Origin of the sequence: Nonomuraea phyllanthi, from assembly GCF_006334985.2 — a bacterium.
GTDB classification, from domain to species: domain Bacteria; phylum Actinomycetota; class Actinomycetes; order Streptosporangiales; family Streptosporangiaceae; genus Nonomuraea; species Nonomuraea phyllanthi.
The window spans coordinates 1080893-1136535 of the sequence record NZ_VDLX02000001.1 but is presented as its reverse complement, the minus strand read 5'-3'; the positions used below and the strand labels follow the sequence as shown (position 1 = coordinate 1136535).

General features: G+C 70.7%; 60 protein-coding genes (2 of these 60 running past the window's edge). 42 read left to right on the top strand and 18 right to left on the bottom strand.

The genetic code is table 11. From position 1 onward, the window contains the following. From rplF to truA, 17 genes are all read left to right on the top strand, one after another. A protein-coding gene (rplF, locus tag FH608_RS05335; RefSeq protein ID WP_139628791.1) for a 50S ribosomal protein L6 crosses the window boundary here: on the top strand, nucleotides 1–489 show its 3' portion. 54 nt of this gene lie to the left of the window's left edge; only the last 489 of its 543 coding nucleotides appear in the window; its start codon lies off the left edge, out of view; it ends in the stop codon at nucleotides 487–489. A 2-nt stretch (nucleotides 490–491) separates the two neighbouring features. Continuing rightward, nucleotides 492–875 carry a 50S ribosomal protein L18 gene (rplR, locus tag FH608_RS05330; RefSeq protein ID WP_139628788.1) on the top strand — a complete coding sequence of 128 codons (384 nt, stop codon included), beginning with the start codon at nucleotides 492–494 and terminating at the stop codon, nucleotides 873–875. Nucleotides 876–927: 52 nt separating this feature from the next. After that, nucleotides 928–1557, top strand: a complete 630-nt coding sequence (gene rpsE / locus FH608_RS05325) for a 30S ribosomal protein S5 (RefSeq protein WP_091090115.1) — start codon at nucleotides 928–930, stop codon at nucleotides 1555–1557. A gap of 2 nt (nucleotides 1558–1559) precedes the next feature. Beyond that, complete coding sequence (gene rpmD / locus FH608_RS05320; RefSeq protein ID WP_080043226.1) at nucleotides 1560–1742, top strand: 50S ribosomal protein L30; 183 nt, start codon at nucleotides 1560–1562, stop codon at nucleotides 1740–1742. Between the two features lies 1 nt (nucleotide 1743). Continuing rightward, nucleotides 1744–2208: a 50S ribosomal protein L15 gene (rplO, locus tag FH608_RS05315; RefSeq protein WP_139628786.1), complete on the top strand. Its 465-nt coding sequence runs from the start codon at nucleotides 1744–1746 to the stop codon at nucleotides 2206–2208. A gap of 167 nt (nucleotides 2209–2375) precedes the next feature. Then, nucleotides 2376–3680, top strand: a complete 1305-nt coding sequence (gene secY / locus FH608_RS05310) for a preprotein translocase subunit SecY (protein ID WP_139628784.1) — start codon at nucleotides 2376–2378, stop codon at nucleotides 3678–3680. Further along, nucleotides 3680–4330, top strand: coding sequence for an adenylate kinase (locus FH608_RS05305; RefSeq protein ID WP_139628781.1), 651 nt, complete (start codon nucleotides 3680–3682; stop codon nucleotides 4328–4330). Before secY ends, FH608_RS05305 begins: the two co-directional genes overlap by 1 nt. Nucleotides 4331–4441: 111 nt before the next feature. Then, nucleotides 4442–5251 (top strand): type I methionyl aminopeptidase, encoded by an 810-nt coding sequence (gene map, locus FH608_RS05300; RefSeq protein WP_139628779.1) that lies wholly within the window; start codon nucleotides 4442–4444, stop codon nucleotides 5249–5251. 16 nt (nucleotides 5252–5267) lie between these two features. Continuing rightward, on the top strand, nucleotides 5268–5699 hold the full coding sequence (locus tag FH608_RS05295; protein ID WP_139628777.1) for a DUF1707 SHOCT-like domain-containing protein: 432 nt from the start codon (nucleotides 5268–5270) through the stop codon (nucleotides 5697–5699). Between the two features lie 224 nt (nucleotides 5700–5923). After that, entirely contained in the window at nucleotides 5924–6145 is a 222-nt protein-coding gene (gene infA / locus FH608_RS05290) for a translation initiation factor IF-1 (RefSeq protein ID WP_012887858.1), read from the top strand. A gap of 25 nt (nucleotides 6146–6170) precedes the next feature. Continuing rightward, on the top strand, nucleotides 6171–6284 hold the full coding sequence (gene rpmJ / locus FH608_RS05285) for a 50S ribosomal protein L36 (protein WP_003956441.1): 114 nt from the start codon (nucleotides 6171–6173) through the stop codon (nucleotides 6282–6284). A gap of 225 nt (nucleotides 6285–6509) precedes the next feature. Then, nucleotides 6510–6890: a 30S ribosomal protein S13 gene (gene rpsM, locus FH608_RS05280; RefSeq protein WP_043623489.1), complete on the top strand. Its 381-nt coding sequence runs from the start codon at nucleotides 6510–6512 to the stop codon at nucleotides 6888–6890. Between the two features lie 45 nt (nucleotides 6891–6935). Further along, entirely contained in the window at nucleotides 6936–7340 is a 405-nt protein-coding gene (rpsK, locus tag FH608_RS05275) for a 30S ribosomal protein S11 (protein ID WP_091090131.1), read from the top strand. 23 nt (nucleotides 7341–7363) lie between these two features. After that, nucleotides 7364–7990: a 30S ribosomal protein S4 gene (gene rpsD, locus FH608_RS05270; protein WP_139628776.1), complete on the top strand. Its 627-nt coding sequence runs from the start codon at nucleotides 7364–7366 to the stop codon at nucleotides 7988–7990. A gap of 97 nt (nucleotides 7991–8087) precedes the next feature. Continuing rightward, a complete protein-coding gene (locus tag FH608_RS05265) occupies nucleotides 8088–9104 on the top strand; it encodes a DNA-directed RNA polymerase subunit alpha (protein WP_103960866.1) in 1017 nt (338 codons plus the stop codon). A 138-nt stretch (nucleotides 9105–9242) separates the two neighbouring features. Next, nucleotides 9243–9782 (top strand): 50S ribosomal protein L17, encoded by a 540-nt coding sequence (gene rplQ, locus FH608_RS05260; RefSeq protein WP_139628773.1) that lies wholly within the window; start codon nucleotides 9243–9245, stop codon nucleotides 9780–9782. Between the two features lie 60 nt (nucleotides 9783–9842). Further along, nucleotides 9843–10748, top strand: coding sequence for a tRNA pseudouridine(38-40) synthase TruA (truA, locus tag FH608_RS05255; RefSeq protein WP_193318233.1), 906 nt, complete (start codon nucleotides 9843–9845; stop codon nucleotides 10746–10748). Here truA and FH608_RS05250 read toward each other — a convergent pair. The 3 genes from FH608_RS05250 to FH608_RS05240 all read right to left on the bottom strand — a co-directional run bounded on the left by FH608_RS05250 (nucleotide 10713) and on the right by FH608_RS05240 (nucleotide 16033). Further along, nucleotides 10713–14066 carry a hypothetical protein gene (locus FH608_RS05250; RefSeq protein WP_139628771.1) on the bottom strand — a complete coding sequence of 1118 codons (3354 nt, stop codon included), beginning with the start codon at nucleotides 14064–14066 and terminating at the stop codon, nucleotides 10713–10715. The two genes, truA and FH608_RS05250, sit on opposite strands and share 36 nt — an antisense overlap. Before the next feature lie 104 nt (nucleotides 14067–14170). Beyond that, nucleotides 14171–15319: a hypothetical protein gene (locus FH608_RS51255; protein WP_193318232.1), complete on the bottom strand. Its 1149-nt coding sequence runs from the start codon at nucleotides 15317–15319 to the stop codon at nucleotides 14171–14173. Nucleotides 15320–15343: 24 nt separating this feature from the next. Then, a complete protein-coding gene (locus FH608_RS05240) occupies nucleotides 15344–16033 on the bottom strand; it encodes a CAP domain-containing protein (RefSeq protein WP_193318231.1) in 690 nt (229 codons plus the stop codon). A 370-nt stretch (nucleotides 16034–16403) separates the two neighbouring features. Between FH608_RS05240 and rplM the strand changes: the two genes are divergently transcribed. From rplM to glmM, 3 genes are read left to right on the top strand one after another with little or no spacing between them, the layout of a single operon-like run. After that, complete coding sequence (gene rplM, locus FH608_RS05235) at nucleotides 16404–16847, top strand: 50S ribosomal protein L13 (RefSeq protein WP_139628767.1); 444 nt, start codon at nucleotides 16404–16406, stop codon at nucleotides 16845–16847. Between the two features lie 26 nt (nucleotides 16848–16873). Next, nucleotides 16874–17395 (top strand): 30S ribosomal protein S9, encoded by a 522-nt coding sequence (rpsI, locus tag FH608_RS05230; RefSeq protein WP_139628765.1) that lies wholly within the window; start codon nucleotides 16874–16876, stop codon nucleotides 17393–17395. Between the two features lies 1 nt (nucleotide 17396). Then, nucleotides 17397–18755: a phosphoglucosamine mutase gene (glmM, locus tag FH608_RS05225; RefSeq protein WP_139628763.1), complete on the top strand. Its 1359-nt coding sequence runs from the start codon at nucleotides 17397–17399 to the stop codon at nucleotides 18753–18755. Between the two features lie 57 nt (nucleotides 18756–18812). On the opposite strand, the gene FH608_RS05220 is transcribed toward glmM, so the two are convergent. The 6 genes from FH608_RS05220 to coaA all read right to left on the bottom strand — a co-directional run bounded on the left by FH608_RS05220 (nucleotide 18813) and on the right by coaA (nucleotide 24199). Then, nucleotides 18813–19529, bottom strand: a complete 717-nt coding sequence (locus FH608_RS05220; protein ID WP_139628761.1) for an ABC transporter permease subunit — start codon at nucleotides 19527–19529, stop codon at nucleotides 18813–18815. A 94-nt stretch (nucleotides 19530–19623) separates the two neighbouring features. Further along, nucleotides 19624–20538, bottom strand: a complete 915-nt coding sequence (locus tag FH608_RS05215) for an ABC transporter ATP-binding protein (protein ID WP_226898979.1) — start codon at nucleotides 20536–20538, stop codon at nucleotides 19624–19626. Continuing rightward, nucleotides 20535–21392, bottom strand: a complete 858-nt coding sequence (locus tag FH608_RS05210) for an ABC transporter permease (protein ID WP_139628759.1) — start codon at nucleotides 21390–21392, stop codon at nucleotides 20535–20537. The genes FH608_RS05215 and FH608_RS05210 overlap by 4 nt, the downstream gene beginning before the upstream one ends. Next, on the bottom strand, nucleotides 21385–22293 hold the full coding sequence (locus FH608_RS05205; protein WP_139628757.1) for an ABC transporter ATP-binding protein: 909 nt from the start codon (nucleotides 22291–22293) through the stop codon (nucleotides 21385–21387). The genes FH608_RS05210 and FH608_RS05205 overlap by 8 nt, the downstream gene beginning before the upstream one ends. Before the next feature lie 39 nt (nucleotides 22294–22332). After that, nucleotides 22333–23268, bottom strand: coding sequence for a DUF389 domain-containing protein (locus FH608_RS05200; protein ID WP_226898977.1), 936 nt, complete (start codon nucleotides 23266–23268; stop codon nucleotides 22333–22335). A 28-nt stretch (nucleotides 23269–23296) separates the two neighbouring features. Then, nucleotides 23297–24199, bottom strand: coding sequence for a type I pantothenate kinase (coaA, locus tag FH608_RS05195; RefSeq protein ID WP_139629069.1), 903 nt, complete (start codon nucleotides 24197–24199; stop codon nucleotides 23297–23299). A gap of 135 nt (nucleotides 24200–24334) precedes the next feature. Between coaA and FH608_RS05190 the strand changes: the two genes are divergently transcribed. The 12 genes from FH608_RS05190 to tsaD all read left to right on the top strand — a co-directional run bounded on the left by FH608_RS05190 (nucleotide 24335) and on the right by tsaD (nucleotide 35006). Continuing rightward, nucleotides 24335–25738: an alkaline phosphatase PhoX gene (locus tag FH608_RS05190; protein ID WP_139628753.1), complete on the top strand. Its 1404-nt coding sequence runs from the start codon at nucleotides 24335–24337 to the stop codon at nucleotides 25736–25738. A gap of 13 nt (nucleotides 25739–25751) precedes the next feature. Further along, nucleotides 25752–26102 (top strand): holo-ACP synthase, encoded by a 351-nt coding sequence (locus FH608_RS05185; protein WP_139628750.1) that lies wholly within the window; start codon nucleotides 25752–25754, stop codon nucleotides 26100–26102. Between the two features lie 9 nt (nucleotides 26103–26111). After that, nucleotides 26112–27563 (top strand): NAD(P)H-hydrate dehydratase, encoded by a 1452-nt coding sequence (locus tag FH608_RS05180; RefSeq protein ID WP_139628748.1) that lies wholly within the window; start codon nucleotides 26112–26114, stop codon nucleotides 27561–27563. Nucleotides 27564–27652: 89 nt separating this feature from the next. Beyond that, nucleotides 27653–28801, top strand: a complete 1149-nt coding sequence (alr, locus tag FH608_RS05175; RefSeq protein WP_139629067.1) for an alanine racemase — start codon at nucleotides 27653–27655, stop codon at nucleotides 28799–28801. A gap of 19 nt (nucleotides 28802–28820) precedes the next feature. Next, nucleotides 28821–29876: an alpha/beta fold hydrolase gene (locus FH608_RS05170; RefSeq protein ID WP_139628746.1), complete on the top strand. Its 1056-nt coding sequence runs from the start codon at nucleotides 28821–28823 to the stop codon at nucleotides 29874–29876. Next, nucleotides 29873–30334 (top strand): tRNA (adenosine(37)-N6)-threonylcarbamoyltransferase complex ATPase subunit type 1 TsaE, encoded by a 462-nt coding sequence (gene tsaE, locus FH608_RS05165; RefSeq protein WP_139628744.1) that lies wholly within the window; start codon nucleotides 29873–29875, stop codon nucleotides 30332–30334. The genes FH608_RS05170 and tsaE overlap by 4 nt, the downstream gene beginning before the upstream one ends. Nucleotides 30335–30502: 168 nt before the next feature. Then, on the top strand, nucleotides 30503–31177 hold the full coding sequence (locus FH608_RS05160; protein ID WP_139628742.1) for a hypothetical protein: 675 nt from the start codon (nucleotides 30503–30505) through the stop codon (nucleotides 31175–31177). Between the two features lie 3 nt (nucleotides 31178–31180). Next, nucleotides 31181–31723 (top strand): class F sortase, encoded by a 543-nt coding sequence (locus FH608_RS05155; RefSeq protein ID WP_139628740.1) that lies wholly within the window; start codon nucleotides 31181–31183, stop codon nucleotides 31721–31723. A 108-nt stretch (nucleotides 31724–31831) separates the two neighbouring features. Continuing rightward, complete coding sequence (locus FH608_RS05145; RefSeq protein WP_226898976.1) at nucleotides 31832–32764, top strand: aminoglycoside phosphotransferase family protein; 933 nt, start codon at nucleotides 31832–31834, stop codon at nucleotides 32762–32764. 130 nt (nucleotides 32765–32894) lie between these two features. Beyond that, entirely contained in the window at nucleotides 32895–33539 is a 645-nt protein-coding gene (gene tsaB / locus FH608_RS05140; protein ID WP_139628735.1) for a tRNA (adenosine(37)-N6)-threonylcarbamoyltransferase complex dimerization subunit type 1 TsaB, read from the top strand. 11 nt (nucleotides 33540–33550) lie between these two features. Continuing rightward, the gene (rimI, locus tag FH608_RS05135) at nucleotides 33551–33982 is read left to right on the top strand and encodes a ribosomal protein S18-alanine N-acetyltransferase (RefSeq protein WP_139629065.1); all 432 of its coding nucleotides are present in this window, start codon (nucleotides 33551–33553) and stop codon (nucleotides 33980–33982) included. Further along, nucleotides 33975–35006, top strand: coding sequence for a tRNA (adenosine(37)-N6)-threonylcarbamoyltransferase complex transferase subunit TsaD (tsaD, locus tag FH608_RS05130; RefSeq protein ID WP_139628734.1), 1032 nt, complete (start codon nucleotides 33975–33977; stop codon nucleotides 35004–35006). Before rimI ends, tsaD begins: the two co-directional genes overlap by 8 nt. Nucleotides 35007–35283: 277 nt before the next feature. Here tsaD and FH608_RS05125 read toward each other — a convergent pair whose 3' ends face one another. Both FH608_RS05125 and FH608_RS05120 read right to left on the bottom strand, forming a co-directional pair. After that, on the bottom strand, nucleotides 35284–37206 hold the full coding sequence (locus FH608_RS05125; protein WP_139628733.1) for an apolipoprotein A1/A4/E domain-containing protein: 1923 nt from the start codon (nucleotides 37204–37206) through the stop codon (nucleotides 35284–35286). 133 nt (nucleotides 37207–37339) lie between these two features. Beyond that, entirely contained in the window at nucleotides 37340–38689 is a 1350-nt protein-coding gene (locus FH608_RS05120; RefSeq protein WP_226898975.1) for a class I SAM-dependent methyltransferase, read from the bottom strand. Nucleotides 38690–38973: 284 nt separating this feature from the next. On the opposite strand from FH608_RS05120, the gene groES reads away from it, so the two are divergent. The 4 genes from groES to FH608_RS51250 all read left to right on the top strand — a co-directional run bounded on the left by groES (nucleotide 38974) and on the right by FH608_RS51250 (nucleotide 42418). Further along, a complete protein-coding gene (groES, locus tag FH608_RS05115) occupies nucleotides 38974–39285 on the top strand; it encodes a co-chaperone GroES (RefSeq protein WP_139628731.1) in 312 nt (103 codons plus the stop codon). Between the two features lie 72 nt (nucleotides 39286–39357). Beyond that, on the top strand, nucleotides 39358–40977 hold the full coding sequence (groL, locus tag FH608_RS05110; RefSeq protein ID WP_139628730.1) for a chaperonin GroEL: 1620 nt from the start codon (nucleotides 39358–39360) through the stop codon (nucleotides 40975–40977). Nucleotides 40978–41633: 656 nt separating this feature from the next. Then, a complete protein-coding gene (locus tag FH608_RS05105) occupies nucleotides 41634–42269 on the top strand; it encodes a sigma-70 family RNA polymerase sigma factor (RefSeq protein ID WP_132334441.1) in 636 nt (211 codons plus the stop codon). Then, a complete protein-coding gene (locus FH608_RS51250; RefSeq protein WP_153261089.1) occupies nucleotides 42266–42418 on the top strand; it encodes a hypothetical protein in 153 nt (50 codons plus the stop codon). Before FH608_RS05105 ends, FH608_RS51250 begins: the two co-directional genes overlap by 4 nt. Here the strand turns inward: FH608_RS51250 and FH608_RS05100 are convergent. Continuing rightward, entirely contained in the window at nucleotides 42379–42756 is a 378-nt protein-coding gene (locus FH608_RS05100; protein WP_090930411.1) for a DUF5319 domain-containing protein, read from the bottom strand. The genes FH608_RS51250 and FH608_RS05100 overlap by 40 nt on opposite strands. A 39-nt stretch (nucleotides 42757–42795) precedes the next feature. Then, nucleotides 42796–43806 carry a helix-turn-helix transcriptional regulator gene (locus tag FH608_RS05095; protein WP_139628729.1) on the bottom strand — a complete coding sequence of 337 codons (1011 nt, stop codon included), beginning with the start codon at nucleotides 43804–43806 and terminating at the stop codon, nucleotides 42796–42798. A gap of 559 nt (nucleotides 43807–44365) precedes the next feature. Between FH608_RS05095 and guaB the strand changes: the two genes are divergently transcribed. The 4 genes from guaB to FH608_RS05075 all read left to right on the top strand — a co-directional run bounded on the left by guaB (nucleotide 44366) and on the right by FH608_RS05075 (nucleotide 48249). Continuing rightward, nucleotides 44366–45847: an IMP dehydrogenase gene (guaB, locus tag FH608_RS05090; protein ID WP_139628728.1), complete on the top strand. Its 1482-nt coding sequence runs from the start codon at nucleotides 44366–44368 to the stop codon at nucleotides 45845–45847. Between the two features lie 4 nt (nucleotides 45848–45851). Then, nucleotides 45852–46973, top strand: a complete 1122-nt coding sequence (locus FH608_RS05085; RefSeq protein ID WP_193318230.1) for a GuaB3 family IMP dehydrogenase-related protein — start codon at nucleotides 45852–45854, stop codon at nucleotides 46971–46973. A 68-nt stretch (nucleotides 46974–47041) separates the two neighbouring features. Next, a complete protein-coding gene (locus tag FH608_RS05080) occupies nucleotides 47042–47818 on the top strand; it encodes a phosphotransferase family protein (protein WP_139628727.1) in 777 nt (258 codons plus the stop codon). Next, nucleotides 47815–48249, top strand: a complete 435-nt coding sequence (locus FH608_RS05075) for a GNAT family N-acetyltransferase (RefSeq protein WP_139628725.1) — start codon at nucleotides 47815–47817, stop codon at nucleotides 48247–48249. Before FH608_RS05080 ends, FH608_RS05075 begins: the two co-directional genes overlap by 4 nt. Nucleotides 48250–48273: 24 nt before the next feature. Here FH608_RS05075 and FH608_RS05070 read toward each other — a convergent pair whose 3' ends face one another. Genes FH608_RS05070 through FH608_RS05055 form a run of 4 tightly spaced genes read right to left on the bottom strand, consistent with a single transcriptional unit; the run spans nucleotide 48274 to nucleotide 52013 of the window. After that, nucleotides 48274–49098, bottom strand: coding sequence for a class II fructose-bisphosphate aldolase (locus FH608_RS05070; protein ID WP_139628723.1), 825 nt, complete (start codon nucleotides 49096–49098; stop codon nucleotides 48274–48276). 10 nt (nucleotides 49099–49108) lie between these two features. Continuing rightward, nucleotides 49109–50011, bottom strand: a complete 903-nt coding sequence (locus FH608_RS05065; protein ID WP_139628721.1) for a 1-phosphofructokinase family hexose kinase — start codon at nucleotides 50009–50011, stop codon at nucleotides 49109–49111. After that, nucleotides 50011–51144 carry an N-acetylglucosamine-6-phosphate deacetylase gene (gene nagA / locus FH608_RS05060; protein ID WP_139628719.1) on the bottom strand — a complete coding sequence of 378 codons (1134 nt, stop codon included), beginning with the start codon at nucleotides 51142–51144 and terminating at the stop codon, nucleotides 50011–50013. The genes FH608_RS05065 and nagA overlap by 1 nt, the downstream gene beginning before the upstream one ends. Further along, nucleotides 51141–52013 (bottom strand): SIS domain-containing protein, encoded by an 873-nt coding sequence (locus FH608_RS05055; protein WP_139628717.1) that lies wholly within the window; start codon nucleotides 52011–52013, stop codon nucleotides 51141–51143. The genes nagA and FH608_RS05055 overlap by 4 nt, the downstream gene beginning before the upstream one ends. A gap of 122 nt (nucleotides 52014–52135) precedes the next feature. Between FH608_RS05055 and FH608_RS05050 the strand changes: the two genes are divergently transcribed. Both FH608_RS05050 and FH608_RS05045 read left to right on the top strand, forming a co-directional pair. Then, nucleotides 52136–52906: a DeoR/GlpR family DNA-binding transcription regulator gene (locus FH608_RS05050; protein WP_139628714.1), complete on the top strand. Its 771-nt coding sequence runs from the start codon at nucleotides 52136–52138 to the stop codon at nucleotides 52904–52906. An 81-nt stretch (nucleotides 52907–52987) separates the two neighbouring features. Next, nucleotides 52988–54721 carry a glycerol-3-phosphate dehydrogenase/oxidase gene (locus FH608_RS05045; protein ID WP_139628712.1) on the top strand — a complete coding sequence of 578 codons (1734 nt, stop codon included), beginning with the start codon at nucleotides 52988–52990 and terminating at the stop codon, nucleotides 54719–54721. A 10-nt stretch (nucleotides 54722–54731) separates the two neighbouring features. Here the strand turns inward: FH608_RS05045 and FH608_RS05040 are convergent, their stop codons facing one another. Then, on the bottom strand, nucleotides 54732–55643 hold the 3' portion of the coding sequence (locus tag FH608_RS05040; protein ID WP_193318229.1) for a beta-propeller domain-containing protein. 1107 nt of this gene lie beyond the right edge of the window; 912 of the gene's 2019 nt are visible here — the last part of the coding sequence; the start codon falls outside the window, past its right edge; its stop codon occupies nucleotides 54732–54734.

The window sequence follows — 55643 nt, the reverse complement described above, 5'->3', positions numbered from 1 at the left end:
ATCACCGGCCAGGAAGTCCAGGTCAAGGGCCCGAAAGGCACGCTGACTCACACGGTCGCCGAGCCCATCAAGGTGGCTCGCGACGACGACGGCGCCGTCGCCGTCTCCCGGCCCAACGACGAGAACAAGGTGCGTGCGCTGCACGGCCTGTCCCGGACGCTGATCGCCAACATGGTGCAGGGCGTCACCCAGGGCTACTCGAAGTCCCTGGAGATCGTCGGCGTCGGTTACCGCGTCCAGGCCAAGGGCCCGACGCAGCTGGAGTTCTCCCTGGGCTTCAGTCACCCGGTCATCGTGAACGCCCCCGACGGCGTCACCTTCCGCGTCGAGAAGCCGACCCTGTTCCACGTGGACGGCATCGACAAGCAGAAGGTCGGCGAGGTCGCGGCCAACATCCGCAAGCTGCGCAAGCCCGACCCGTACAAGGGCAAGGGCGTGCGCTACCAGGGCGAACAGATCCGCCGCAAGGTCGGAAAGGCTGGTAAGTAGGCATGGCTCCGAAGACTGCGTTCAGCAAGCACACGGCTGCCCGCACCGTCTCGCGGGCCCGCCGTCACCGCCGCGTCCGCAAGTTCGTCGTCGGTACGGCCGAGCGTCCGCGCCTGGTCGTCAACCGCTCGACGCGCCACATGTTCGTCCAGATCGTGGACGACTCGATCGGTCACACGCTGGTGAGCGCGTCCACCATGGACGCCTCGCTGCGCGCCCTGGAGGCGGACAAGACCGAGAAGGCGAAGAAGGTCGGCGAGCTCCTCGCTCAGCGGGCCAAGGAGGCCGGGATCTCCAGGGTCGTCTTCGACCGTGGTGGCAACCGGTACGCAGGTCGGATCGCGGCGCTGGCCGACAGCGCTCGCGAGGGCGGGCTGGAATTCTGATGAAGGCCCGAGCACCCCAACTGATGTCCGCAAATGAGATGAGGAACCACTGATGGCTGCAGCTCCGCGTCGCGGTGGCGGCACCGGTGGCGAGCGGCGGGACCGTCGTGACGATCGCCGCGGTGGCGCCGCCGACAAGGGCGTCTCGTACATCGAGCGCGTAGTGAAGATCAACCGAGTGGCCAAGGTCGTGAAGGGTGGTCGTCGCTTCAGCTTCACCGCCCTCGTCGTCGTCGGTGACGGCAACGGCCTGGTCGGCGTCGGTTACGGCAAGGCCAAGGAAGTGCCCGCGGCCATCGCCAAGGGCGTCGAAGAGGCGAAGAAGCACTTCTTCAAGGTGCCTCGCATCCAGGGCACCATCCCGCACACCGTGCAGGGCGAGGAGGCGGCGGGCGTCGTCTTCCTGCGTCCGGCCTCGGCCGGTACCGGCGTCATCGCCGGTGGCCCGGTGCGCGCGGTGCTGGAGTGCGCCGGCATCCACGACGTGCTGTCCAAGTCGCTCGGCTCGGACAACCCGATCAACATCGTGCACGCCACCGTGGCGGCTCTGAAGGGCCTGTCGCGGCCCGAGGAGATCGCCGCCCGCCGTGGCCTGCCGATCGAGGACGTGGCCCCGGCCCGCATGCTCAAGGCGCAGCGTGAGGGTCTCGCCGAGGCCGCGGCCGCCAAGGCGGTGAGCTAGTCATGGCACGCCTGAAGATCACTCAGGTTCGCTCGAAGATCGGTGGCAAGCAGAACCAGCGTGACTCGCTGCGTTCGCTTGGCCTGAAGCGAATCGGCGACGTCGTCGTCAAGGAGGACCGCCCCGAGATTCGCGGGATGGTCTCCGTGGTGACGCACCTCGTCGAGGTGGAAGAGGTCGACTGACATGACTGACAGCAACAACGCTGCTCCGCTCAAGATCCACGACCTGCGTCCCGCCCCCGGCGCCAACAGGCCCAAGATCCGCAAGGGTCGCGGCGAGGCGTCGAAGGGCAAGACCGCCGGTCGCGGCACCAAGGGCAGCCACGCCCGCACGTCGGTCCCCCTCGGTTTCGAGGGTGGCCAGGTGCCGCTGCAGCGGCGTCTGCCGAAGCTCAAGGGCTTCTCCAACGCGCTGTTCAAGACGACCTACCAGGTCGTGAACCTGGACAGGATCGGCGAGCTGTTCCCCGAGGGTGGCGAGGTCACCGTCGAGGCTCTGGTCGCCAAGGGTGCTGTCCGCAAGAACCAGCTCGTCAAGGTGCTGGGCACCGGTGACATCTCGGTCGCGGTGAACGTGACGGCCCACGCCTTCTCGTCCGCCGCCAAGGAGAAGATCGCCGCTGCCGGTGGTTCCGTTACCGAGCTGTAAGAGCTATTACGCGGCGTGGGGGCTTTGACAAATGCCCCCACGCCCGTAGTGCGTTAGAGTTCGCGGGACGGCAGGCTTCTGGCCGACTCGTCAGACCCAAGACTTCAGATGGCAGATCCCCGCACCATCGCATACTCACAACGCCGTAAAGGCGCGCAGGAGGGACCGTGCTGACCGCGTTTACCCGGGCGTTCCGGACACCGGACCTGCGCAAGAAGTTGCTCTTCACGCTGGGCATCATCGCGCTGTTCCGTCTCGGCTCGGTTCTTCCGACTCCGGGAGTTCACGTCCAGAACCTCGCGGCCTGTTTCGACCAGGCTCGTAACGGAGCCACCGGCAACATCTACGGGATGGTGCAGCTTTTCAGCGGTGGTGCGCTCCTGAAGCTGTCGGTGTTCGCGCTGGGCATCATGCCGTACATCACCGCGAGCATCATTCTGCAACTGCTGGTCGTGGTCATCCCGCGCCTTGAGGCGCTGAAAAAGGAAGGCCAATCCGGCCAAGCCAAGATCACGCAGTATACGCGTTATCTGACCATCGGGCTCGCCGTCCTCCAGTCGACCGCGTTCATCGCGCTGGCCCGCACCGGGCAGCTCTTCCCGAACTGCCAGCAGGACGTGCTGCTCGACCCCGACAACATCTTCATGATCGTCACGATGGTGGTCATCATGACCGCCGGTACGTCGGTCATCATGTGGCTGGGCGAGCTCATCACCGACCGCGGCGTCGGCAACGGCATGTCCATCCTGATCTTCACTCAGGTCGTCGCGGTCTTCCCGTCCGAGCTGACCAACATCTTCCAGGCGAACAAGTTCACCTTCGCGGTCGTCATGATCGTCGGCGTCTTCATGATCGCCGCGGTGGTCTTCGTCGAGCAGGCGCAGCGGCGCATCCCGGTCCAGTACGCCAAGCGCATGGTCGGCCGCAGGATGTACGGCGGCACCTCGACGTACATCCCGCTCAAGGTCAACCAGGCCGGCATCATCCCGGTCATCTTCGCATCCTCGCTGCTCTACCTGCCGCAGCTGCTCACGTCGCTCTTCCAGACCTCCGACAACGCGGTCATCCGCTGGGTCTCGCAGAACCTCGCCACGGGCGACACCCCGATCTACATGGCGACGTTCTTCCTGCTGATCATCTTCTTCACGTACTTCTACGTGTCCATCACGTTCAACCCCACTGAAGTCGCCGACAACATGAAGAAGTACGGTGGATTCATTCCGGGCATCCGCCCCGGCCGGCCGACGGCTGAATACCTGAACTTCGTGCTCACCCGTCTGACCGCGCCGGGCTCGCTCTATCTGGGTCTCATCTCCATGGTCCCGATCGTCGCTCTGGCGGTGTCCGGTGCGAGCCAGAACTTCCCGTTCGGAGGGACGAGTATTCTGATCATGGTAGGCGTCGGCCTGGACACCGTTAAGCAGATCGAGAGCCAGCTCCAGCAGCGTAACTACGAAGGTTTCCTGCGGTAGTGCGCCTCGTTCTGGTCGGGCCCCCCGGAGCGGGTAAGGGGACGCAGGCCCAGTACATCGCATCGAACCTGTCCATCCCGAAGATCTCGACAGGTGACATCTTCCGTGCCAATGTCTCGGGGGGCACGGATCTCGGCAAGCTGGCCAAGACGTACATGGACCGTGGTGATCTGGTGCCCGACGAGGTCACCATCGCCATGGTCCGTGATCGTCTGGCCGCGGACGACGCGCAGGACGGATTCCTGCTCGACGGGTTCCCGCGCAACGTCGCGCAGGCGGAGATTTTGCGCGACATGCTCAAGGAGTGGGGCCTGGCGCTCGACCTCGTGCTGGAGCTCGTCGTGGACGACGACGAGGTCGTGCGGCGGCTGGCCGGCCGGCGCACCTGCAGTCAGTGCGGCCGCATCTGGCACGTCGAGTTCGACGACAAGAAGGACGACAAGTGCGACGCGTGCGGGGGCGCGCTGTTCCAGCGTGACGACGACAAGGAGGAGACCGTCAGGCACCGCCTGGAGGTCTACCAGGAGCAGACGGCGCCGCTGATCTCCTACTACGCCGACGAGGACATTCTCGTCGGCGTGGACGCCACGGGCCCGGTCGAGGAGATCACCCGGCGAGCCATGGAGGCGATCCGCCCGTTCATGGCCTGATACGAAGTACGACCGATTTGCGGAGGTGGCACGGGTTTCCGTGCCACCTCGCGGTTATTGTGGGGGAATTGGGCCCCCAGCGTGGCCCGTTCAGACCCCAGGGGGCAGATGATGTTCAAACGCAACAGGCACGGAATCCAGATCAAGTCGCCGGAGCAGCTGGAGAAGATGCGGGCGGCGGGGCTCGTGGTCGGGCGCACGCTCGACCTGCTCAGGCGCTCGGTCCAGCCCGGGATGACGCCGCTCGACCTCGACGGCATCGCCGAGAAGGCGATCAGGGACGAGGGTGCGATCCCGTCGTTCAAGGGCTACCAGGGCTTCCCCGCGACGATCTGCGCGTCGGTCAACGACGAGGTGGTGCACGGCATCCCGACCAACGCCCGCAAGTTGCGTGAAGGCGACATCATCTCCATCGACTGCGGCGCGATCCTGGACGGTTGGCACGGCGACTCGGCCGTCACGGTCCCCATCGGCGAGGTGGACCCCAAGCTGACCGAGCTGATGCGGATCACGGAGGAGTCCATGTGGCGCGGCATCGCCGCGCTGAAGGTCGGCGCGCACCTGTCGGACATCGGCCACCGGATCGAGCGGTACGTCAGGTCGCAGGGCCGCTTCGGCATCCCGCCCGAGTACGGCGGCCACGGCATCGGCACCGAGATGCACATGGACCCCTGGATCGCCAACCACGGCAAGCCGGGTCGCGGCCCGGTGCTGGAGGAGGGCATGTGCCTGGCCATCGAGCCCATGGTCAACCTGGGCACCGAGCGCACCCGCGTCCTGGCCGACGAATGGACCGTGGTGACGATGGACGGCAAGTACTCTGCGCACTTCGAACACAGCGTCGCGGTGACACATAATGGTCCTTGGGTGCTAACCGCCCTGGATGGGGGCAAAGAGCGCCTAGCCCAACTGCAGAGCTAACCCGGGAGTGGGTGGGATGGCGAACAGCCCCGAGATGCGAGCCTCCGACGCCGATCGTGACCGCGTCGCCGCCATCCTCCGGGAGCACACCGCGCAGGGCCGCATCACGATGGACGAGTTCAACGAGCGGCTCGAACAGCTCTACAAGAGCAGGACGTACGGAGAGCTCGCCCGGCTGACGTCCGACCTTCCCGACGTGGATCTGCGCAACCGGCCCGCCAAGGTGTCCGACATGCCGGCCAAGCGCACGGGGTTGCATCCCGGCATGCGTGCGGCGTGGGGGGCCTGGGCCATGGCCAGCGGCATCAACTGGGTGATCTGGCTGATCGTGAGCGTCACGTCCGGCGACCTGATCTACCCCTGGCCGCTGTGGGTCATGGGGCCGTGGGGCGTCATCCTGCTGATGAGCACCGTCTTCGGCGGCCAGCAGCCCAAGAAGCGCCGATAGGCGCGTGTGCCGCTCGCTGTGCGGTAAACTCTTATATGGTTGTGTCAGGACGCCTGGCACGCGTTTCGCGTTTTGAGCCCAGGTGTCGTACACTCCTTAGTCGGCTCACTATGACTATCACGCGTCGGTGACCCTTGCCGGTCGCCGCTCTCTCCGAAGCGTGAGGTCGCGGCTGCTTAGTGAACCGGAGCCTCAGACGATCGATCAGTGAAACGCGAGGAATTTTGGCCAAGAAAGACGGCGCCATCGAGATCGAGGGCACTGTGGTCGAGTCGCTCCCGAACGCCATGTTCCGGGTGCAGCTCGACAACGGCCATAAGGTCCTGGCCCACATCAGCGGTCGGATGCGGATGCACTACATCCGGATCCTGCCGGACGACCGGGTAGTTGTTGAACTGAGCCCCTACGACCTGAGTCGTGGGCGGATCGTCTACCGATACAAGTAAGACGTCTGAGGAATCACGAAGGACAATGAAGGTAAAGCCGAGCGTCAAGAAGATCTGCGACAAGTGCAAGGTGATCCGCCGGCACGGTCGCGTCATGGTGATCTGCGACAACCTGCGCCACAAGCAGCGCCAGGGCTAGTCGCCGCAAGGCTTCTCCGAGTCCGCCCCGACATCAGGGAGCGGGCTCGACGCATGAGGAGCCTGAGTCAGTAATCGCGCCACACACCTGGGCAGGCGGGCTCTCATGCGAGGGTCCGAACCACTCGGGAGACCCCCGGTCGGAGGCCGGGGCCCTCACCCCGGGGCATTGGGGAGGGGCGGTGCGGCGCCAGACCTCCGCCACAAAGAAGGAGAATGCCCGACCATGGCTCGCCTGGTTGGCGTCGACCTCCCCCGCGACAAGCGGCTGGAGATCGCTCTCACCTACATCTACGGAATCGGCCGCACCCGCGCCCAGGAGATCCTCCAGGCCACCGGTGTCAGCGGCGACCTGCGCGTGCACCAGCTCTCCGACACCGAGCTCGTCCCGATGCGTGACTACATCGAGGCGAACTTCAAGATCGAGGGTGACCTGCGCCGCGAGGTCCAGGCCGACATCCGTCGCAAGATCGAGATCGGTTGCTACCAGGGCATCCGGCACCGTAAGGGCCTGCCCGTCCACGGCCAGCGCACGCAGACCAACGCGCGCACCCGCAAGGGCAAGAAGAAGACCGTGGCCGGCAAGAAGAAGCCCGGTAAGAAGTAGTCCACAGCAGCTGCGGACCGAAGACCTCAGGAGTAATGGCAAGCAATGCCTCCTAAGAGCCGTCAGGGCGCGCCGAAGAAGGTGCGCCGCAAGGAGAAGAAGAACGTCGCTCACGGGCACGCCCACATCAAGAGCACGTTCAACAACACGATCGTTTCGATCACCGACCCCACGGGGAACGTGATCTCCTGGGCCAGTGCCGGCCACGTGGGTTTCAAGGGCTCCCGCAAGTCCACCCCGTTCGCCGCCCAGATGGCCGCGGAAAACGCCGCCCGTCGTGCCATGGAGCACGGCATGCGCAAGGTCGACGTCTTCGTCAAGGGTCCCGGCTCCGGCCGTGAGACCGCGATCCGCTCGCTGCAGGCCACCGGCCTCGAGGTGGGCTCGATCCAGGACGTCACCCCGGTTCCGCACAACGGCTGCCGCCCTCCGAAGCGCCGCCGCGTCTGAGATAGCCCAGGAGAATCTGAGAAATGGCTCGTTACACGGGCGCGGACTGCAAGCTCTGCCGTCGCGAGAAGACCAAGCTCTTCCTCAAGGGCAGCAAGTGCGAGTCCGCCAAGTGCCCCATCGAGATCCGTCCTTACCCGCCGGGTGAGCACGGCCGCGGACGTCCCAAGGAGTCCGAGTACCAGCTTCAGCTTCGCGAGAAGCAGAAGACCCGCCGCATCTACGGCGTCCTCGAGAAGCAGTTCCACAACTACTACGAGGAGGCCGCGAGCAAGACCGGCAAGTCGGGTGAGGTGCTGCTCCAGATCCTGGAGAGCCGGCTCGACAACGTGGTTTACCGCGCCGGTTTCGCGCAGTCGCGTGACGCCGCCCGCCAGCAGGTCCGCCACGGACACTTCCTGGTGAACGGCAAGAAGGTCGACATCCCGTCCTACCGCGTTCGCGAGCACGACATCATCGAGGTCCGCGAGAACAAGCGTGGGCTCATGCCGTACGAGGTCGCCCGGGCGACCGCGGGTGAGCGCACCGTTCCCGCGTGGCTCGGCGTCGTGCCGGACAAGCTCCGCGTCCTGGTTCACCAGCTGCCGGTCCGCCAGCAGATCGACACCCAGGTCCAGGAGCAGCTCATCGTCGAGTACTACTCGAAGTGAGCCCCAGTTGAGGTGCGGATTTCCGCACCTCAACTACGCTGTTTATCGGAGTGGCGTCATATAGCGGGCGCCACACGAAAAAAGGGGAGACCCACACATGCTGATCGCTCAGCGCCCGACTCTTCTCGAAGAGTCGATCGACGACACCCGGTCCCGGTTCGTCATCGAGCCGCTGGAGCCGGGCTTCGGCTACACCATCGGCAACTCGCTCCGCCGCACGCTGCTGTCGTCCATCCCGGGCGCGGCCGTGACGAGCATCCGGATCGAGGGCGTGCTGCACGAGTTCTCGACCGTCCCCGGGGTCAAGGAAGACGTCACCGACATCATCCTCAACCTCAAGGAACTGGTCGTCTCCTCCGAGCACGACGAGCCGGTCGTGATGTACCTGCGCAAGCAGGGCCCGGGCGAGGTCACCGCCGCCGACATCGCGCCGCCGGCCGGGGTCGAGGTGCACAACCCCGAGCTGCGCATCGCCACGCTCAACGGCAAGGCCAAGCTGGAGATGGAGCTGACCGTCGAGCGCGGTCGCGGCTACGTCTCCGCCGCCCAGAACAAGCAGCCGGGCCAGGAGATCGGGCGCATCCCGATCGACTCGATCTACTCCCCGGTGCTCAAGGTCACCTACAAGGTCGAGGCGACCCGAGTCGAGCAGCGCACCGACTTCGACCGCCTCATCCTCGACGTCGAGACCAAGCCGGCCATGAAGCCCCGCGACGCGGTGGCCTCCGCCGGTAAGACCCTCGTCGAGCTCTTCGGCCTGGCCCGCGAGCTCAACGTCGAGGCCGAGGGCATCGACATCGGCCCGTCGCCCACCGACGCCGCCCTGGCGGCCGACCTGGCGCTGCCGATCGAGGAGCTCAACCTCACCGTCCGCTCCTACAACTGCCTCAAGCGCGAGGGCATCCACACCGTGGGTGAGCTCGTCGCGCGCAGCGAGCAGGACCTGCTGGACATCCGCAACTTCGGCGCCAAGTCGATCGAAGAGGTCAAGCAGAAGCTGCACGAGATGTCGCTGGCGCTCAAGGACTCCCCGCCCGGATTCGACCCGAGCGCGGTGGCCGGGGGCGGCTACGACGACGACGACAGCGCGTACGTCGAGACCGAGCAGTACTGACGCTTTCCGCGGCCCCGCGTCCTCTCCGAGGGCGCGGGATCGCGCGGGTGCACGTAACGGCGTCGCGGAGCAGCCGCGGCGCCGGCCCGACTCCGGTACCTGGCACGGCCGGGGCGGGTTGACCACAAGGAGAATGAAATGCCCAAGCCCACCAAGGGTGCACGTCTTGGCGGCAGCCCGGCGCACGAGCGGCTGATCCTGGCCAACCTGGCCACCGATCTGTTCCGCCACGGCAAGCTCCGCACCACGGTCGCCAAGGCCAAGCGCCTGCGCCCGCTGGCCGAGCGCCTGATCACCAAGGCGAAGAAGGGCGACATCCACAACCGTCGCCAGGTCCTGACCGTCGTCAAGGACAAGGGCGTCGTCCACCAGCTCTTCACCGAGATAGCGCCGACGTTCTCCGAGCGTCCCGGTGGCTACACCCGCATCACCAAGGTCGGTCCGCGTAAGGGCGACAACGCCCCGATGGCGGTCATCGAGCTGGTGACCGAGCCGCTGAACGGCGTCACCACCCGCCGCACCGAGGCCCCGGCCGCCGCTCCGGCGCCGGCGCCCGCCGCGGAGGAGACCGAGGCCGCCGAGGCTCCCGAGGCCGCCGCCGAGGAGGCCCCCGCCGCCGAGGCTTCGGCCACGGAGGCTCCGGCCGCCGAGGGCGAGGCGAAGAAGGACGAGGCCTGATCTCTCAGGCCGGACGAGACGGGCCCGACCCCCTGCGGGGTGCGGGCCCGTTTTCACGTCATGGAGAACCGCGTCAAGGAGGACATCGTGGTACGGCTCCGCCTCGACCTCGCGTACGACGGGACGGACTTCTCCGGATGGGCCAGGCAGCCGGGACGCCGCACGGTCCAGGGCGAGATCGAGCAGGCGCTCGGCCGGATCCTGCGCCTCGAAAGCCCCGCCATGCTGACCGTGGCCGGCCGCACCGACGCCGGGGTGCACGCGCGGGGTCAGGTGGCCCACGTGGACGTGCCGGAGGGCTCGCTGGCCGAGCTCGACGGGAACAGGGGGCCGCTGGACGTCGATGAGCGGCTCTCTGCGCTCGTGAGGCGGCTGGGCGGGGTCCTGCCCCCGGACGTACGCGTTCATCGGGTCTGCGTGGCTTCTGAGGGCTTCGACGCGCGGTTCTCGGCGATGTTCCGGCGGTACGCGTACCGGGTGAGCGACGCGGCGGGCGGCGCCGACCCGCTGCGGCGGCGCGAGGTGGTCTGGCACAACCGGCCCCTGGACGTCGGCGCGCTGAACGCGGCGGCCGCGCGGCTGCTCGGCGAGCACGACTTCGCGGCGTTCTGCAAGAGGCGCGAAGGGGCCACCACGATCAGGGAACTGCAGCGGCTGGAGTGGGTACGCGAGCCGGACGGGCTGCTGGTGGCGACCGTCGTGGCCGACGCGTTCTGCCACTCGATGGTCCGGGCGCTGGTCGGTTCGCTGCTGGCGGCCGGCGACGGCAGGCGGCCCGTGGAGTGGCCGGGCGAGGTGCTGGCGGGGGGCGTACGCGACTCGGGAGTGCACGTCGCGCCCGCGCACGGGCTCTGCCTGGAGGAGGTCGGCTACCCGGCCGAGGCCGCACTCGCCGCGCGGGCCGAGGCCACGCGGCGAGTGCGCACGCTGTCAGTCCTTGGTGAGACGGTGCTCGAGGACGAGTGAGGTCTCGTCGCGGAACGCCCCGCTCACCTTGGGCAGCGCCTTGTCCTTCGCGTCAGGGGTGTGGCCGTCGGCGTAGGTGGCGTAGCTGAAGACGATGTAGCGGCCCCACACCATCCCCGCCGCGTAGCCGCCGGCGATGTCCACCCGCTCGCCGCCCGAGCCGTCCTTGCCGGGGAGCGGGCGGAACCAGACGTTGCGCGAGAGGTCCTTGGCCTGGTCGGCCGCGGCCGCCGCGTCCTTGTTGGGAAGGACGGCTATGCCGGTGGTGACGGCGTAGCGGTGCTTCTTGTCGACGTACGTGGCCCTGAGCACCCGCGTGCACTTCTGCTCCTGCAGCGCGTCGGCGAAGGCGCCCGTGGCGGCCTTGTCGCAGCTCGACTCCATGCCGGCCTTGACCCGGGTGAACGTCACGCCCGCCGCGCTCACCTTCTTCTTCGGGAACGCCTCGGACAGCGACCACTTCCGCGGGTCCGTCTGGTCGGAGTTGAGTATCGACGTGCCCTCCGGAGCGTCGGTGGGCTCGGCGGCGGGCACCTCCGTGCTCGCCTGCGCCGACGCGGTGGGCCGCGCGGCGGCGGCCGTCGTCGGCGCCGGGTTGCTCACCGCCTGCCAGGCGAAGAACCCGCCGGTCGCCACCCCGGCCAGCGCCAGAGCGCCCAGCGTCACCAGCAGGGCCCGCTTGCTCCTCGCGGGTGGGGCCGGTGGCGGGGGCGGGGTCTGGAACGGCGGCTGTTTGAACGCTCCAGACGGGAACGCCGGCGCGCCGCCGCCCGGGGACTTCTGGCCCCAGGTGTCCTTGGAGAACGGGAGGTCGGGCAGCTTCCCCTCCGCCTGCGTGGGCGGCCACACGGGCACGTCGCCAGGCGCCGGCGGGTGGGCCGGCGGGGTGGCGGGGTCGGAGAGCGAGAGGGGCTGGGGGTCGCGCTTGGCGGCCTTGGGGTCGAAGTAGTGGGCCGGCCGGCGGGTGTTCTGGGGGAGCTTCGCCGGGGGGCGGGTGGTGGCGTCCTGGGCCTCGTCGCGTGGGGGTGCGATGGGGGCCGAGAGCGGGATGGTCGGCTGCTTGGGCGTGGGGGCGGGGGCCTCGGAGGCGGAGGTGACGGGGGCTTCGGGGGCTTCGGACTTGTCCGGGGCGGCGGCGTCCGGCTTGCCCTCGGCGGCAGCGGTCGGCTTGCCCGCGGCGGTGCCTGAGTTGCCTACAGCGGGAGCGGACGGCTGCGGTGCCCCCGGCTGCCCGCCCTCCGGCTGCTGCGCGCCGGGCCGTCGGCCTTCTGCCTGGTGGCCTTCCTGATGCCCGGTCTCCAGCTGCCGGCCCTCCGGCTGCCCGGCTCCCTGGTGCTGCCCTTCGGGGTGCTGCGCTTGGGGCTGCTGGGCATTCGAGGGCTGGGCCCCCGGGTGATGCGCCTCCGGGCCCCGGGCACTCGGCGGCTGGACCTCCGAGTGCTGCGATTCCTCGTGCTGGGCTCTCGGGTGCTGCGTCTCTGGGCGCTGGGTGCTCGGGTGCTGAGCCTCCGGGTGCTCGGCCCCCGCCTGCTGGGCTTCGGGGCGCTGGGCTTCCGGATGCTGTGGGGACGCCTGCTCGGACGTCTCCCTTCGTGCTGTGCCCGGGTGGAAGTAGTGGGCGGGGCGGGTGAAGCCCTCGGGGTTGGTGGCGGTCGCGTCGAAGGCCGGCTCGTCGCTGTCCGGCTCGGCCACCAGCTCGCCCGTGGCGGCCGGCCACGGGGGCATGGCGTGCGGGTCACTGACGGGCGCGGGCCACACCGGCATCCCCGCCGCGGCGGCGGTGAACGCGGGAGGCGGCTCCCACGCGGGCGCACCGGGCACGTACAGGCCGTCCGACGTCGGTGACGCACCGGGCACGTGCGGGCCGTCAGGGGCCATCGGCTCGCCGGGCGTCGCGGCTTCGGTCGGCACGTCCGATGCACCGAGAACGGGAGGTACGGGCTGATCGGTGGAGCGGGTGATGGACTCCGCCTCGACCTCGTCCCACGGGGGGATGGCGCGCGTTCGGCTTGTCCGTGCCCGCTCGTTCCCGGGCTGGTCGGAGAGCGTGGCGGGCGATGTGTAACCACCGGGATACGTGGGATCGGTGTCGTCGGCGTACCAGTCGTACGGCGCGGCGTCGTCTCCCGTGACCTCCCACGGCTGCGCACCGGGGGTCTCGTCGGGGGCGGGCAGGTTCGGCGGCGGCCCGTGGAACACGGGGCCGACCGGCCGCCCTCCGCTGTCGGCCACCTTCCCGGACGGAGGGGCCGCCGAGGGCCTCGACGCCGGAAAGCCGGACCCGGACGCGCCGAACGATGCAGAGCCGGGCGCCGAGGGACCGCTGGGCGCGGTGCCGGGCGTCGACAGGCTGGAGGGCACGGTGCCGGGCGTCGACAGCCCGGAGTGCGCCGAGCCGGACACCGACGTGCCGAACGGCGCGGAGCCGGGCGCTGAGGCGCCGGAGCCGTGCGCTGAGGGGCTGGAGGGGGCGGAGCCGTGCGCTGAGGGGCTGGAGGGCGTGGTGGCGGGAGACGACAGGCCGGCGGGCGCTGAGTCGGACACCGACGGGCCGGGAGGCGGGGTGCCGAACGGCGAGGGGGCGGCTGGTGAGGGGACGGACGGCGAGTCGGCGGATGGCGCTGGGAAGGACGGCGCGGGGAAGGACGGCGCGGACGTCGGTTGGGCGGGTGGGGTGGACCGCGTTTCGGCGGCGGAGGCAATCGTCGCGTCATCGGCCGGCCCGCGCACCGCCCCGTCGTCGTACGCACCGCCCATCGCCCCATCGTCGCGCGGCGCGTATGACCCCGGAGCCGCGTCGCCGAAGGGACCGCGCGCGTCGTGCTCGGCCGGGCCGTGTGGCGCGGCGTCGAGGCGACCGCGTGCGTCGCGGTCAGCCGGGCCGTGTGGTGCGCTGTCGAAGGGATCGTGCGCCGGCTCATCGGCCGGGCCGTGTGGCGCGGCGTCGAGGCGGCCCTGCGCGTCGTGGTCGGCCGAGCCGGCCGCGGTGTCGAGGTGACCGCGCGCCGGGCCGTAGGGGGTGGCGTCGTAGGGGTCGCTCGCCGCGCCGCCGGCGGGGGCGGGTGGTGCGGCGTCGAAAGGGTCGCTCGCCGCGTCGTCGGCCGGGCCGTGCGGTGGCTCGGCATAGGGGGCGCGGGTTGTGCCGCGTGCCGCGTCGTCGGCATGTGGGGACGCCGCAGACGTGCCGTCAGCGGGAGCGGACGCCGAAGGCCCGTCCCGCCCGCTGGTCTGGCCGAAGCTCGGCGGTGGCGTCGCTGGTGCGGCCGAACTGTCGGCTTCCCTGCGATCGTGCTCGGACCCGGGTTCCTGGCCACGCATAGGGGGAGCCTAGCGAGAGTAGCGAGATCGTTATGTCGGTATGGGCGTTCCCAGCGGGATCCGGCGTCCTGTTTGGACCCCTAACGCAGGGGAAGCCCGTTTCGCTACAGGGGGCTTCCGGTCAGCGTGCGGTTGTCCAGAGCCTTGAAGACGGTCGCCTTGGTGATGTCCTCGATGGCGGCGAAGAGCTGCTTGGAGCCCTTCTTGTCCGGCTTTGTGCCGTCCTTGTTCTGGAACCAGACCATGATCGCGTAGTGGCCGTGTGTCCAGATCTTGGCGCCTCCCGCACCGGACCCGAGCTGTTTGGTGACACTGTCCTTGCCTGCCAGCGGCTTCACGTAGTTGCTCGTGTCGCCGACCTTGGCCACCTTGGCGGCCGACTTGCTGGTCTTGAGGTTGGCCACCCCGACCGTGCCGATCACCTTGCCGGCCTTGTCACGGAAGCTGGCGCGTACGAGCTGGGTGCACTTGCCGGACTTGAGGGCCTTCTGCAGGTCGTCGCCCAGAGCGCCGTCCGTGCACTTCTTGTCCTTGCTGGTGATCGTCATCTCGTACGAGCGGCCCGAGATCGAGAACTTCTTCTTCTTGCCGAAGATCTCCTTGACGCTGATCGGCTCGGGGTCCGTGGAGCGCTCGGCGGCGAAGCCGAACTCGCCGGGCGGGGCCGACGGGAGCGGGGCGGAGGTCTGGCGCGGGGCGGCGGTCTGGGCGCTGATGGGGTCGTCGGCGTTCCACATCAGCGCGAGGCCGCCACCGAGGAGGCCGAGCACCAGGACGCCGCCGATGGCGAACCACAGCGGGGCGCGCGAGCGCGGCCCCTCGTCGTACGGGCTCCACCCGATCCTGCTCTGGGGCGCCTTCTCGGCCCTGTCCTGCGGCTCCTCGTCGGATTTGGGCGCCTTGTCGGAGGAGGGGGCGGCGGCGCGGCCCTTGCGGCCGCGGCGGGAACGGGCGGGCGCCTCGGCGGCCTCCGGAGCCCCGGACTCGGGCCCGCCGGAGGGGCCGGACGGGCCGGGGGAGCCGGCGTCGGGGGCGTCGAAACCGCCGGGCCAGCCCCCGGGACCGCCAGGACCGCCGGGAGCGCCAGGACCGCCGGGGCCCCCAGGGCCTGCCGGCCGGCCCGGACCCGCAGGTCCGCCGGGACCCGCCGGCCGGCCGGGGCCGTTCTGACCACCTGGAGCGTTGCCCGCGGGCTGGAACATGCTCCCCATCCCGTACGGGGCGCCGTTTTCACGTCCTTCGGGAAAACCCATGCGGCGACATTACCGTGATGTTCGTCAACGGGCTCCGAAGTCCTGAGTCCACCAAGGCCCGTCAGGCCCGGACGCCACGCCCACGCCGATGGCCCTCAGGCGGCAGTTGAGGATGTTCCTGCGGTGGTCGCGGCTGCCGAGCCAGCCCTCCACGGCCTCCTCGGGCGTGCTGTAACCGGCGCCGATGTTCTCGGCCGCGCCCCAGTGGTAGCCGGCGCGCTCCATCCGGTCCCACGGGGACGCGCCGTCGGGGGAGTTGTGGACGAGCTGCCCGGATCGCGCCATCTCCAGCGAGTGCGTACGCGCCGAGCGGGTGAGTGCGGCGCTCACCTTCAGCGGCCCGCAGCCGTTCCTGGACCTGGCGGAGTTGGTGAGCGAGACGACCCTGTCCGCCAGGCCCGGCATCACACGCACGGCGTCGTCGTCGCGGAGCATGGCCGGGTTGTCCTGGGAGTTGAAGCCGGGGATCTGCCCCTCGGGCGTCCGCGTGGGCCTGGGGGCGGAGGTGCCGCCCGGCAGCGTCTTGGTGAGCTGCCTGGGGATCATCTCGGCCTGCTGCTGCGACTTCCTTGACGCGCTCGGCGCCGGGTTGGCGCTGGCGGCGGCGGGCGGGATGGTCTCGTTGAGATAGACGTGGCGGGCCGGCTCGGTGTCGTCGGTGAGGCGCCCGATCAGCACGCCGGTGAAGAGCACGGCCATGAGGCAGGCCAGCACACCCAGGTGATTCCGGCGCCGAGCGCCCCGCTGGGTTAGCCGGGAGTGAGGGTTCTGCCACATACCGCCGTCAACGATAGGGATGTCCAGTGCTGGGAAAGAAGGGGTGCCCGGGAAACGAAACCTAACCGTTCTGAGGTCGGGTAAACTCGCTCAGGGTTACCGGTCATTTTGACCTGCGCGCCTGCGGGCGGGTAGCTTGGTTTCGTTGTGTGCATAGGTCCGTAAGACCAATGCGCGGCGCGTCCGGCGTCATCTCCCGTGTTGCGGAGACGGAAGGTCCGGGCCGTCGTGTGCCCGCACCGACCGACCAGATGTAGCTGTCACTTCCGACAGCGCCGAAGACGCGAGCATAAAGAAGGCTACGACCGTGCGCACGTACTCACCGAAGCCCGCCGACGTCCAGCGTCAGTGGTACGTCATCGACGCGACCGATGTCGTGCTGGGCCGGCTGGCCAGCCACGTCGCGACCCTGCTCCGCGGCAAGCACAAGCCGATCTTCGCTCCCCACGTCGACACCGGTGACTTCGTCATCGTCATCAACGCGGACAAGATCGCGCTGAGCGGCAACAAGCTTGAGCAGAAGAAGGCGTACCGCCACTCGGGCTACCCGGGCGGTCTGCGTTCCGTCTCGTACGGCGAGCTCATGGAGAAGCGGCCGGACAAGGCCGTCGAGAAGGCCGTGAAGGGCATGCTCCCGAAGAACTCCCTCGGCCGGAAGATGGCGAAGAAGCTGAAGGTCTACGCGGGTCCCGAGCACCCGCACCAGGCCCAGCAGCCGGTGCCGTTCCAGATCACCCAGATCGCCCAGTAGTAGTTCGAAAGATTCAGAGGAGAACCGTGGCTGAGCCCACCGGTGTCGAGACGCCCGTCGAGGCCGAGCTGGAGGAATTCTCCGGCGAGGACTTCCCGTCCGAGTACACCACCGAGTCCGCCGCCAGCGCCGACGCTCCCGTGCGCAAGCCCGTCACCACGGGCAACTCGTACGGCACCGGCCGCCGGAAGGAGGCGATCGCCCGCGTGCGCATCGTCCCCGGCACCGGCAAGTGGACGATCAACGGTCGTTCGCTGGACGTCTACTTCCCGAACAAGGTCCACCAGCAGATCGTCAACGAGCCCTTCGTGGTGCTCGGCGCCGAGGAGGCGTTCGACGTCATCGCGCGCATCGACGGCGGCGGCGTGACCGGCCAGGCCGGCGCGCTGCGCATGGGGCTGTCGCGCGCCCTGGCGATCCTGGACGTCGAGGTCAACCGCCCGCCGCTGAAGAAGGCCGGCTTCCTCACCCGTGACGCCCGCGCCACGGAGCGGAAGAAGTACGGCCTCAAGAAGGCCCGCAAGGCTCCGCAGTACAGCAAGCGCTAAGTTGGCGCGCCTCTTCGGCACCGACGGGGTACGCGGGGTCGCCGGTCGCGACCTCACGGCTGAGCTCGCCATGGACCTGGCGGTCGCGGCGGCTCACGTCCTCGGCGATGCGGGCGCTTTCGCCGCCACCGGATCCAGCCGTAAGAGCAGGCCGGTGGCGGTCGTGGGCCGGGACCCGCGTGCCTCGGGAGAGTTTCTCGAGGCCGCCGTGGTCGCCGGCCTCGCGGCGTCCGGTGTGGACGTGCTGCGCCTCGGCGTGCTGCCCACCCCGGCCGTCGCCCACCTCACCGCCGCGCTCGGCGCCGACCTCGGCGTCATGCTGTCGGCCTCGCACAACCCGGCGCCGGACAACGGCATCAAGTTCCTGGCCAAAGGCGGCTTCAAGCTGTCCGACGCGGTCGAGGACGAGATCGAACGGCGGCTGGGCGAGGAGTGGACCTTCCCGGTCGGCTCCGGCGTGGGCCGGGTGCGCGACGCGTACGGTGAGGCCGACCGGTACATCTCCCACGTGCTGACCACGATGAGCGCCGCGCTCGACGGGCTCAGCATCGTGGTCGACTGCGCGCACGGCGCCGCCCACATGGTGGCTCCCGAGGCGCTGGTGCGCGCGGGCGCCCGGGTCGAGTCGATCGGCGCGAGGCCCGACGGCCTCAACATCAACGCCGGCCACGGCTCCACCCACCTGGACAAGCTCCAGCAGGTGGTCGTGTCGCGCGGCGCCGATCTCGGCGTGGCCTACGACGGCGACGCCGACCGCTGCCTGGCGGTCGACCACACGGGCGCGATCGTCGACGGTGACCAGATCATGGCCGTCCTGGCCGCCGCCATGCACGGTGAGGGCCTGCTGGCCAAGGAGACCGTGGTGGCGACCGTCATGTCCAACCTCGGCTTCAAGCTGGCCATGCGCGAGGCGGGCATCACCGTGGTGGAGACCGCGGTGGGCGACCGCTACGTGCTGGAGCGGATGAAGTCGGACGGCTTCAACCTGGGCGGCGAGCAGTCGGGCCACGTCATCATGCTCGACCACGCCACCACCGGCGACGGCCTGCTCACCTCGCTCCACCTGCTGGGCGTGGTGGCCAAGTCGGGCGTGCCGCTGAAGGAGCTGGCCTCGGTGATGACGCCGCTGCCGCAGATCCTGATCAACGTCAAGGGCGTCGACAAGGGCAAGGCCTCGGATCCCGAGCTGCTGGCCGCCGTCGCGGAGGCGGAGGCGGAGCTGGGCGAGACCGGCCGGGTCCTGATCAGGCCGAGCGGCACGGAGCCGATGATCAGGGTCATGGTGGAGGCCGCGTCGGAGGAGCACGCCGGCCTGGTGGCGAGCCGCCTCGCCGACACGGTCCGCACGACCTGCGCCTGAGCGATTTCACGTACGGCCCGCCGGGGACGATCCCCGGCGGGCCGTACGCCTGTTCGCCTATTCGTCGCCGGTGAGGGAGAAGGCCCGCAGGCGCAGGCCCGCCCAGAAGACGCAGCCCAGCGTGACGATGATCAGGGCCGGTACGGCGAAGCCGAGCGCCACGTCCGTCCGCAGGAAGGCCGAGTCGGAGATCTGGTCGGCCACCGACTGTCCCCACTGCTGGATCGAGAACTTGCGGGCGCCCGGGATGAAGGTGCCCACCACGCCCTCCCAGACCAGGGCGTAGATGATGCCGATCGTGACCGCGTGGCGGGTGACGACGCCCAGCAGGAGGAAGACGGCGGCGTAGGCGATGCCGGCCACCAGGACGCCCACCGCGAAGCCGGGGGCGATGCCGTCCTCGTTGCTGACCAGCAGCCAGGCCGACACGTACGTGGGCACGGCCGCGAACACCACCAGCAGCGACACCGCCACCAGGAACTTCGTGCGCGCGATGACCGGCCGGGAGATCGGCTTGGACATCAGGTGGATGATCGTGCCGTCGTCGATCTCCGGGGCGATGACTCCCGTGCCCGCGATCAGGCCGAGCAGCGGCAGCACGGTGTTGATGGCGAAGTTCTGCATCAGCAGCACGGCCGAGCGCTGGTCGTCGCCGCCGAACACGCGCAGCAGGACGGCCAGGCCGAGCAGCGCCAGGGGGAGCAGGAGCAGCAGGATGATCCGGCGGCGCCCCAGCAGGGCGCGGTAGGTGATGCCGGCGACCACTGTATTCATTGCCTCACTCCGTTCGGCGGGCTCGGTCGCCCTGGATGCCGTCGTCTTCCCCCGCTCTGGTCGCTGCGCTCCCGCCGCTCCCTCGCCGTGTTCATCAGGTGCTCCGGTTGATCAGGTAGGAGAAGACGCTCTCCAGGTCCTCGTCCGCGGGGGAGACCTGGTGCAGGCGGACGCCCTCCGCCTGGGCGACCCGGGGCAGGAGCCGGGCGAAGCGGCGGAACTCGGTGGCCTGGATCTCCATGCCGTCGGGACGGAGGGTGATGCCGCCCGCCGAGTGGTCGCGGATGAGGGCGGCCGCGAGCTTCCTGTCGTCGCTCGATCGGATCATGAACAGGTGGGGCCTGTCGGTCATCAGGCGCCTGATCTCGCGGAAGTTGCCCGACGCCGCGTGCCGGCCCGCCACCAGCACCTCGATGTGCTGGGCGACCCGTTCGACCTCCTCCAGGATGTGGGAGCTGAACAGGATCGTCTTGCCGGCCGTGCCCATGGCCCGGATGAGGTCCATGAGGTGCAGGCGCTGGCGCGGGTCCATGCCGTTGAACGGCTCGTCGAGCAGCAGCACCGGCGGGTCGTGGACGAGCGCCGCGGCCACCTTGACGCGCTGGCGCATGCCCTTGGAGTACGTCTCCACGCGCCGGTCCTTGGGCTCCTCCATCTCGACGGTGGCCAGGGCCTTGCGCGCGGCCTCGACCGGGTCGCTCAGCCCGTGGAGGCGGGCGGCCGAGAGGACGAACTGCCAGCCGGTGAGGAAGCCATACACACCCTCTCGCTCCGGAACCAGCCCGATATTTCGGTAAATGTGGTGGTTCTTCCAGACGCGCGTTCCGTCCAGCGCGACCGTGCCGCCCGACGGCGCCAGGAACCCCGCCATCATGTGGAGCAGCGTGGACTTGCCCGCTCCGTTGGGACCCAGCAGGCCGGTGACGCCCGGACCGATCGTCATCGTGACGTCGTTGACCGCCACCACGTTGCCGTACCAGCGGGAAACCTGCGACAGCTCCATCTTCACCGCGAGGCCGCCTTCCTGTAGCGCAGTGCGAGGGCGAGCACGGCGATCCCCAGCAGCACCACGAGGATCGCGGCCGAGGCGGGGCCGTTGGGGTAGGCACCCTCGATGGAGTGCGGCGGGGTGCCGAACAACCAGGACTGTACGGAGTCCACCAGCCAGAACGGGTTGGCCAGCCACGCCCACGCGGCGGCCGACTCGTCGCCGGCGGAGCGGAGCGTCTCGTAGATGACCGGCACGGACGCCGACGCCAGCAGGTAGACCAGGATCACCGAGGCCACCCCGAGCCCGCGCCGCGGCGTGAACGAGGCCAGCGCCAGCCCGAAGGAAGACAGCAGCAGCGCCAGCACCAGCGCCATGAGCAGCGAGCCGAGGAACTCCCCGGTGGCCGGCGGCCCCGGCATGTCCACCACCAGCTCGCCGACGTAGATCAGCACCAGGGGCACCGCCACGAGCAGGAAGAGCGCCACGGTCATCGCGGCGACCTTGGCGCCGACGTACTCGGCGATCGAGACGGGCCGCGACAGGTAGAGCGGCAGCACGCGGTAGCGCAGGTCGGGGGCGACCACGGTGGGCGCCTGCGAGGCCAGGAAGACCGCGACGACGGCCTGCATGATCACGGCGAAGCCGCTGTAGGGGAGGCCGCGCTGCTGGGCCAGGGCCATCATCGCGATGGACACCACGGCGGGCAGCAGCATGATGACGAAGAGCGAGAACGGCATGATCTTGCTGCGGGCGGTGCGCCCGAGCCCGAAGATGCCGCGCAGGCTGTGCACGGCCAGCGCCCGCGTCGAGTGGCCGCGGCCCAGCCGGGGCCCGTCGTAGTGGCGGTAGCCGATGTCGTAGATCTCAGACACCCGCGGCCTCCTCCCTGAAGACGTCCTCGATGCGGTGGCGGCCCTGCTCCAGGCGGATGAGGCACAGGTCCAGGTCGACGGCGGCGTCCCTGATCGCGTCGAACGTCTCGGGGCCGGCCACCTTGACCACCAGCATCCGGCCCTGCGGCGAGACGGTCAGGCCGGTCTCGGTCAGGCGGGCGGCCAGCGGCTCCAGGCCGTCCTCGACCTCGACCGTGACGGTCTGCGTGGCCTGCGTGAACTCGCCGATCGCGGACGAGCGCAGCAGCCGCCCCGCGTCGATCACGATCACGTGGTCGCAGATGCGCTCCAGCTCGCCCAGCAGGTGGGAGGTGACCAGCACGCTGATGCCGAACTCGGTGCCGATGCGCCTGATCAGCGTCAGCATCTCGTCGCGGCCTCGGGGGTCGAGCCCGTTGGTCGGCTCGTCCAGGAAGATCAGCTTGGGGTCGTGCACCAGGGCCTGGGCCAGCTTGACGCGCTGCTTCATGCCCGTCGAGTAGCCGCCGACCGCGCGGTAGCGCTCTTCCGCCAGCCCGACGTGGCGCAGCACGTCGGCCGCGCGCTCGCGGGCGGCCGTGCGCGGCAGGCCGGACATCTGCGCGAGGTGGACGACGAACTCGGTGGCGGAGACGTCGGGTGGGAGGCATTCGTGCTCGGGCATGTAGCCGACGAGCCTGCGGATCTCGGCGCCCTGCGCGGTCACGTCCAGATCGAGGACCCTGGCGGTGCCGCCGGAGGGCGGCAGGAGGCCGAGCAGGATCTTGATCAGGGTGGACTTGCCCGCGCCGTTCGCGCCGACCAGACCGGTGACCCCCGGTCCCACGGTGACCGAGAGCTGATCGACCGCGGTGACGGTGGGGAAGCGTTTGGTCAGCCCCTCGGTGGCGAGGATGTGCATGGCCCGACCGTACCGGGCTGACGGGGGCCCGCGCCTCATTCAGACGGATGAACGTCGTCCTACTTGAGGCCAGAATCGCCGCTGGACCAGGAGGGTGCAGGTGCCGGCGATGACCATGCCGGCGACGTTGACCGCGAGCTGCGAGACCGAGCCCGAGACCTCCTTCCAGTCGCCCAGCGCCAGCGCGACGGCCACGTAGCCGGCGGCGGGCACCGTGGTGACCGAGATGAAGACGCCGACCAGGGCCGACGACTTGCCCGCCGTGATCGACAGCACCCCGGCGGCGCCCGCGAGCAGCGCCACGATGAACGACCACCGGTCTGGCGTGACGATGAAGCGGACCTCCTGGTTACGTGCGAGGTTGCCGAGGTCGATCCAGCCGAGCCACGTCGAGACCAGCGCGCAGGCGAACGTGATCGCGATCGCGAGCGCGAACCCGACCACCAGCGTCCTGAACGCGGTGACGACCAGGTGTCCCCTGCGGTGCAGCAGCCCGAAGCAGATGGCCGCGACCGCGCCGAACTCGGGCCCGAGCACCATCGCGCCGACGATGAGGATCGGGGAGTTCTGCAGCACCCCGATGCCGGCGAGCTGGGTGGCGATGGCCAGGAACGTCAGGTACGCCCACGTGATGCGGGACTCGGACTGCACCCGCTGTGCCAGCTCCTCCCACACCACGGCGTCGTCCGGCTCGCCGGGAGCCTCCTCGACGGCGTGGTCCGCGACCTTGGACAGCGACAGGTCGATCTCCTCGATGGCGATGGAGCCCTCGGTCTCCAGCCACTGGAGCCTGCCCAGCACCTCGTTCGCCGACTCTCGGGCGGCGTCGCACATGATCACGTCGCCGGCCGGCTCGCGGGCCGCGCCGGGGATGACGACGATGTTGGTGACGCCCGCGCAGTCCTCCAGCACCGCCGCCGCGTCCTCGGTGCGTGCGGCGGGGCTGATCAGTCGGAGATGGAGCACGGAGGACATTGTGGTCCACCGGGGAGGGGGAAGGGAGTCAGGTGCGGCGGAGGCGTACGCGCCGGACGGAGTGGTCGGCGCCCTTCTGGAGGACGAGGTCGGCGCGGCCCCTGGTGGGGGCGATGTTCTCGACCAGGTTCAGCTCGTTGATGTCGCGCCAGACGTTGACGGCGAAGGCGGTGGCCTCCTCGTACGAGAGCTCCGCGATGTGCCGGAAGTACGACTTCGGGTCCTCGAAGGCGGTGCGGCGGAGCTTGTGGAAGCGGTCGACGTACCAGGTGCGGATGTCCTCGACCTTGGCGTCCACGTAGATGGAGAAGTCGAAGTAGTCGTTGACGGCGAGGGACGTGGGCGGGGCGGGCTGGAGGACGTTGAGCCCTTCGATGATCAAGATATCCGGATTTTTCACGATCTGGGATGCACCGGGCACGATGTCGTACTCCAGATGGCTGTAGATCGGCGCGCGCACCTCCTGCATCCCCGCCTTGACCTCCGCCACGAACCTGACCAGCGCCCTGCGGTCATAGCTCTCCGGGAAGCCCTTGCGGTGCATGATGCCCTTGGCCTCCAGCACCGCGTTCGGGTGGAGGAAGCTGTCGGTGGTGACCAGCTCCACGTGCGGGTGCTCGGGCCAGCGGGCCAGCAGCGTGTGCAGCAGCCGCGCCGTCGTCGACTTGCCCACCGCGACGCTGCCCGCGATGCCGAGGATGTACGGGACGCGCTGCTCGGGATGGCCGAGGAACGCGCTCAGCACGCTGCTGCGCTGCTTGGACCCGGTGAAGTGCAGGTTGAGCAGCCGGGTCAGAGGGAGGTAGATGTCGGTGACTTCGGTGAGGTCGATGGGGTCGTCGAGGCCGCGTATCTCTTCCAGCTCTTCTGCGGTGAGAGTCAAGGGCGTGTTCTTGCGGAGCTCGCTCCACCGCTCCCTGCTCAGTTCCACGTAGCCGTTGTTCACCTAGGCAGCGTAGCGATGGCGGACGAACCGGATCATGGCCGGGGCACCCGGCGGCCCGGTCTTGGCGAACCGCGCATATCAGGATGTGACGGCGGCTACTGTTCGGGGCGGGGAGGTCGCATGGACCGTCGTAGCTTCATCACCAGCATGATCGCCTTCGCCGGGCCGTTCGCCGGGGTCGCCTGCGCGGGAGAGCGCGGCGGCGCCAGACCCGTCAGCGGGTACGGCCCGCTGAAGCCCGTGGCCGACCGCCGTGACGGGAAGGTCCGCCTGCACCTGCCCGAGGGGTTCGCCTACCGCTCGTTCAGCGCGGCCGGCGACGAGTTCGGCGACGGGACGCTCGTGCCGGGCAGGCACGACGGCATGGCGGCGTTCTCCGGGCCGGACGGCAGCGCCATCCTCATCCGCAACCACGAGGTCAACGGCCCCGTCGGCGCGTTCGGCGACAAGCGCAGGGCCTACGACCGGATGGCGGGCGGCGGCACCTCCACGCTGCGCGTCAGCCGCTACGGCGAGGTGCTCCACAGCGCCCCCTCGCTGACCGGCACCATGATGAACTGCTCCGGCGGCCCCATGGCCTGGCGGGCCTGGGTGAGCTGCGAGGAGACGGTCAACGGCCCCGACGTGGCAGACGACCACACCGGCGGCGACAACTCCAGGCTGCGGCGCAAGCACGGCTACATCTTCGAGGTGCCGGTCGGCCGGGCCGCCACCGCGCGGCCCATCAGGTCGGCCGGGCGGTTCGCGCACGAGTCGGTGGCGTTCGACCCGTCGACGGGCGCCCTCTACATGACCGAGGACAACTTCTCCTTCCCGTCCGGGTTCTACCGGTATTTACCGCCGAAGCACCCCGTACAGGCGGGGCGGCTGCTCGACGGCGGCAGGCTGCAGATGCTGGCCGTCAAGGGCGCCAGGCACGCGGACCTGTCGGCCGGGCAGCGGCGCGGCGCGTCGTACGAGACCGTCTGGGTGGACATCGACGACCCCGACCCCACGTTCACCGGCAGGCCGGCCAACGACGTGGCCGTCCAGGCCGTGGGCCGGCAGGGCCGCGAGCAGGGCGCGGCGATCTTCGCCAGGCTGGAGGGCGCCGTCTTCCACCAGGGCGTGGTGTACTTCGTCTCCACCCAGGGCGGTGACACCGCGCCGGGCGACAAGGCGCCGTCCGGGTTCGGGGACGGGCGGGGGCAGGTGTGGGCGTACGAGACGTGGAGCGGGCGGCTCAGGATCGCGTACGAGTCGCCGCGCTCGTCCGTGCTCGACCTGCCGGACAACGTGACCGTGAGCAACCGCGGCACGCTCGTGCTGTGCGAGGACGGCGACGGCGCCAACTACCTGCGCGGGCTCACCACCTCGGCGGAGCTCTTCGACTTCTGCCGCCTGGAGCCGATCCCCGGCGACCCGGGGGCGGAGTTCGCCGGGTCGACGTTCGGGCCGGGCGGCCACACGCTCTACGTCAACGTGCAGGCCGAACACGGCAGGTCCATCGCCATCTGGGGTCCGTGGGAACGCGGGCCGTTCTGAGTACGCTTGGGTGATGATCCTGGGCATCGGCGTGGACGTCGTGGACATCGCCCGCTTCGAGGCGGCTCTGGAGCGCACGCCGCGGCTCGCCGAGCGCCTGTTCACCGAGGACGAGCAGGGGCTGCCGGTGGCGTCGCTGGCCGCCAGGTTCGCCGCCAAGGAGGCCGTGGCCAAGGCGCTCGGCGCGCCCAGGGGGCTCGGCCACCGGGAGGCCGAGGTGCGCCGCGACGAGAGCGGCCGGCCGTCGCTGCGGATGACGGGGAAGGTCGCGGAGGCCGCGTACGACCTCGGGGTCAAGCGCTGGCACATCTCCCTCAGCCACGACGGGGGTGTGGCCGTGGCCTACGTGATCGCGGAGGGATAGCTTCGGATCATGCGCACTGCCTACACCGCCGACCAGATCCGGGGCGCCGAGCACGAGCTGATGGCCAGGCTGCCCGAGGGCACGCTCATGCAGCGGGCCGCCAGCGGGCTCGCCGCCGTCTGCGCCGACCTCCTGGGCAGGGTGTACGGCAGGCGCGTCGTGCTCCTCGTCGGCAGCGGCGACAACGGCGGCGACGCGCTCTACGCGGGAGAGCGCCTGGCCAGGCGCGGCGCGCGGGTGGACGCGATCCTTGCCGGGTCCAGGACGCACGAGGCCGGGCTGGCCGCGCTCCTCGACGCCGGCGGGCGGGTGTCCCCCTCCTCGGCGCTGGAGCGGGCCGATCTCGTCGTCGACGGGCTCGTCGGGATCGGGGTCTCGGGGGCGCTGCGGGAGCCGTACGCCGAGCTCGTCTCGGCGGCGAACGCGGCCCGCGCCCCGATCGTGGCGGTGGACGTGCCCAGCGGAGTCGACGCGAGCAGCGGCCGGGTCGAGGGGCTCGCGGTGCGGGCCAGGGTGACCGTGACCATGGGCGCGTACAAGACGGGGCTGCTGGTCGATCCGGGCGCCGAGCACGCGGGGCGGGTGGAGCTGGTCGACATCGGGCTCGGGGCGTACCTGCCTGATCCCGACGTCGCGGCGCTGACCTCCGCCGACGTGGACGTGCTGCTGCCGAGGCCGGGCAAGGAGTCCGACAAGTACCGCAGAGGGGTGCTGGGGGTCGCGGCGGGCAGCTCCCGCTTCACCGGAGCGGCGGTGCTGGCCGTGGGCGGCGCGCTGCGGGCCGGGGCCGGGATGGTGCGCTACGCCGGGCCGGCCGCGCCCGTCGCCCAGGTGCGCTCGCACTGGCCGGAGGCCGTCGTCACCGAGCTGGACCGGCCTTCCGTCGACGACGTGGGCCGGGTGCAGGCGTGGGTGCTCGGCCCGGGGCTCGGCACCGGCGAGTGGGCGCACGAGCTGGCCGCCAGGGTGCTCGCCTCCGCCGTGCCCGTGCTGATCGACGCCGACGGGCTGACGCTGGTGGCCCGGGACCGGTCGCTGCTGCGGCGCTCCGCGCCCGTCCTCATCACGCCGCACGCGGGGGAGCTGGCGCGGCTCATCCGCGCCGACCGCGACGCCATCGAGGCGGGCCGGCTGGAGCACGTCCGGCGGGCGGCGGGGGAGCTGGGGGTGACCGTGCTGCTCAAGGGGTCCACCACGGTGGTGGCCGAGGAGTCGCGACCGGTGCGCGTGAACGCCACCGGGACGCCCTGGCTGGCGACCGGCGGGACGGGCGACGTGCTGTCGGGGATCGCGGGGGCGCTGCTCGCCCAGGGGCTGAGCTGCTACGACGCGGCGTCGTGCGCGGCGTACGTGCACGGGGCCGCCGGCCGGCTCGCCGCCGACGGCGCTCCACTGGCCGCGGCCGACGTGGCATCGGCGATTCCCGCCGCCGTCCGCGCGATCTGCGGCGAGGCGCCGTAGCGGTCGCAGGGCCTCTCACGTGGGGCGCGGGGTGTGAAACGCGCTCGACCACGTGCGTGACCTGCCACACTAGAAGGATGTACTCCCCGATGGCCACCCCGGCCGAGGCGCGGATCGACCTGGCCGCGATCAGGCGGAACGTGGCCCTGCTCAAAGAACGGGCCGGCGGCGCGGAGCTGATGGGCGCCGTCAAGGCCGACGCCTACGGGCACGGCCTGGTGCCGTCGTCCGAGGCCGTGCTGGAGGGAGGCGCGAGCCGGCTCGGCACCGCGTTCGTCAGGGAGGCGCTCGCCCTGCGCGAGGGCGGTGTGACCGCGCCGATCCTGGCCTGGCTCATCACGCCGGGCGAGCCGCTGGACGAGGCGCTCGGCCACGACATCGAGCTGTCCGCCTCCGACGAGGCGCGGCTGGGCGAGATCGCCGCCGCGGCCCGGCGCACGGGGCGCGTGGCCAGGGTGCACCTGGAGGCCGACACCGGCATGAGCAGGGGCGGCGCGCCGCTGGCCGGCTGGCCGGGGCTGCTGGCCGCCGCCACGCGGCTGCGGGCCGAGGGCGTGATCGAGATCGTCGGGCTCTGGTCCCACTTCGCCTGCGCCGACATCCCCGGCCACCCGTCGATCGGGCAGCAGCTCGAGTCGTACACGACGGCGCTGAAGCTGGCCGAGCAGGCCGGCGCGGCCGGCTCCCACGTGATCAGGCACCTGTCCAACTCCGCCGCCACCGTGACGCTCCCCGAGGCCCGCTTCGACATGGTCAGGCCCGGCATCGCGATGTACGGCCTGAGCCCCGTCCCCGAGCTGGGCGACTTCGGCCTGCGCCAGGCGATGACCCTGGTGGCGCAGGTCGGCCTGGTCAAGCGCGTCCACGAGGGTTCGGGCGTGTCATACGCTCATCTCTACGTCACCGAGCGCGAGACCACCCTCGGCCTCGTGCCGCTCGGCTACGCCGACGGCATCCTCCGGCACGCGACGGGGCGGGCCGAGGTGCTGGCGGGCGGGCGTCGCCGGACGGTCGCCGGCCGGGTGTGCATGGACCAGTTCATGATCGACATGGGCGACGACCCCCTGTCGGCGGGCGACGAGGTCGTGCTGTTCGGGCCCGGCGACGGGGGCGAGCCGACCGCTCAGGAGTGGGCGGATACTCTCGGCACGATCACCCATGAGATCGTGACGAGGATCGGCTCGCGGGTGCCGCGGGTCTACGAGCACAGGCGGGCGGGCACCTCCCCGCGGGCATGAGCGGAGAAGGATCGGGGACATGACGACGACGACAACACGGCGCAGGGTCGGGATCGCCGGCGCGCTCGTCGGTGCGGCTTCCGCCGGGGTCGCGGCGGCGGCGCTGGCCAAGCGGTACGCGGTCGGCCGGATCAGGCTGCGCCCCGACCTCGAGGCCAGCGAGCCGTTCGGCGAGTTGCGGGGCAGGGACCGCACGCTCGTCACCTCCGACGGCAAGGCGCTGCACGTCGTGGTCGACGGCCCTGAAGACGCCGAGCTCACCGTGGTGTTCTGCCACGGCTACTGCCTCAGCCTGGAGTCCTGGCACTACCAGCGCAAGGACCTGCGCGAGAACCACCGCATCGTGCTGTGGGACCAGCGCTCCCACGGCCGCTCCCAGCGCGCCGGCGCCGACGGCAGCACGATCGACCGGCTGGGCGACGACCTGGCCGAGGTGATCGAGGAGTTCGTGCCCGGCCCGTGCGTGCTGGTCGGCCACTCCATGGGCGGCATGACGATCATGGCGCTGGCAGACCGCCACCCCGGGCTGTTCGGGGAGAAGATCCGCGGCGTGGCGCTCATCGCGACCTCGGCGGGCAAGCTGGCCGAGCTGACGCTGGGCCTGCCCGCGATGGTGTCCAAGGCAGTGCACAAGATCGCGCCCACCACGGTCTCGATGCTGGGCAAGCGGGGCGCGCTGGTCGACCGCACCCGCAGCGCGGGCAGCGACATCGCGTTCCTCATCACCCGCTACATAGGCTTCGGCGACTCCAGGAACGTCAGCCCGACCGTGGTCGACTTCGCCGAGTCGATGATCAGGGCGACCCCGACCGAGGTGTTCGCCGACTTCTACCCCGCGCTGATGAACCACGACAAGCTCTCCGCGCTCCACGTCCTCGACCAGGTGCCCACCGCGATCCTGGTGGGCGACGGCGACTGGCTGACCCCGCCCGACCACAGCAGGGCGATCGCCACCGCGCTGCCGAAGGCGCAGCTCACCGAGGTGCCCGACACGTCCCACCTGATCCAGCTGGAGCGGCCGGGCGTCGTCAACGACGCGCTGCGTGACCTGATCAAGAGGGTCGATCCGGCATGAGGCTCGCGACCGCCGATGACATGCGCGCGTACGGCGCCCGCCTGGCCGCGCTGCTGCGGCCGGGCGACCTGCTCGTCCTGTCCGGCCCGCTCGGGGCCGGCAAGACCACGCTGGTGCAGGGCATCGCGGAAGGGCTCAAAGTACGCGGCCCGATCACGTCCCCCACGTTCGTGATCGCCCGGGTGCACCCCTCGTTGAGCCAGGGGCCGCCGCTCGTGCACGCGGACGCGTACCGGCTGGGCGGCGACCTGGAGGTGGACGACCTCGACCTCGACGCCTCGCTGGAGGAGTCCGTCACCGTCGTCGAGTGGGGCGAGGGGCTGGTCGAGGGGCTGGCCGACGACCGGCTGGAGATCCACATCGACCGCGAGTCGGCGGGCGACGAGGCCCGCGTCGTGACCCTGCGAGGCGTGGGCCCCAGGTGGGTCGACACGCCGTCTGATCCGCCCGAAGATTAAAGAGCGCGTCAAGTCTCGGTAATCCTGGCACCCTTGACGTACCGGGCCGGCGACATCAATCATGATCGTTGGTCAGGGATTGGCCCAGATTTTCTGGGTATCAGGAGGGGCGACATCCATAGTTCTGGTGGATGCTGGGATGTAAGACGGCAAAGTGGGGTGCGGCCGGTGCTCGGGATCAGGCGCGTCGCGTACGCGGGAGCCATCGTCATCGTCGGACTGACCGGCTGCTCGGCCTCCGCGGAGACCGAGCCGACAGGCACACCCACCCCGACCCCCACCGCCAGCGGCTCCGCCGACCCCACCGCGACGAGCAGCCCCAGCCCGACCGCCACCAGGCGGACCATCTCCGTCCAGCTCAACCCCGACCGCGTCACCGCCGGCGAGACCTCCAAGGTGTGGATCCTGGCCAACTGCCCCGTCCCGACCGGCGGTCCCGCCCACACCGGCACCGCGACGTCCAAGGCGTTCGTCAACGGCGTCGTGCTCAACCCCGTCCCCGGCTCCACAAGCAGCCCGGCGGCGAGCGCCACCCCCACGGCCGGCTCGCCCTGGGTGCGCGGCGAGGCGCAGATCTCGGGCACGGTCAAGCGCGGCTCCTACCGCGTCGACGTCAAGTGCGACGGCACCAACGACCTGGGCAGGGCCACGCTCAGGGTCGCCGCGGCCGAGCCCGTGCCCTCCAACGTGCCGTCCAAGGCGCCCAGGGCGGGCGGCGGCGGCACGTACGCGAAGGACTTCGACGACGAGTCCTCCGTCCCGATCGGCCCGGCGGGCGCGCTCATCGGCCTGGCGCTGGCCGTGGGCATCGGCGTGGCGGTCAAGCGGCGAAACCGGGCGTAGGCGATGGCCCGTCCCGGACGGGTGGTGCTCGCGGGGGCCATCACGGGCCTGGTCCTGGTCGCATTCGGCAAGGGCATGCAGACGAGCAACACCACGACACCCGCCGCCGCCGTCGTGCCGAAGGTCATCGACATCCCCTCGATCGACGTCGAGGCGCCGCTGATGAAACTGGGCCTGGCGGAGAACGGCGAGGTGGAGCTGCCGCCGTACGAGAAGCCGAAGGTCGCCGGGTGGTACTCCGGCAGCGCCGTCCCCGGCGAGAAGGGCGCCTCGGTGATCATCGGGCACGTCGACACCAAGACGGCGCCCGCCGTGTTCTACAAGCTCAGGCAGTTACGCAAGGGCGAGAAGGTCAAGGTCGAGCGCAGCGACGGCAAGGTCGTGACCTTCAGGGTCGACGCGATCGAGCAGGTGCACAAGGACTCCTTCCCCACCAGGCGCGTCTACCTGGAGGACGGGCTCAAGCTCGTCACCTGCGGCGGCAAGTTCGACTACGCCAAGGGCGAATACGTCGACAACATCATCGTGTACGCCTCCCGCGCCTGAGACTCCTGGGCCCGAAACTTCCGCGCCTGAAACTCCTCCGCCTAAGACTCCTGCGCCTGAAACTCCTGCGCCTGAAAACGACTTGCCCGCTCATGGACCATGGATGGCATGAGCGTAGACACGAACCCGCCCGCGTCCGGCGTGCGGGTGCCCTGGCCCGAGGTGCACCCGCTGGTGCGCGCGGCGGTCGAGGACTTCCTCGGCGGGCGCGTGGCCGAGGCCGTCACCCAGTCCGGCGGCTTCTCACCGGCGGCGGCGGTCCGCCTCCGCACGGAGCACGGCAGGCGCGCCTTCGTCAAGGCCGTCGGCCCCGAACCGAACGCCGACTCCGTCCGTATCTACCGCTCCGAGCTCGCCATCGCCGCCGCCCTGCCCGAATCGGCGCCCGCGCCCAGGCTGCTGACCGGCTTCGAGCTGGAGGGCTGGGTGGCGCTGGTCTTCGAGGACGTCGAGGGCTCCCATCCCGAGCTGCCGTGGCGGCGCGACCAGCTCGACCGCGTGCTGGAGGCCATCGACCGGATGTCGGCCGCGCTCACCCCCTCGCCGGTCGAGGTACCGCCGATCGGGAAGATCTTCGGCCGGGCGTTCCACGGCTGGCGCGACCTGCTGGAGGAGCAGGACACCGCCGGGCTCGACCCGTGGGCGGCGCGCCACCTCGGCGAGCTGGCCGAGCTGGAGTCCGGCTGGGTCGCGGCCGCGGCGGGTGACACCCTCGTCCACGCCGACCTGCGGGCCGACAACATCCTGCTCACCGGTGACCGCGTCTACTTCGTGGACTGGCCGTGGGCCTGCGCCGGGGCGCCCTGGGTGGACCTGCTGGCGATGCTGCCGTCGGTCGGGATGCAGGGCGGGCCCGCGCCGCACGAGCTGTTCACCGACCCCGATCCGGCGGCGACCGCCGTGATCGCCGCGTTCGCCGGCTATCTCGTACGGCATGCCCGCCTGCCCGACCCGCCGGGGCTGCCGACGGTCAGGGCGTTCCAGCGGGCCCAGGGAGTGGTGGCCCTCGACTGGCTGAGACACCGTACGGGCTGGGCCTGACCCTTCCGGCGGGCCTCTGCGGCACCGTCCTGGCCCCCGCGCCTGCGTACGGGCCGGGTGCGACCCTGACGGTCGGGCTGTTCACCGTACGGGCCGGGTGCGGCCTGTACGGCGGGTAGGCTAGACAGCCGTGCTGGTCCTGGCCTTTGATACCGCGACACCCGCCGTCACCGCCGCGCTCCACGACGGCGAGCGGGTGCTCGCCGAGCACACGACGATCGACGCCCGGCGTCACGGCGAGTTGCTTGTCCCCACCATCGAGCGCGTCGTCGGCGAGGCGGGCGCCGCGCTGCGCGACGTGACCGCCATCGTCGCGGGCAGCGGCCCCGGCCCCTACACCGGGCTGCGCGTCGGGCTGATGACCGCGCAGGGGCTCGCCACCGCGCTCGGAGTCCCCGCGTACGGCCTGTGCACGCTCGACGCCGTCGCCTACGCCGGCGGGCTCACCGAGCCGTTCCTGGTGGCGACCGACGCGCGGCGCAAGGAGGTGTTCTGGGCGAGATATGCGGACCTGCGCACCAGACGCGACGGCCCCTTCGTCGACCGGCCCGCCGACGTGCCCGTGGAAGGGCTGCCCGTGGTCGGCGCGGGCGCCGCCCTCTACCCCGACATCCTCGGCAAGAGCGACGCGCCCCCCTACCCGTACGCCGGAGCCCTGGCCGCGCTGGCGGCCGAGCGCCTGGCCGAGGGCACGCCGCTCGACCCGGCCCGGCCGATCTACCTGCGCAGACCCGACGCCGTGGTGCCCGGCGCCCCCAAGCGGGTGACAGCGTGAAGCTCAGGCACATGACCGAGGCCGACCTGCCGGCGGTCATGGCGATCGAGCAGGTCACGTTCCCGCTGGACGCGTGGAGCGAGGGCATGATGCGCGGCGAGCTGGCCGACATGCCCCGCACGCGCCACTACGTGGTCGCCCTCGTGGACGACGAGATCGTCGCCTACGCCGGGCTCGCCGCCGCCGCCGACCAGGCCGACGTGCAGACCATCGCGGTGCTCGAGGCCCACCGCGGCACCGGCATCGGCGGTGCGATGCTGACCGAGCTGCTGGCCGAGGCGACCCGTAGAGGAGCCCGGGAGGTGTTCCTGGAGGTACGCGCCGACAACCCGCAGGCGCAGGGCGTCTACCGGCACTACGGGTTCGAGGAGATCGGCACCCGCCGCCGCTACTACGACGACGGCACCGACGCGATCATGATGAGAAGGAAGCTTGGTGACTGACGCACCCCTGGTCCTGGGCATCGAGACGTCCTGCGACGAGACCGGCATCGGCATCGTCAGAGGGCACACCCTGCTGGCCAACACCATCGCCTCCAGCATGGACGAGCACGCCCGCTTCGGCGGCGTGGTGCCCGAGGTGGCCTCCCGCGCCCACCTGGAGGCCATGACGCCGACCGTCGAGGCCGCGCTGGCCGCGGCGGGCCTGCGCTTCTCCGACATCGACGCCATCGCCGTCACCGCCGGCCCCGGGCTGGCGGGCGCGCTGCTGGTGGGGGTGGCGGCGGCCAAGTCGTACGCGCTCGGGCTCGGCGTCCCCCTCTACGGCGTCAACCACCTGGCCGCCCACGTCGCCGTCGACCAGCTCGAGCACGGGCCACTGCCCAAGCCCTGCGTCGCCCTGCTCGTGTCGGGCGGCCACTCGTCGCTGCTGCTGGTGCCCGACGTGTCCGAGGACGTGATCTCGCTCGGCTCGACGGTCGACGACGCCGCAGGTGAGGCGTTCGACAAGGTGGCCAGGGTGCTGGGGCTGCCGTTCCCCGGCGGGCCCCACATCGACCGGGCCGCGCGTGACGGCTCCGGCACGGCCGTCGCGTTCCCGCGCGGCAAGATCGACGACGGCACTCTCGACTTCTCCTTCTCCGGGCTCAAGACGGCCGTGGCGCGCTGGGTCGAGGCCCGCGAGGCGTCCGGGCAGTCCGTGCACGTGCCAGACGTCGCCGCCTCCTTCCAGGAGGCCGTGGTCGACGTCCTGACGCGCAAGGCGTTGCAGGCGTGCCGGAAGTACGACGTGCACGACCTGCTGATCGGCGGCGGGGTGGCGGCCAACTCGCGGCTGCGCGCGCTGGCGCAGGAGCGGTGCGACGCGGCCGGGGTGCGGCTGCGGGTGCCGCGCCCGGGGCTGTGCACCGACAACGGGGCCATGGTGGCCGCGCTGGGGTCTGACCTGGTGGCGGCGGGCGTCTCCCCGTCGACGCTGGAGATCCCGGCCGACTCGTCGCTCCCGATCACCACCGTGCACGTCTGACCCGCCCGCCGGGCTCCGCCACGAGCCTCATTTCTGGAACCGCGCGCATCCGTTTCTGGAGACCGTGCGCACGTCTCTCCTTCCGGAGCCACGTTCGCGTGCGCTGCCGGACCCGGCGTGCCTGCCTCCCGTAACCGAGTCGTACCTTTCGAGGACCCTGGCAGAAGTGCGGCGGGCCGCGCCTGGAACGTGGCGCGGCCCGCGATGGAACGTGACGCGGCTCAGCGTTGGTCACGTGGCTCGGCCTGGCCACGTGGCTCAGCGTCGGCCGCGCGGCTCAGTCCTTGGCCCGGGTGGGCCGCAGCAGGGCCTCGGCCAGGGCCAGCATGGTCTCCTCCAGGGCGCCCAGCCGCTTGGTGAGGTCGTCGGTCGCGGGCTGCACGATGCCGCTGACCGTCTCGGCGAGCTCGTCGCGGTCGGGGCGTGAGGTGACCAGCTCCGTGAGCGCGCTCGCGGCGGCGGCGAGGCGCTCGGACTGGCCGTCGGCGTGTGTCTGCAGCAGCTCGCCCTGGGCGGTGAGCGTGGCGGGCAGCTTGCCCATGCGCTCGCTGACGGTCTCGATGCGGTCGTTGACCGACTCCAGGTGCTCGCTGGCCTGCTCGGCGCGGGTGGCCAGGCCGTTCAGGTGGGTGTCGAGGCCGTTGAAGCGGGTGTCGATGCCGTCGAAGCGACTGCTCAGGTGCTCCTCGGCCTCGATCAGGCGCTCGTCGACGGAGTCGATCTGGGTGTCGAGCTTGTTGAAGCGGCCTTCGTTACGGGTGGCCGTCTCGTTGATCCGCTGGTCGGTGGCCGCCATGCGCTCGTCGAGCGCGGTGTAGCGGGCGTCGATGCGTACGTCCAGCGCGTCGAACCTGTCGTCGTGGCGGCCCAGGTGGCCGTCCAGCGTGCCCAGCCGCTTGTCGACGCCGCTGAGCTGGCTGTCCACGGACGTCAGGCGCTTGTCGACGCCGCCCATCCGGCCGTCGAGCCCGTCGAGCCTGGTGTCGATGTCTGCCAGGCACTCGTCGGCGGACTCCAGGCGGCTGTCGAAGCCGGTGAGCCGGGAGTCGAAACCCGCGAGCCTGCCCTCGACCCGCTCCAGCCGGGCGTCCACGCCGCCGAGCCTCGCGCTCAGGCGCTGCTCGCTCTCGCCGAGCTGGACGGTGAGGTGCTGGTCGGCCTCGTCGAGCCGGGCGGTGAGCCGCACCTCGATGTCGGACAGCCGGCCGGAGAGCTGGTCGTCGGACTCCTTGAGGCGGCTGGCGAGCCGCTCGTCGGCCTCGACGAGGCTGGTGGCCAGGCGCTGGTCGGTCTCGTCCATCCGTGCGGTGAGCCGCTGGTCGGTCTGGTCGAGCCGCGCGGTGAGCCGCTGATCCGTGTCGTCGAGCCTGGCGGTGAGCCGCTGGTCGGTCTCGTCGAGGCGGGCGGTGAGCCGTTGGTCCGTCTCGTCGAACTTGGCACTCAGCCGCTGGTCGCTCTCGTCGAGCCTGGCGGTGAGTCGTTGGTCGGTCTCGTCGAGCCTGGTGCTCAGCCGCTGGTCGCTCTCCTCCAGGCGGGTGGCGAGGTGCTCGTCCTGCTCGGTCATCCGCGCCGTCAGCTGCTCCGACAGGTCGCCGACCACGACCTCGACCCGGTCGGTGCGGGAGGTCAGCTCGGCCATCGACTTGTCGAGCCTGGTGAAGCGGCTCGCGGCGGCCTCCATGCTGGAGTGGAGCACGGCCAGCTTGGCGGTGAAGTCGGACATCCCCTTCGTGATGCCGTCGGTGGAGTCGAGCACCGACTTCAGGCGGTCGAGCGCCTCGTCCACGTTGCCGCCCACGGTGCCGAGATCGGCCCACAGGCTCGGCAGCTCGGTCACCGGGGTGACGCGGGCGTCCACCTCGCCCACCTTGTCGCCCACGGCGTCCACGTGGTCGCGTACGGCCTCGACGTGCTGAGCCAGCCCCTCCGCCCACATCGGCGGCTTGGCGGCGATGTCGTCCAGCCGCCCGCTGACCGCCTGCAGCGTGCCGCTGAGGCCGCCGAGCTCGCGCTCGCGCACCTCGCGCAGCAGCCACTCCATGCCTTCGAGGCGCTGGCGGATCTCGTCCAGCACGGCCCCTTGCGTGCGCTGCTCGTACACATGATCCTGCGCGGCGCGCGCGAGCAGGTCCCGCATCCTCTCGGAGATGCCGGATTGGCCTCCTGCCTGGAGAAGGGTGGTGTGGTTGGAATGGTCCACCGAAAGCTCCTTTGGCTCGCCGACGGTCTGCCGCGCAGCGGTGGGGATAGGTCCGATATGCAGATGAAAGAGCGAGAACGCGGCTAACCGCATCGGAGGGGAGAACTCCCGCCCGCCCACCTTAGCCTCTGGATCAAGGTCCGTCAGGGTCGAATTGAAAGATCGCTGTTAACGGTCGAATGGGCGGTTCACGCAGGTAGAGGCGTGTTGCAATGATGACCGAAGGCTTGTCGATGATCCTGGTAAGGATGATTACCGCAGAATTCTCGCCGTTCAGCCGTAGGTCGGAGCGGAGGCGTTCGATGTCGACGGCGGAGCCACGCTTCTTGATGGTGACATTGCCGATTTTCCGCTCACGGAGCGCTGCACGCAGTTTTTTCAGCGAAAATGGAAGGACGTCCGCTATTTCGTATCTGGCCGCCCATGGGGTGTCGATCGGGGCGTCGCTCGTGATGTAGGCGATCATCGGGTCGGGCAGGCGCCCGTTCACCAGTTCGCACACCTCGCCGACGAGGTGCGCCCGGATGGCCGCGCCGTCCGGCTCGTACACATACCTCCCGATCGGGCCGACCGGGGCCTCGGCGCCCGTGGCGGTCAGCGTGTGGCCGCCGGGCAGCAGCGTCGCCCGCCGCGCCGGCCCCTGGCCGCCGGTCCACAGCGCGGCCTCCTTCACCTCGCCCTTGTACGAGACCCACTCGGCCTCCGCGCCGTCCGGGATGAACTCGTACGGGATGCCGGGGGCGACCTTGACGCACGCGCGGCCGGCCCGGGAGATGAGGTCGAGCACCACCGGCCAGGGCGGGGAGTAGGCCATGGGGTCGAACGTCCTGCCCCTGGCCGTCCGCCTGGCGGGGTCGGCGAACAGCACGTCGTACCCCTCCGGCTCGACCCCGGCCGCGTCCGCCACCTCCACCGCCACCCTGCCGCCCAGGCCGAGCGCCTCGGCGTTGGCCCTCGCCACGGCCACGGTCAGCGGGTCGATGTCCACGGCGGTCACCGCGCAGCCCGCGCGCGCCAAGGCGAGGAAGTCGCCCCCGATGCCGCAGCACGCGTCCACGACTGTGAGCTCCCTCACTCCCACCCGACCGCCGCCACCGCTCACCGCACCGCCCGTGGAGCCGTCCTCCGTGGCCCAGTCCGCCGCACTGCCGCCCGAGCCCGCGTCGCCTGAGCGCGCATCACCCGCGTCACCCATGTCGCCTTTCGTCAGGCGGCGGGCGCGGTGGGCGGCGACCTCCGCGCGGGTGGACTGCTCCAGGCCGTGCGGCGTGAAGTACATCGGCCGCGCGTCCTCGCCGAACTTGGCCACGGCACGCTCCCTCAGCCGGGCCTGGGTCAGCGCGGCGGACGTGAGGGCGGCGTCGTACGTCCTGCGCAGCGCCGTGGCGGCCGCGACCGGATCGGCGCCCATGAGCTCCCCGGCCTCCGCCAGAGCCCGCTGTCCGCGCGGTGTCAGCAGGGCGTAGAAGGCGTCGAGGTCCACGACATCCGACGTTAGCGCCACGCCCGCGCGGATCGAGCCGTGGACGTACCGTGTCCAGGGCCGTATCCGCGTGGGCGGACGTACTGTGTGCAGGGGACGGTGACGTCTGATCGCTCTCAGCAGACGCGTTCGTGTTGACTGTCAAGCCCCTCTTGCATATGTTTCCTGTTGGCACTCTCCCATTGAGAGTGCCAACGTGCGACGAGGCAGGTCTGACACCCGCGACGGCAGGCCCAGCTGGTCGCCTCTTCTAGATCATTCAAATCTGAAGGGGAGGTCCGATCGTGACGACCGCCACCAAGGTTCCCGTTAAGCCGCTCGGCGACCGCATCGTGGTTCAGCCGCTTGAGGCCGAGCAGACCACCGCTTCCGGCCTGGTCATCCCTGACACCGCCAAGGAGAAGCCGCAGGAGGGCAAGGTCCTCGCGGTGGGTCCCGGCAACTGGGATGAGGACGGCGACAAGCGGATTCCGCTCGACGTCTCTGAGGGCGATGTCGTCCTCTACAGCAAGTACGGCGGCACCGAGGTCAAGTACGGCGGCGAGGAGTACCTCGTGCTCTCCGCCCGCGACGTTCTCGCGATCATCGAGAAGTAAGCCGGATGTGTCGAGCCCCGGGCGCTCTTGAGGGCGGCCGGGGCTTTCGACGCAAGGAGAGGACTTTCAGCAATGGCGAAGATCCTGGAGTTCGACGAGGACGCCCGCCGCGCGCTCGAGCGCGGCGTGAACGCCCTCGCCGACGCCGTGAAGGTAACCCTCGGCCCGCGCGGCCGTAACGTCGTCATCGACAAGAAGTTCGGTGCGCCGACGATCACGAACGACGGTGTGACCATCGCTCGTGAGATCGAGCTGGAGGAGCGCTACGAGAACCTCGGCGCCCAGCTCGCCAAGGAAGTGGCCACCAAGACCAACGACATCGCGGGTGACGGCACCACCACCGCGACCGTCCTGGCCCAGGCCATGGTCCGTGAGGGCCTGCGCAACGTGGCGGCCGGCGCCTCGCCGCTGTCGCTCAAGCGCGGCATCGACAAGGCCGCCAAGGAGATCAGCGACAAGCTGCTCGCCAGCGCCCGCGAGGTGGCCGACAAGAAGGAGATCGCCAACGTCGCCACGATCTCCGCTCAGGACGCGCAGATCGGCGACCTGATCGCCGAGGCGTTCGACAAGGTGGGCAAGGACGGTGTGCTCACCGTCGAAGAGTCCAACGCCATGGGCATGGAGCTCGAGTTCACCGAGGGCATGCAGTTCGACAAGGGCTACATCTCTCAGTACATGGTGACCGACCCGGAGCGGATGGAGTCCGTCCTGGAGGACGCCTACGTCCTGCTCACCCAGGGCAAGATCGCCTCCATCGCGGACCTCCTGCCGCTGCTGGAGCAGGTCGCCCAGACCAAGAAGCCGCTGCTCGTGGTCGCCGAGGACGTCGAGGGCGAGGCCCTGGCCGTCCTGGTCACCAACAAGATCCGCGGCACGTTCACCTCCGTCGCCGTCAAGGCTCCGGGCTTCGGCGACCGCCGCAAGGCGATGCTGCAGGACATGGCCATCCTCACCGGCGGCCAGGTCGTCAGCGAGGAGGTCGGCCTCAAGCTGGAGCACGTCGGCCTCGAGGTGCTCGGACAGGCCCGCCGGGTCGTCGTGACGAAGGACAACACGACCATCGTCGACGGCGCCGGTGACGCGCAGGCCATCGAGGACCGCGTCAAGGAGATCAAGATTGCCATCGAGCAGTCCGACTCCGACTGGGACCGCGAGAAGCTGCAGGAGCGCCTGGCGAAGCTCGCCGGCGGTGTGTGCGTGCTGCGCGTCGGCGCCGCCACCGAGGTGGAGCTGAAGGAGAAGAAGCACCGCCTCGAGGACGCGATCTCCGCGACGCGCGCCGCGATCGAGGAGGGCATCGTCTCCGGCGGTGGCTCCGCGCTGATCCACGTCTCCAAGGACCTCGACGACCTCGGCCTGACGGGCGACGAGGCGACCGGTGTCGGCGTCGTGCGCCGTGCCCTGGTCGAGCCGGCCCGCTGGATCGCCGAGAACGCCGGCCTCGAGGGCTACGTGGTGACGCACAAGGTTGCCGAGCTGGAGGTCGGCCACGGCCTCAACGCCGCGACCGGCGAATACGGCAACCTGATCGACCAGGGCGTCATCGACCCGGTCAAGGTCACGCGCTCCGCCGTGCAGAACGCGGCGTCGATCGCGGGCATGCTGCTCACGACCGAGGCGCTCGTGGTGGACAAGCCCGAGGAGGAGGCCCCGGCCAACGGTCAGGGTCACGGTCACGGCCACGGCCACTGACCCATCCCGATCCTCTCGCCACGGCCCGCACCCTTCCGGGGGTGCGGGCCGTGCGGCGTTTCCACCGGGTTTGCCGCACGCATCCTGTGCCTGTCCTCGGCGGCTGTCCAGCGGTCCCGTTGGCTGTGCTCCACAGGTTGGGTCATGGGTCGAGGCTGAGGGCCGAGCGGCCGGTGTGGGTCGCCGCTGCGACGGCTTGTGTGGCGATGGCGCACCGGCGAGTGCGGAGGGACGGGGCTTGTGGGGAGCTGTGTCCCTTACGAGGGCTGAGGGGGTGGGGTGGCTGGTGATGCGCCACCCGAGGAGCGGGCGGCAGCCGGGCGGCCCGTACGGTGCCTCTCAGGGGCACTGGGCGCGGCCGGCGGCCGGGAGTTGGATGGCCGGCGAGGGGCTACGGCTTCCCGCTTGAACTGCTGGGATGCTTCGCGGTGCTCTGGTTGGAAGTGGGGGAAAAGGTGTGATTATTGGCGTAAACCCGGAGTGGGGGATAAGCGTCGCGCTCTGACAATTGACGCCCATTCCAGGTTGTGTGGTGAAATATTATGTCAGCAGCTAAGCCTTAGTGTGGTCATTTGATTACTGCTGGTTATCGTCGCTTCAATGTGACCAATCCGTAGCCGTTCGCCATGACGACAGGCCGGATCAGTGCGGGCATCATGCCTATCGTGAGCGAGGGAAGCGTCGCCGACGCCAAAATTGGGGTAAGGCTCGCGTCGAGACTTCCGGCACGGACGGATGACTCCGACCTTAGGGAACTGACCAGCCTCGCCGTGCAGGGGGATCGCAGTGCGATCGAATCCCTGCTCGGCGAGTTGCGGCCGATGGTGGTGCGGTATTGCCGCGCCCGGCTGGGCAGGGTTTCAGGGCAATATCACATTGCCGATGACGTAGCCCAGGAGGTGTGCATCGCGGTGCTGTCCGCGTTGCCGCGCTACCGCGACATGGGGCGGCCGTTCGCCTCCTTCGTGTTCGGGATCGCCTCGCACAAAGTGGCCGACGCGCTGCGGAGCTCGGTGCGCTCGGCCGTACCGACCCAGGATCTGCCCGACGGGCCGGACGACGGGCCAGGGCCCGAGGAGACGGTGGTCCGCTACATCGAGGTGGAGCACGCGCGCCGGCTGCTGGCCAGGCTGCCCGAGAATCAGCGCGAGTTGCTGCTGTTGCGGGTGGTGTCGGGGTTGTCGGCCGAGGAGACCGGTAATGTACTCGGTATGTCACCGGGTGCGGTTCGCGTGGCCCAGCATCGGGCGCTGGCCAGGTTGCGGCAGATGGCCGAGCTGGAGTCGGCTTGACGCCAGAGGAGGAGACCGACGCGCTGCTCGACGCGCTCGGTCGTGGAGAGATGCTCGACTCAGCAGACCCGGCCGTGCGGTTGCTGGCCGTGCTGCTCGATGATGTCGATCAGCGGCGCTCCTCCGTGTCGATGACGCCGTCGACGTAGCCTCTGGCGTACTCCCAGCTGACGTAGTCGGCCGGGTCCGGGTGAAAGGCCGGCTCGTGGACCTGTGGCTGGCCTTTCTCGATCATTTGTCGTAGGTTGCCGCGCAGCAGCTCCCAGTCGAAGAAGTGCTGCTCGCCGCATTCAGGGCAGTCGAGTACGAGACCCAGCACTCCCTGCGGCTCCAGCAGGGAGCGAAAGACCTCGACGTCGGCGAGGTCCGTGATGGCCTCGTCACGCTCGGCCGCGGTGAGCGGCTCGGCGTCGTCGAGCGCCCCCATCGCCGAGGAAGGGTCGTTCGGGTCGTCCGCGAACGGGTCGCGGGGGACGTCTTCCAGCACCTTCCCACCATATGACCGAAGCGGGCCGAGCGGTGGACATTACCTCAGCCATCCGCGCCTGGCGGCCTCCACCCCCGCGTGGAAGCGCGACTGGGCGCCCAGCTCGGTCATGGCGTGCGCGAACCTCGCCCTGACCGTACGGACGGAAACCCCCAGCTGGCGGGCTATGGAGTCGTCGCACATGCCCTGGGCGGCCAGGCGCAGGACCTGGATCATGCCCTCGTTCCTGCGGCCCCAAGGAAGGGGCACCGCCCGCGACCACAGCTCCCCGAACAGCGCTCGGAGCAGGCCCACGACGATGGGGGTGCGGACGAGGTAGAAGTTGTACGCGTGGTCGGGCAGGTTGGCGCCCCAGAACGGCGGCAGGCCGGCGACCTCCGCGCCGGCGGTCATGAACCAGCTCGGCACCTCGGCCAGCGTGCGTACCTTGCCGCCCGTCTCGAGCAGCCGGGTGAGCTGGTTGCGCACGCCGGGCAGCACCAGAGTCGAGACCGGAATGATCGCATGAACCGTGAGAAGTTTTCGTTCCTGCGCATCAATCCATGGATCCGCAAATTTCCGAGCAAAGTCGGTCATGGTGCGCTCATCGGGAACAGCGGTCATTAGTGTCATTGGCGGAGATTGGACTGCGATGCCGACCACGCTTTCGTACAACACGTCCGCCCCGTTCACCATCTCCACCGTGAAAGGGCCGCTCTGGTAGTCGCGCCCGGCGTCATAGTCGCGGATCAGCGACCGGATCGAGCCGAGCGCGGAATCGATCCTGCGGCTCTCCTCCGCCAGCCGGTCGAGCCGCTCGGCGATCACCCGGCCGAGGGCCGCGGCCGGATGCCTGGCCAGGTACTTGCCCGACTGCTCGTCCACCACCCCCAGCCTGACGAGGTCCTCCAGCTGGCGGCCGACCTTGTCGGCGGGACCGTCCATGGCCTGGGCGAGATCGGTCAGCGTGGCCCTGTGCAGACGCAGTACCGCGGAGTACAGCGCGGTCTGCGCCGGGTCGAGGCCCAGCGTCTCGAACGGGTCGGGAACGGCGTGGTGCTGGTTGACCATTAGGGGCGGCTCCGTTGGGGGGACACGGGCGTGCCGTGAGAATAACCCCGCATTACGCCCGTGTCCGGTTGTTGCCTGGACTGGCCGGCGCGAAGGTGCAACTTCGTGCAATTGCACGTTTTCACATTGCGTTGTTCCGTTGCGTAACGCAAGCTTTACCTAGCGTCGGCATCCCGCGAGGGCTGAGGCGGCCCGGCCATCAGGACGCGGAGGGGGGTTCGGTGGCGTGCAGCGCCGCCCCGCCCGGATGCCGGTGGCCGGGGGATGAGACGGATCACCGACCGTCCATCCCCCGGCACTTCGCATGCCGGGGGTACGACGGGCCGTGGGGGTCATCGTGCCCCCGGCATGACCCTCCTGACGACCACGGCCCGCGGCGCGGAAGCGTCCCGGCCCCCAGTGCGGAACGTCCGAGAACGGGGCGCGGAGCGTCCCACCACGCGGCGCGGAACATCCCTCGGCGCGGCGCGAAAACGGCAGGGTGCGGGCGCTGGGGCGTCGTTTGGAGGCAGGCCCTAGACTTGGCTCAATCAGAGCAACGGCAGGAGGGGGCCGCAGCATGTCCAAGTTCACCGAGATGGGTCTGACCTTTGACGACGTGCTGCTGGTGCCAGGCTATTCAGACCTGCAACCGGGCGAGGCCGACACCAGGTCCCGCCTGTCCCGCAACATCACGCTGTCCATCCCGCTGGTCTCCGCGGCCATGGACACCGTGACCGAGGCCCGCATGGCGGTCGCCATGGCCCGCCAGGGCGGCATCGGCATCCTGCACCGCAACCTGTCGGTCGAGGAGCAGGCCCAGCAGGTCGACCTGGTCAAGCGGTCCGAGGCCGGCATGGTGACCAACCCCGTCACGTGCAGCCCCGACGACACGCTGGCCGACGTGGAGCGGCTCTGCGCGACGTACCGGATCTCGGGAGTGCCCGTCACGGACGTGTCCGGCACGCTGGTCGGGATCGTGACAAATCGGGATATGCGCTTCGAGACGGACCAGTCGCGCCCCGTCCGCGAGGTCATGAGCAAGATGCCGCTCGTCACCGCCCCGGTAGGAGTGTCGCGCGACGAGGCGTTCACCCTGCTCCGGCACAACAAGATCGAGAAGCTCCCCCTGGTCGACGCCGACGGCAGGCTGCGCGGCCTGATCACGGTCAAGGACTTCACCAAGAGCGAGCAGTACCCCCTGTCCACCAAGGACGCCGACGGCCGGTTGATCGTGGGGGCGGCCGTCGGCGTGGGCGGCGACGCGGAGGTGCGGGCCAAGGCGCTGATCGAGGCCGGGGTCGACGTGGTCGTCATCGACGTGGCCCACGGCCACTCCAAGGGCCTGGCCGACATGATCGGCAAGGTCAAGGCCAACAGCAAGGTCGAGGTCATCGCGGGCAACATCGCGACGAGGGCGGGCGCCCAGCTGCTGGTCGACGCGGGCGCCGACGCGGTCAAGGTGGGGGTCGGGCCCGGCTCGATCTGCACCACGCGCGTGGTGGCCGGGGTGGGCGCGCCGCAGGTCACGGCCATCTACGAGGCGTCCAAGGCGTGCGCGCCCGCGGGCGTGCCGGTCATCGGCGACGGCGGCCTCCAGTACTCCGGCGACATCGTCAAGGCCATCGCGGCCGGCGCCGACACGGTCATGCTGGGCTCGCTGCTCGCCGGGTGCGAGGAGTCGCCCGGTGAGCTGATCTTCATCAACGGCAAGCAGTTCAAGTCGTACCGCGGCATGGGGTCGTTGGGGGCCGTGCGCAACCGCGAGCGCGGCGGCACCTCGTTCAGCAAGGACCGCTACGCCCAGGCCGACGTCGGCGGCGAGGACAAGTACATCCCCGAGGGCATCGAGGGTCAGGTGCCCTACCGCGGCCCGGTCGCGGCCGTCGCGCACCAGCTGATCGGCGGCCTGCGCCAGGGCATGTGGTACGCCGGCTGCCGCACGATCGAGCAGATGCACACCGACTGCGAGCTCATGCCGATCACGGCGGCGGGCCTCAAGGAGAGCCACCCCCACGACATCCAGATGACCGTGGAAGCTCCGAACTATCACAGAAGGTAAGTTCATGACTCAGCAGGTGGAGATCGGCCGGGGCAAGGCCGGGCGCCGGGCGTACTCACTCGACGAGATCGGCCTGGTTCCCTCGCGGCGCACCCGGGACCCGGAGGAGGTCTCGATCGCCTGGCAGATCGACGCCTACCGCTTCGAGCTGCCGGTGGTCGTCGCCCCCATGGACAGCGTGGTCTCGCCGGCCACCGCCATCGAGATCGGCCGCCTCGGCGGCCTCGCGCCGCTCGACCTCGAAGGGCTCTGGACGCGCTACGAAGACCCGTCGCCGCTGCTGGAGGAGTGCGCCACGCTCGACGCGGCGGCGGCCACCAGGCGGCTCCAGGAGATCTACGCGGCCCCCATCCAGGAGGAGCTGATCGGCCGGCGGATCGAGGAGATCCGGGCCTCCGGCGTGACCACCGCCGTGCGGCTGTCGCCGCAGCGCACGGTCCAGTACCACAAGGCCGTGATCGACGCGGGCGTCGACATCTTCGTCATCCGCGGCACCACCGTGTCGGCCGAGCACGTCTCGGGGCGGGCCGAGCCGCTCAACCTCAAGCAGTTCATCTACGAGCTCGACGTGCCGGTCATCGTGGGCGGCTGCGCCACGCACACCGCGGCCCTGCACCTGATGCGCACGGGCGCGGCGGGCGTGCTGGTGGGCTTCGGCGGCGGCGCCTCCCACACCACGCGCAACGTGCTGGGCGTGGCCGTGCCGATGGCCACCGCGATCTCCGACGTGGCGGCGGCGCGGCGCGACTACATGGACGAGTCGGGCGGCCGTTACGTGCACGTCATCGCCGACGGCGGCATGGGCACCTCCGGCGACATCGCCAAGGCCATCGCCTGCGGGGCCGACGCCGTGATGGTGGGCTCGCCGCTCGCCAGGGCGTCCGAGGCGCCCGGCCACGGGTTCCACTGGGGCTCGGAGGCGCACCACCCCGACCTGCCGCGCGGGCGGCGGGTCGAGTTCGGCACGGTCGGCACGCTGGAGCAGATCCTGCATGGCCCGTCGAGCGTGGCCGACGGCTCGATGAACCTGATGGGCGCGCTCAAGCGCACCATGGCCTCCACCGGCTACTCCGACATCAAGGAGTTCCAGCGCGTCGAGGTCGTGGTGGCCCCGATCCAGCGCTGACGGCGGCAATGACCCCTGCCCGCACCTGATCCGGGCAGGGATCGGCGCAGGTGGCCTAGCATGCGGGCATGGCCGACCTTCGCCACACGCACGAGCTGGCCTTCGCCGGTGACGTCGTCATCAAGCGCTACATGGACAGCAAGCCCGGCGCGGCCGAGCGCGAGTGGCGCGCGCTCAACCTGCTGGCGGAGTACGCGCCGGGCCTGGCCCCCGAGCCGATCGGCTACGAGGACGGCGTGGTGACGATGTCCCGGATCGACGGGGTGCCGCTGCGCGGGCTGTTCGCGAGGACGGTGCACGTCGCGCCGCTGGTCGAGGCGCTCACCGAGCTGCACACGGCGGTGCCGCCCACCGTGCTCCGGACCGTGCCGCAGCGCCCGTGGCAGCTCGACGCGATCGCCGACTGGGTGCGGCGGCGCGGCGCGGGCTGGCGGCCGCGCGAGCCGCTGGCGGACCGGGCGGTGAAGGAGGGCCTGCGGTGGCTGGAGAGCTGGTCGCCGGGCGAGCAGGGGGTCACGCCCGTGTTCGGGGCCGGTGACGGCAACCTGGCCAACTTCCTGTGGGACGGCGTACGCGTGCGCATCGTCGACTACGAGGACTCGGGGCGCAGCGACCTGGCGTTCGAGCTGGCGGAGCTGGCCGAGCACGTGTCGATGTGGGTGGACGGCGAGGTGGAGGTCGCGCACCGGTTCGAGCTGAGCCCGCCGGAGGAGCGGCGGCTGCGGGAGTGCCGCAAGGTGCACGCGCTGGTCTGGCTGTTCCTGCTGTCGCACGAGCACCCGCGCAATCCGCCGGGCACCTTCCGCCGCCAGGTCGAGCGGGTGCTGGCAACATTGGGCGCATGAGACGGGCAGAGGCCGCCGAACGGGCCGCCGTGGAACGGCTGGTGCACGACGCCTACTCGCCGTGGATCGAGGTCATCGGCATGCGCCCGCTGCCGATGGAGGCCGACTACGCCGCGCTCATCGACGCGGGGCTGGTGCACGTCACCGACGGGCTCGACGGGCTGGTCGTGCTCGTCCCCGAGGACGGCGTCCTGCTGGTGGAGAACGTCGCCGTGCGCCCCGACCGCCAGGGCGCGGGCCTCGGGCGCGCGCTGCTGGCGTACGCGGAGGAGGAGGCGCGCCGGCTGGGGATGGCCGCGCTGCGCCTCTACACGAACGTCAGGATGGCCTCCAACATCGCCCTGTACGAGTCGCTCGGCTACGTCGAGACCGGCCGCCAAGGGGTCGAGGGCCGCTCCGCGGTGCTGATGCGCAAGGAGCTCGGCCCCTGACGGGCCGCGGGCGACCCGCCCGGATCAGCCCGCGAGCACGCCCAGCAGGTGGCTGACCTCCCTGGCCACCGCGTCGCGCCCGGCCTTGAGGTATTTGCGGGAGTCGACGACGCGCTCGTCGTGAGCCAGGTAGTCGCGTACGGCGCCGGTGAACGCCTTGTTCAGGTGGGTCGCGATGTTGATCTTCTTCATGCCGTTGCGCACGGCCTCGCGCAGCACGTCGTCCGGCACCCCCGAGGAGCCGTGCAGCACCAGCGGCACCGGCACCGCGGCGCGCAGCGCGGTGATGAGCTCCAGGTCCAGCACGGCGTCCTTGGTGACCATGGCGTGGGAGGTGCCCACGGCCACGGCCAGCGCGTCGACGCCCGTCCTCGTCACGTAGTCGACGGCCTCGTGCGGCTTGGTGCGGGCGCCGGGGGCGTGCACGCCGTCCTTGCCGCCGACCTCGCCCAGCTCGGCCTCCACCCACACGCCGCGCTCGTGGCACCAGGCCGCGACCTCGGCGGTCGCGCGGACGTTCTCCTCGTCGGGCAGCGCCGACGCGTCGTACATCACCGAGCCCAGCCCCAGCCCCACCGCCTCCTCCACGAGCGCGCGGTCGGTGGCGTGGTCGAGGTGGACCGCGACCGGCACCTCGGCCCGCCTGGCCACCGCCAGGGCGGCCAGCGCGATCGGCTCCAGCGCGCCGTGGTAGCGCACGCAGTTCTCGCTGATCTGCAGCACGACCGGCAGGCCGAGGGCCTCGGCGCCCGCGGTGATGGCGGTGGCGTGTTCGAGCTGGATCACGTTGAACGCGCCCACCCCCGCGGGTGACTGGCTGACGATGTCGCCGATGGGGGCGAGGGGCATGGCTGGCTCCTTACGTGATGACGATCTTGGGGTGGATGTCGGCGTACACGGCGGGGTCGAAGTCTCCGGCGACGGGCGCGGCCACGGCGGCGGCCCCCAGCGCCGCGGCCCGCCTGAGGGTGTCGGGCCACGGCGCGGACTCGACCAGGCCCAGCGCCAGGCCGGCGACCAGCGAGTCGCCCGCCCCCGTCGGGTTGCCCCGTACGGTGTACGGCATGCGCGCGGTGAACGTCCCTTCCCCGGTGACCGCCAGCAGCCCGTCGGCGCCCATGGACACCACGACCGCCTCGGCGCCCCGGCCGCGCAGCTCCTCGGCCCCTTCGGCGGGGGTGCCGCCGGGAACGGCCCTGGCCAGCTCCTCGGCGTTGGGCTTGACCACGGAGGGGCGGCCCTCGGGGGCGTGGCGCAGCGGCTCGCCGTCGGCGTCGACGATGGCGGGCACGCCCCGTTCGGCCGCGATCGCCGCGAGTCTGGCGTAGGTGGAGGGCGGCACGCCGCGGGGAAGGCTGCCGGAGATGACGACCGCCTGCGCGGTCGCCAGCAGGGCCTCATACGTTGTCATGAAATTTCGCAGCTCGTCCGTGGTGACCTCGGGGCCGGGCTCGTTGAACAGCGCGGTCCGCGCACGTTCCGACACGGCCAGCGTGGCGCGCGAGTCGGCGGCGATGGCGCACAGCGCGCTGGGCAGGCCCGCCGCACGCAGGTCGCGCTCGATCGCGCGCCCGGTCGGGCCGCCCGCCAGCCCGGTCACCAGCACCTCCCGGCCGAGCGCGGCCAGCACGCGTGCCACGTTGACGCCCTTGCCGCCCGCCCGCCTGTGCACCTCGCTGACCCGGTTGACTCCGTCCCAGTCGACACCGGGCACCTGGTACGTCACGTCGAGAGCGGCGTTGAGCGTCACCGTGAGGATCATCAGGGCTCCGTGACCCAGACGCCGTCCTTCATCACCCCGGCCACCTCCAGAGACTCGGAGAGCACCACCAGGTCGGCCGCCTTGCCGACGGCGATCGAGCCGATGCGGTCGGCCAGCCCCAGCACCCGCGCGGGCGTGAGCGAGGCCACCTGGACCGCGTCGGGCAGCGACATGCCCACCTCCTGGACGCTGCGCCGGAACGCGACGTCCATGGTCAGCGTGGACCCCGCGATCGAGCCGCCCTCGACCAGCCTGGCCACGCCGCCGTCGACCCGCACCCGCATGGGGCCGAGTACGTAATCGCCGTCGCCGAGCCCGGTTGCGGACATCGCGTCCGTGATTAGGGCCGTCCTGCCGGGCCCGGCCACCTCGTACGCCAGGCGCAGCATGGCCGGGTGCACGTGGACGCCGTCGTTGATCAGCTCGACCGTCACCCGCTCGTCGTCGAGCAGCGCCGCCACCGGCCCGGGAGCGCGGTGGCCGAGCGGCGGCATGGCGTTGTAGAGGTGCGTGGCCACGCTCGCGCCCGCCTCGATGCCCTGCAGCGCCGTGTCGTAGTCGGCGTCGCTGTGGCCGAGCGCGGCGATCACGCCCTCGGCGGCGGCCATGCGGATCGTGTCGAGCCCGCCGGGCAGCTCGGCCGCGATGGTGACCATGCGGACGTGCCCGCGCCCCGCCTTGAGCAGCTCCGCCAGCTCGCGCGGGGACGGCTCGCGCAGCAGCGTCGGGTCGTGCGCGCCGCAGCGCGCCTTGGCGATGTAGGGGCCCTCGAAGTGGATGCCGGCCAGCAGCCCCTCGTCGCAGAGCTCGGCCAGCGCCGACGCGGCCCTCGCTAGGCCGTCGAGCGAGTCGGTGACAAGACTGGCCATCGTGGTGGTGGTGCCGTGGCGGCGGTGCAGCTCGACGGCCGCGCGCGCCTTGTCCTGCTCGCCGGTCGGGAACGAGCCGCCCGCGCCGCCGTGGTTGTGGATGTCCACGAACCCCGGGATGACGTGCCGCCCGCCCATGCTCAGGCCCTGGCCGGGGGCGGATCCACGGCCGATGTGCGTGATGCGGCCGTCTTCGATGGTCAGCCACCCCTCGTGAACTCCCTCGGGGGTCACGATCCTGGCGTCGGCAAGAGTAAGGCTCATGAAGAAAGGATCACAGATCGCGTGAGGTGCATGGGCTCGTCGGGGTTCAGCCCTTGGGCGAACGCCCGGGCGACGGCCACCCTCTGGGCGCGGATCAGCTCGGCCATGGGGTCGAGCCCCGTCTCGAAGAACGTGCCGCCGGTCTCCTCGACCTGCGCGCGCAGGCCCTCGGGCGCGGCCCCGAGCATCCAGGTGACGCGGCCGGGCGCGGCGATGCTGATCGGGCCGTGCCGGTACTCCATCGCCGGGTACGCCTCCGTCCACGAACGGGACGCCTCGCGCATCTTCAGCGCGGCCTCCTGCGCCAGGCCGACCGACCAGCCGGTGCCGAGGAACGTGAACTGCTCGGCCTTGACCAGCTCGTCCGGCAGCGGCGCGGCGAGGGCCTGCTCGGCGTCCTCGATCGCCCGCGTGAGGTCCTCGCCGAGGCTGGCGCGCAGCAGCGCCAGCTGCGTGGTCGCGAACCTGGTCTGGACGACCGAGCGCTCGTCGGCGTAGTCGAGCACGATCACCTCGCCGGCGGCCGTCATGATCGGCGTGTCCGGGTCGGCGGTGATGGCGGTGGTCCTCGTGTCCGTCCTGGCCAGCAGCTCCAGCACCTCGGTCGTGGTGCCGGAGCGCGTCAGGGCGAGCACGCGGTCGTACGGGCGCCCGATCGGGGCCTCGGAGGCGGCGAAGGCGTCGGTCTCGCCGTGCCCGGCCCGCTCGCGCAGCGCGGCGTACGCCATCGCGATGAACCACGACGTGCCGCAGCCGACGACGGCCACCCGCTCACCACGGCGCGGCAACGCGTCGGCGGGAACGCTCGCGACGGCGCGGCGCCAGCACGACGGCTGGGACGCGATCTCGGCCTCGGTGTGGGTGGTCACCACTTGCCTCCTATGTTCGTTTCTGCTGCTTTTATACCAGGAAAGCGCAGTAATGGACACCGGTGGCCGTCACCCCTGCCTTGTGCCACGCTTGCCCTTGTCCCCGTCGCCTTGGAGGCCCCGTGTCCCGCTACGACCGCTGGAACGCCATCCTCGAGCTGCTCGCCCAGGAGGGCCGGCTGTCGGTGGAGGAGGCGGCCCGGGCGCTCGACGTCTCCACCGCGACGATCCGGCGGGACTTCGACCAGCTCGCCCAGCAGCAGATGCTCATGCGCACGCGGGGCGGGGCGGTCGCGCAGAGCGTGAGCTACGACCTGCCGCTGCGCTACAAGACGGCCAGGCACGCCGACGAGAAGCACCGCATCGCCAACGCGGCGGCCGAGCTGGTCTCCCCGGGGGCCGTGGTGGGGCTCAACGGCGGCACCACCACGTCGGAGCTGGCGCGCACGCTCGCCACCGCGCCGGCGCTGGAGAGCGGGTTCACGATCGTCACCAACGCGCTCAACATCGCGGCCGAGCTGACCGTCCGCCAGCACGTCAAGATCGTGGTCACGGGCGGGGTGGCGCGGCAGCAGTCGTACGAGCTCATCGGGCCGCTGGCGACCGGGGTGCTGGAGCAGGTCACGCTTGACGTGGCGTTCCTCGGGGTGGACGGCCTGGACGTCGAGGTCGGGGCGTCGGCGCACCACGAGGGCGAGGCCAGCGTCAACCACCTGCTGATCAGCCGGGCCGCGCAGGTCGTGGTGGTGACCGACTCCTCCAAGATCGGGAAACGGGCGTTCTCCCGGATCTGTCCCATCGAGCAGGTCGACACGTTGGTCACCGACGCCCGCCTCTCCGACGCGCTGGCCGGGCAGCTCACCGACGCCGGGGTGAAGGTCATCCGCGCCTGACGCGCCGGGGGTGGCGTTACAGGGCGAGGGCCCCGCGGGTAGGTATGGAGCACAGGCGACAAAGCCGTACCTGGGGGAGATATGACGTCGGGAAGGTGCGTGGCCCGGCTCGGGCCGGCCGAGCGGTCCGAGGCGTTGGAGCGGATGGCCGCGCAGGACTTCGACGTGGTCGTGGTCGGCGGCGGCATCGTGGGCGCGGGCATCGCGCTCGACGCCGCGACCCGTGGCCTCGACGTGGCGCTGGTCGAGGCGAGAGACTTCGCCTCCGGCACCTCGTCCCGCTCCTCCAAGCTCATCCACGGCGGCCTGCGCTACCTGGAGCAGCTCAACTTCGAGCTGGTGCGCGAGGCCCTGCAGGAGCGCGCGCTGCTGCTGCAGCGCATCGCGCCGCACCTGGTCAGGCCGGTGCCGTTCATCTTCCCGCTCACCCACTACGCGTGGGAGCGTCCGTACGTCGGAGCGGGCGTGGCGCTCTACGACACGCTCGGCTTCGCGACCGGGATCGCCCGCGGCGTGCCCGGCCACCGGCACCTGTCCAGGTCACGGGCGCTGCGGCTGGCCCCCGCGCTGAAGAAGAGCGCTTTCACCGGCGCCGTCCAGTACTGGGACGCGCAGGTCGACGACGCCCGCTACGTGATGACCCTGCTGCGCACCGCCGCCACCTACGGCGCCCACATCGCGCCGCGGGCCCAGGTGGTGGGGTTCCTCCGGGAGGGCGAGCGGGTCACCGGCGTACGCGTGCGCGACCTGGAGTGCGGCGACGAGCTGGAGGTGCGCGCCCAGCAGGTGGTGAACGCGACCGGCGTCTGGACCGACGACATCCAGCAGCTCGTCGGCGGGCGCGGCCAGATCCACGTACGCGCCTCCAAGGGCATCCACCTCGTCGTGCCCAGGGATCGGATCCACTCGCTGACCGGCATCATCCTGCGCACGGAGAAGTCGGTGCTCTTCGTGATCCCCTGGGGACGCCACTGGATCATCGGCACCACCGACACCGACTGGACGCTCGACAAGGTCCACCCGGCCGCCTCCCGTGCCGACATCGACTACCTCCTCGACCACGTGAACGCCGTGCTGTCCGTGCCCCTGACCCACGACGACGTCGAGGGCGTCTACGCGGGGCTGCGGCCGCTGCTGTTCGGCGAGTCCGACGACACGTCCAAGCTGTCCAGGGAGCACGTGGTGGCCCACCCGGTGCCGGGGCTGGTGATGATCGCCGGCGGGAAGTACACGACGTACCGCGTCATGGCCAGGGACGCGGTCGACGCGGTGGCGCACGGGCTCGACCAGCGGGTGCCGCGCTCCTGCACCGACCGCATCCCGCTGGCCGGCGCGGAGGGCTACCAGGCGCTGTGGAACTCCAGGCACCGGCTGGCCCAGACCTCCGGGCTGCACGTCGCCAGGATCGAGCACCTGCTGCAACGCTACGGATCGATGATCGACGAGGTGCTGCGGCTGATCGAGCGCGACCCGGCGCTGGGCAGGCCGCTGTCGGGGGCCGACGACTACCTGCGCGCCGAGATCGTCTACGCCGCCACCCACGAGGGCGCCAGGCACCTGAACGACGTGCTCACCCGGCGCACCCGCATCTCCATCGAGACGTTCCACCGCGGCCTGGCCGTGGCGCAGGAGGCGGCGGAGCTGATGGCCGAGCCGCTCGACTGGGACGGCGAGCAGGTGAAGCGGGAGGTCGAGTACTACGCCAAGCGCGTGGAGGCCGAGCGGCGCTCGCAGGAGCAGGACTCCGACCAGGAGGCCGACGCGATCAGGCTCGGCGCGCCGGAGATCGTCCCCGTCGTGCCGGAGCACTCCTGAGTTCCGAACCTCATCGGAGCGGGATCCAGGACCGCTCCGCCAGCGTGGCGGCGTCGTTGACCTGGATGCCCTCGTACGAGAGCGTCCAGAGCGCGTCGCCGATGACCATCGCCCGCTGGATGCCGGACGGGTCGCCGGAGTGCTGGATCAGGCCGCGCCTGGTGATGCCGGAGTCGTCGATCTTCAGCACGAGCGCGCCCGACTCGTTCTGGGCGGTCAGCGGGACCACCGCCAGGCCGGTCTTCGGCCAGTAGAGGAACGCGTGCGGGTCCCACTCGGCCGCCGAGCCCGAGTCCTTCTGGAACAGCTGGGAGAGCCTGCGCGGGGCGGCCGGGTCGCCGACGTCGAACAGCGACACCTGCGTGCCCAGCGTCCTGCCCTTCTCGCTGGCCTCCTGCCCGATGCCGATCAGCCGGCCCTCGCCGGCCGGATGCAGGTACGCCGAGTAGCCGGTGATCTTGAGTTCGCCCGTCACCTTGGGCGCGGCCGGGTCGCGCAGGTCGAGCGTGTAGAGCGGGTCCACCTGCTTGAACGTCACGCAGTAGCCGACCGGGCCGATGAAGCGCACCGAGTAGATGCGCTCGCCCTTCCCGAGGCCGCCCACCTCGCCGGTCCTGGCCATGGTGGTCGCGTCGAGGACGTACACGGTGCTGGAGCTGGTGCGGCCGTCGGGGGAGTTGAGGGTCGTGGCGATGCGGAGGTGGCCGTCGTACTCGGAGAGGGAGTACTGGTTGAGCAGGCGTCCGGGGACCTTGGTCGAGGCGACGTAGGAGGGGGCGCCTGGGGAGGAGAGGTCGAACCGGTGGATCTCCGTCTCCTCCGGCGGCACCGTGGGCGACGGGCTCGGCTCGGTGGGTGTGGGTTCGGTGGGCGGGGGCTCCGTGGAGGTGGACTGCGCGGACGTGGGTTCGATGGGCGTGGG

Coding starts and splice junctions, on each gene's coding strand:
- nagA (WP_139628719.1), bottom strand. CDS start 51,144: ATGAGCCTTACTCTTGCCGACGCCAGGATCGTGACCCCCGAGGGAGTT.
- rplQ (WP_139628773.1), top strand. CDS start 9,243: ATGCCCAAGCCCACCAAGGGTGCACGTCTTGGCGGCAGCCCGGCGCAC.
- FH608_RS05220 (WP_139628761.1), bottom strand. CDS start 19,529: ATGAATACAGTGGTCGCCGGCATCACCTACCGCGCCCTGCTGGGGCGC.
- FH608_RS05075 (WP_139628725.1), top strand. CDS start 47,815: ATGAGACGGGCAGAGGCCGCCGAACGGGCCGCCGTGGAACGGCTGGTG.
- FH608_RS05295 (WP_139628777.1), top strand. CDS start 5,268: ATGGCGAACAGCCCCGAGATGCGAGCCTCCGACGCCGATCGTGACCGC.
- FH608_RS51255 (WP_193318232.1), bottom strand. CDS start 15,319: ATGGGTTTTCCCGAAGGACGTGAAAACGGCGCCCCGTACGGGATGGGG.
- FH608_RS05155 (WP_139628740.1), top strand. CDS start 31,181: ATGGCCCGTCCCGGACGGGTGGTGCTCGCGGGGGCCATCACGGGCCTG.
- FH608_RS05250 (WP_139628771.1), bottom strand. CDS start 14,066: ATGCGTGGCCAGGAACCCGGGTCCGAGCACGATCGCAGGGAAGCCGAC.
- FH608_RS05045 (WP_139628712.1), top strand. CDS start 52,988: ATGACGTCGGGAAGGTGCGTGGCCCGGCTCGGGCCGGCCGAGCGGTCC.
- groL (WP_139628730.1), top strand. CDS start 39,358: ATGGCGAAGATCCTGGAGTTCGACGAGGACGCCCGCCGCGCGCTCGAG.
- FH608_RS05095 (WP_139628729.1), bottom strand. CDS start 43,806: ATGGTCAACCAGCACCACGCCGTTCCCGACCCGTTCGAGACGCTGGGC.
- rpsM (WP_043623489.1), top strand. CDS start 6,510: ATGGCTCGCCTGGTTGGCGTCGACCTCCCCCGCGACAAGCGGCTGGAG.
- map (WP_139628779.1), top strand. CDS start 4,442: ATGTTCAAACGCAACAGGCACGGAATCCAGATCAAGTCGCCGGAGCAG.
- rpmD (WP_080043226.1), top strand. CDS start 1,560: ATGGCACGCCTGAAGATCACTCAGGTTCGCTCGAAGATCGGTGGCAAG.
- rpsD (WP_139628776.1), top strand. CDS start 7,364: ATGGCTCGTTACACGGGCGCGGACTGCAAGCTCTGCCGTCGCGAGAAG.
- FH608_RS05085 (WP_193318230.1), top strand. CDS start 45,852: ATGACTCAGCAGGTGGAGATCGGCCGGGGCAAGGCCGGGCGCCGGGCG.
- tsaE (WP_139628744.1), top strand. CDS start 29,873: ATGAGGCTCGCGACCGCCGATGACATGCGCGCGTACGGCGCCCGCCTG.
- FH608_RS05190 (WP_139628753.1), top strand. CDS start 24,335: ATGGACCGTCGTAGCTTCATCACCAGCATGATCGCCTTCGCCGGGCCG.
- rpsE (WP_091090115.1), top strand. CDS start 928: ATGGCTGCAGCTCCGCGTCGCGGTGGCGGCACCGGTGGCGAGCGGCGG.
- FH608_RS05265 (WP_103960866.1), top strand. CDS start 8,088: ATGCTGATCGCTCAGCGCCCGACTCTTCTCGAAGAGTCGATCGACGAC.
- truA (WP_193318233.1), top strand. CDS start 9,843: ATGGAGAACCGCGTCAAGGAGGACATCGTGGTACGGCTCCGCCTCGAC.
- FH608_RS05080 (WP_139628727.1), top strand. CDS start 47,042: ATGGCCGACCTTCGCCACACGCACGAGCTGGCCTTCGCCGGTGACGTC.
- FH608_RS05205 (WP_139628757.1), bottom strand. CDS start 22,293: ATGCACATCCTCGCCACCGAGGGGCTGACCAAACGCTTCCCCACCGTC.
- FH608_RS05065 (WP_139628721.1), bottom strand. CDS start 50,011: ATGATCCTCACGGTGACGCTCAACGCCGCTCTCGACGTGACGTACCAG.
- FH608_RS05170 (WP_139628746.1), top strand. CDS start 28,821: ATGACGACGACGACAACACGGCGCAGGGTCGGGATCGCCGGCGCGCTC.
- rpmJ (WP_003956441.1), top strand. CDS start 6,171: ATGAAGGTAAAGCCGAGCGTCAAGAAGATCTGCGACAAGTGCAAGGTG.
- rplR (WP_139628788.1), top strand. CDS start 492: ATGGCTCCGAAGACTGCGTTCAGCAAGCACACGGCTGCCCGCACCGTC.
- FH608_RS05185 (WP_139628750.1), top strand. CDS start 25,752: ATGATCCTGGGCATCGGCGTGGACGTCGTGGACATCGCCCGCTTCGAG.
- alr (WP_139629067.1), top strand. CDS start 27,653: ATGGCCACCCCGGCCGAGGCGCGGATCGACCTGGCCGCGATCAGGCGG.
- FH608_RS05145 (WP_226898976.1), top strand. CDS start 31,832: ATGAGCGTAGACACGAACCCGCCCGCGTCCGGCGTGCGGGTGCCCTGG.
- FH608_RS05070 (WP_139628723.1), bottom strand. CDS start 49,098: ATGCCCCTCGCCCCCATCGGCGACATCGTCAGCCAGTCACCCGCGGGG.
- guaB (WP_139628728.1), top strand. CDS start 44,366: ATGTCCAAGTTCACCGAGATGGGTCTGACCTTTGACGACGTGCTGCTG.
- rimI (WP_139629065.1), top strand. CDS start 33,551: ATGACCGAGGCCGACCTGCCGGCGGTCATGGCGATCGAGCAGGTCACG.
- FH608_RS05105 (WP_132334441.1), top strand. CDS start 41,634: ATGCCTATCGTGAGCGAGGGAAGCGTCGCCGACGCCAAAATTGGGGTA.
- rpsK (WP_091090131.1), top strand. CDS start 6,936: ATGCCTCCTAAGAGCCGTCAGGGCGCGCCGAAGAAGGTGCGCCGCAAG.
- FH608_RS05180 (WP_139628748.1), top strand. CDS start 26,112: ATGCGCACTGCCTACACCGCCGACCAGATCCGGGGCGCCGAGCACGAG.
- FH608_RS05200 (WP_226898977.1), bottom strand. CDS start 23,268: ATGTCCTCCGTGCTCCATCTCCGACTGATCAGCCCCGCCGCACGCACC.
- rplO (WP_139628786.1), top strand. CDS start 1,744: ATGACTGACAGCAACAACGCTGCTCCGCTCAAGATCCACGACCTGCGT.